Annotated in this window: 52 protein-coding genes (1 of these 52 running past the window's edge); 25 read left to right on the top strand and 27 right to left on the bottom strand. The window is 59.6% G+C overall.

Annotated features, from left to right (window positions below; all coding sequences use genetic code 11):
- The 3 genes from KGB27_RS03245 to KGB27_RS03235 form a co-directional block, all read right to left on the bottom strand.
- Positions 1–132 carry the start of an efflux RND transporter permease subunit gene (locus tag KGB27_RS03245; RefSeq protein ID WP_223553176.1) on the bottom strand. It extends 3,063 nt beyond the left edge of the window, so the window shows 132 of its 3,195 coding nt (coding positions 1–132); its start codon is at positions 130–132; its stop codon lies beyond the left edge, outside the window.
- 11 nt (positions 133–143) lie between these two features.
- Positions 144–1,388 (bottom strand): multidrug efflux RND transporter periplasmic adaptor subunit MexE, encoded by a 1,245-nt coding sequence (gene mexE / locus KGB27_RS03240; RefSeq protein ID WP_223481201.1) that lies wholly within the window; start codon positions 1,386–1,388, stop codon positions 144–146.
- A 140-nt stretch (positions 1,389–1,528) separates the two neighbouring features.
- Positions 1,529–1,807, bottom strand: a complete 279-nt coding sequence (locus KGB27_RS03235) for a LysR family transcriptional regulator (RefSeq protein WP_008038901.1) — start codon at positions 1,805–1,807, stop codon at positions 1,529–1,531.
- 172 nt (positions 1,808–1,979) lie between these two features.
- Between KGB27_RS03235 and KGB27_RS03230 the strand changes: the two genes are divergently transcribed.
- The gene (locus KGB27_RS03230) at positions 1,980–2,567 is read left to right on the top strand and encodes a TetR/AcrR family transcriptional regulator (RefSeq protein WP_223553175.1); all 588 of its coding nucleotides are present in this window, start codon (positions 1,980–1,982) and stop codon (positions 2,565–2,567) included.
- Positions 2,568–2,578: 11 nt separating this feature from the next.
- On the opposite strand, the gene KGB27_RS03225 is transcribed toward KGB27_RS03230, so the two are convergent.
- The gene (locus KGB27_RS03225; protein ID WP_223553172.1) at positions 2,579–5,602 is read right to left on the bottom strand and encodes an FAD-binding and (Fe-S)-binding domain-containing protein; all 3,024 of its coding nucleotides are present in this window, start codon (positions 5,600–5,602) and stop codon (positions 2,579–2,581) included.
- A gap of 156 nt (positions 5,603–5,758) precedes the next feature.
- Between KGB27_RS03225 and KGB27_RS03220 the strand changes: the two genes are divergently transcribed.
- Positions 5,759–6,643, top strand: coding sequence for a LysR substrate-binding domain-containing protein (locus KGB27_RS03220; protein WP_223553170.1), 885 nt, complete (start codon positions 5,759–5,761; stop codon positions 6,641–6,643).
- 382 nt (positions 6,644–7,025) lie between these two features.
- On the opposite strand, the gene KGB27_RS03215 is transcribed toward KGB27_RS03220, so the two are convergent.
- The 8 genes from KGB27_RS03215 to KGB27_RS03180 form a co-directional block, all read right to left on the bottom strand.
- On the bottom strand, positions 7,026–8,570 hold the full coding sequence (locus KGB27_RS03215) for an amidase family protein (RefSeq protein ID WP_223553168.1): 1,545 nt from the start codon (positions 8,568–8,570) through the stop codon (positions 7,026–7,028).
- Between the two features lie 171 nt (positions 8,571–8,741).
- Positions 8,742–9,623, bottom strand: a complete 882-nt coding sequence (locus KGB27_RS03210) for a glycine betaine ABC transporter substrate-binding protein (RefSeq protein ID WP_223553166.1) — start codon at positions 9,621–9,623, stop codon at positions 8,742–8,744.
- A gap of 54 nt (positions 9,624–9,677) precedes the next feature.
- Entirely contained in the window at positions 9,678–10,334 is a 657-nt protein-coding gene (locus KGB27_RS03205; RefSeq protein ID WP_223553164.1) for an ABC transporter permease, read from the bottom strand.
- A gap of 14 nt (positions 10,335–10,348) precedes the next feature.
- On the bottom strand, positions 10,349–11,347 hold the full coding sequence (locus KGB27_RS03200; RefSeq protein ID WP_008038926.1) for an ABC transporter ATP-binding protein: 999 nt from the start codon (positions 11,345–11,347) through the stop codon (positions 10,349–10,351).
- Complete coding sequence (locus KGB27_RS03195; protein ID WP_192228271.1) at positions 11,344–12,033, bottom strand: ABC transporter permease; 690 nt, start codon at positions 12,031–12,033, stop codon at positions 11,344–11,346. Before KGB27_RS03195 ends, KGB27_RS03200 begins: the two co-directional genes overlap by 4 nt.
- A gap of 337 nt (positions 12,034–12,370) precedes the next feature.
- Positions 12,371–13,366, bottom strand: coding sequence for a GlxA family transcriptional regulator (locus KGB27_RS03190; RefSeq protein ID WP_008038932.1), 996 nt, complete (start codon positions 13,364–13,366; stop codon positions 12,371–12,373).
- Between the two features lie 181 nt (positions 13,367–13,547).
- Positions 13,548–14,513, bottom strand: coding sequence for an alpha/beta fold hydrolase (locus KGB27_RS03185; protein WP_223553162.1), 966 nt, complete (start codon positions 14,511–14,513; stop codon positions 13,548–13,550).
- 35 nt (positions 14,514–14,548) lie between these two features.
- Positions 14,549–15,442: an amidohydrolase family protein gene (locus KGB27_RS03180; RefSeq protein ID WP_223553160.1), complete on the bottom strand. Its 894-nt coding sequence runs from the start codon at positions 15,440–15,442 to the stop codon at positions 14,549–14,551.
- 120 nt (positions 15,443–15,562) lie between these two features.
- On the opposite strand from KGB27_RS03180, the gene KGB27_RS03175 reads away from it, so the two are divergent.
- Positions 15,563–15,736, top strand: a complete 174-nt coding sequence (locus KGB27_RS03175; RefSeq protein ID WP_157222767.1) for a hypothetical protein — start codon at positions 15,563–15,565, stop codon at positions 15,734–15,736.
- A gap of 101 nt (positions 15,737–15,837) precedes the next feature.
- On the opposite strand, the gene KGB27_RS03170 is transcribed toward KGB27_RS03175, so the two are convergent.
- Genes KGB27_RS03170 through KGB27_RS03150 form a run of 5 tightly spaced genes read right to left on the bottom strand, consistent with a single transcriptional unit; the run spans position 15,838 to position 20,550 of the window.
- Positions 15,838–16,296, bottom strand: a complete 459-nt coding sequence (locus tag KGB27_RS03170) for a metallophosphoesterase family protein (protein ID WP_223553158.1) — start codon at positions 16,294–16,296, stop codon at positions 15,838–15,840.
- Positions 16,297–16,337: 41 nt separating this feature from the next.
- The gene (locus KGB27_RS03165) at positions 16,338–17,462 is read right to left on the bottom strand and encodes an agmatine/peptidylarginine deiminase (protein ID WP_223553156.1); all 1,125 of its coding nucleotides are present in this window, start codon (positions 17,460–17,462) and stop codon (positions 16,338–16,340) included.
- Between the two features lie 23 nt (positions 17,463–17,485).
- On the bottom strand, positions 17,486–18,583 hold the full coding sequence (locus KGB27_RS03160; RefSeq protein WP_223553154.1) for an extracellular solute-binding protein: 1,098 nt from the start codon (positions 18,581–18,583) through the stop codon (positions 17,486–17,488).
- Between the two features lies 1 nt (position 18,584).
- Positions 18,585–19,493 carry an N-carbamoylputrescine amidase gene (aguB, locus tag KGB27_RS03155; RefSeq protein ID WP_192228276.1) on the bottom strand — a complete coding sequence of 303 codons (909 nt, stop codon included), beginning with the start codon at positions 19,491–19,493 and terminating at the stop codon, positions 18,585–18,587.
- 4 nt (positions 19,494–19,497) lie between these two features.
- Positions 19,498–20,550: an agmatine/peptidylarginine deiminase gene (locus tag KGB27_RS03150; RefSeq protein WP_223553152.1), complete on the bottom strand. Its 1,053-nt coding sequence runs from the start codon at positions 20,548–20,550 to the stop codon at positions 19,498–19,500.
- 134 nt (positions 20,551–20,684) lie between these two features.
- Between KGB27_RS03150 and KGB27_RS03145 the strand changes: the two genes are divergently transcribed.
- Together KGB27_RS03145 and KGB27_RS03140 are read left to right on the top strand one after the other, a co-directional pair.
- A complete protein-coding gene (locus KGB27_RS03145) occupies positions 20,685–21,539 on the top strand; it encodes a LysR substrate-binding domain-containing protein (RefSeq protein WP_008027147.1) in 855 nt (284 codons plus the stop codon).
- Positions 21,540–21,630: 91 nt separating this feature from the next.
- Positions 21,631–22,524, top strand: coding sequence for a LysR family transcriptional regulator (locus KGB27_RS03140; protein ID WP_008038941.1), 894 nt, complete (start codon positions 21,631–21,633; stop codon positions 22,522–22,524).
- On the opposite strand, the gene KGB27_RS03135 is transcribed toward KGB27_RS03140, so the two are convergent.
- The 5 genes from KGB27_RS03135 to KGB27_RS03115 all read right to left on the bottom strand — a co-directional run bounded on the left by KGB27_RS03135 (position 22,512) and on the right by KGB27_RS03115 (position 27,547).
- Positions 22,512–23,684, bottom strand: coding sequence for a cupin domain-containing carboxymuconolactone decarboxylase family protein (locus KGB27_RS03135; RefSeq protein ID WP_223553149.1), 1,173 nt, complete (start codon positions 23,682–23,684; stop codon positions 22,512–22,514). The two genes, KGB27_RS03140 and KGB27_RS03135, sit on opposite strands and share 13 nt — an antisense overlap.
- Before the next feature lie 13 nt (positions 23,685–23,697).
- Complete coding sequence (locus tag KGB27_RS03130) at positions 23,698–24,753, bottom strand: alpha/beta hydrolase (RefSeq protein WP_223553147.1); 1,056 nt, start codon at positions 24,751–24,753, stop codon at positions 23,698–23,700.
- Positions 24,754–24,813: 60 nt separating this feature from the next.
- A complete protein-coding gene (locus KGB27_RS03125; RefSeq protein WP_223553227.1) occupies positions 24,814–25,908 on the bottom strand; it encodes an alpha/beta hydrolase in 1,095 nt (364 codons plus the stop codon).
- Positions 25,909–26,155: 247 nt separating this feature from the next.
- A complete protein-coding gene (locus KGB27_RS03120) occupies positions 26,156–26,536 on the bottom strand; it encodes a RidA family protein (RefSeq protein ID WP_008027160.1) in 381 nt (126 codons plus the stop codon).
- A 39-nt stretch (positions 26,537–26,575) separates the two neighbouring features.
- Positions 26,576–27,547 (bottom strand): GNAT family N-acetyltransferase, encoded by a 972-nt coding sequence (locus KGB27_RS03115; protein ID WP_223553145.1) that lies wholly within the window; start codon positions 27,545–27,547, stop codon positions 26,576–26,578.
- A gap of 207 nt (positions 27,548–27,754) precedes the next feature.
- On the opposite strand from KGB27_RS03115, the gene KGB27_RS03110 reads away from it, so the two are divergent.
- The 19 genes from KGB27_RS03110 to KGB27_RS03020 all read left to right on the top strand — a co-directional run bounded on the left by KGB27_RS03110 (position 27,755) and on the right by KGB27_RS03020 (position 50,381).
- The gene (locus KGB27_RS03110; protein WP_223553144.1) at positions 27,755–29,083 is read left to right on the top strand and encodes a flavin-containing monooxygenase; all 1,329 of its coding nucleotides are present in this window, start codon (positions 27,755–27,757) and stop codon (positions 29,081–29,083) included.
- Between the two features lie 21 nt (positions 29,084–29,104).
- Positions 29,105–29,521 (top strand): RidA family protein, encoded by a 417-nt coding sequence (locus KGB27_RS03105; protein ID WP_008038953.1) that lies wholly within the window; start codon positions 29,105–29,107, stop codon positions 29,519–29,521.
- Positions 29,522–29,642: 121 nt separating this feature from the next.
- Positions 29,643–30,320, top strand: coding sequence for a DUF1028 domain-containing protein (locus KGB27_RS03100; protein WP_008038956.1), 678 nt, complete (start codon positions 29,643–29,645; stop codon positions 30,318–30,320).
- Positions 30,317–31,468, top strand: coding sequence for an acetylornithine deacetylase (gene argE, locus KGB27_RS03095; RefSeq protein WP_223553143.1), 1,152 nt, complete (start codon positions 30,317–30,319; stop codon positions 31,466–31,468). Before KGB27_RS03100 ends, argE begins: the two co-directional genes overlap by 4 nt.
- A 487-nt stretch (positions 31,469–31,955) precedes the next feature.
- On the top strand, positions 31,956–33,371 hold the full coding sequence (locus KGB27_RS03090) for a purine-cytosine permease family protein (RefSeq protein ID WP_223553142.1): 1,416 nt from the start codon (positions 31,956–31,958) through the stop codon (positions 33,369–33,371).
- Between the two features lie 590 nt (positions 33,372–33,961).
- Positions 33,962–35,272: a nucleotide sugar dehydrogenase gene (locus KGB27_RS03085; protein WP_008038962.1), complete on the top strand. Its 1,311-nt coding sequence runs from the start codon at positions 33,962–33,964 to the stop codon at positions 35,270–35,272.
- 57 nt (positions 35,273–35,329) lie between these two features.
- Positions 35,330–36,811 carry a glycosyltransferase family 2 protein gene (locus KGB27_RS03080; protein WP_008038964.1) on the top strand — a complete coding sequence of 494 codons (1,482 nt, stop codon included), beginning with the start codon at positions 35,330–35,332 and terminating at the stop codon, positions 36,809–36,811.
- A 64-nt stretch (positions 36,812–36,875) separates the two neighbouring features.
- Positions 36,876–38,090 carry an alginate biosynthesis protein Alg44 gene (locus KGB27_RS03075; RefSeq protein ID WP_223415517.1) on the top strand — a complete coding sequence of 405 codons (1,215 nt, stop codon included), beginning with the start codon at positions 36,876–36,878 and terminating at the stop codon, positions 38,088–38,090.
- Positions 38,087–39,487, top strand: a complete 1,401-nt coding sequence (locus KGB27_RS03070; protein ID WP_223553141.1) for an alginate biosynthesis protein AlgK — start codon at positions 38,087–38,089, stop codon at positions 39,485–39,487. The genes KGB27_RS03075 and KGB27_RS03070 overlap by 4 nt, the downstream gene beginning before the upstream one ends.
- 41 nt (positions 39,488–39,528) lie before the next feature.
- A complete protein-coding gene (locus tag KGB27_RS03065) occupies positions 39,529–40,917 on the top strand; it encodes an alginate export family protein (protein ID WP_223415530.1) in 1,389 nt (462 codons plus the stop codon).
- Positions 40,918–41,000: 83 nt separating this feature from the next.
- Complete coding sequence (gene algG / locus KGB27_RS03060; protein ID WP_192228291.1) at positions 41,001–42,518, top strand: mannuronan 5-epimerase AlgG; 1,518 nt, start codon at positions 41,001–41,003, stop codon at positions 42,516–42,518.
- Between the two features lie 11 nt (positions 42,519–42,529).
- Positions 42,530–43,927 (top strand): alginate O-acetyltransferase AlgX-related protein, encoded by a 1,398-nt coding sequence (locus tag KGB27_RS03055; RefSeq protein WP_223553140.1) that lies wholly within the window; start codon positions 42,530–42,532, stop codon positions 43,925–43,927.
- Positions 43,927–45,039 carry a mannuronate-specific alginate lyase gene (locus KGB27_RS03050; protein ID WP_223553138.1) on the top strand — a complete coding sequence of 371 codons (1,113 nt, stop codon included), beginning with the start codon at positions 43,927–43,929 and terminating at the stop codon, positions 45,037–45,039. Before KGB27_RS03055 ends, KGB27_RS03050 begins: the two co-directional genes overlap by 1 nt.
- A 105-nt stretch (positions 45,040–45,144) precedes the next feature.
- Positions 45,145–46,566: a mannose-1-phosphate guanylyltransferase/mannose-6-phosphate isomerase gene (locus tag KGB27_RS03045; RefSeq protein ID WP_223436609.1), complete on the top strand. Its 1,422-nt coding sequence runs from the start codon at positions 45,145–45,147 to the stop codon at positions 46,564–46,566.
- Between the two features lie 119 nt (positions 46,567–46,685).
- On the top strand, positions 46,686–47,318 hold the full coding sequence (locus tag KGB27_RS03040) for a CGNR zinc finger domain-containing protein (protein WP_223553136.1): 633 nt from the start codon (positions 46,686–46,688) through the stop codon (positions 47,316–47,318).
- Between the two features lie 112 nt (positions 47,319–47,430).
- Complete coding sequence (locus tag KGB27_RS03035) at positions 47,431–48,306, top strand: alpha/beta fold hydrolase (RefSeq protein ID WP_223553134.1); 876 nt, start codon at positions 47,431–47,433, stop codon at positions 48,304–48,306.
- Between the two features lie 499 nt (positions 48,307–48,805).
- A complete protein-coding gene (locus tag KGB27_RS03030) occupies positions 48,806–49,099 on the top strand; it encodes a fructose-bisphosphate aldolase (RefSeq protein ID WP_223553132.1) in 294 nt (97 codons plus the stop codon).
- A 198-nt stretch (positions 49,100–49,297) separates the two neighbouring features.
- Entirely contained in the window at positions 49,298–49,660 is a 363-nt protein-coding gene (locus KGB27_RS03025) for a hypothetical protein (protein ID WP_223553130.1), read from the top strand.
- Positions 49,647–50,381 (top strand): zeta toxin family protein, encoded by a 735-nt coding sequence (locus KGB27_RS03020; protein ID WP_223436621.1) that lies wholly within the window; start codon positions 49,647–49,649, stop codon positions 50,379–50,381. Before KGB27_RS03025 ends, KGB27_RS03020 begins: the two co-directional genes overlap by 14 nt.
- An 89-nt stretch (positions 50,382–50,470) precedes the next feature.
- On the opposite strand, the gene KGB27_RS03015 is transcribed toward KGB27_RS03020, so the two are convergent.
- The 5 genes from KGB27_RS03015 to KGB27_RS02995 all read right to left on the bottom strand — a co-directional run bounded on the left by KGB27_RS03015 (position 50,471) and on the right by KGB27_RS02995 (position 56,408).
- Positions 50,471–50,917, bottom strand: coding sequence for an NUDIX hydrolase (locus tag KGB27_RS03015; protein ID WP_223553128.1), 447 nt, complete (start codon positions 50,915–50,917; stop codon positions 50,471–50,473).
- 114 nt (positions 50,918–51,031) lie between these two features.
- A complete protein-coding gene (locus KGB27_RS03010) occupies positions 51,032–51,580 on the bottom strand; it encodes a cupin domain-containing protein (RefSeq protein WP_007946335.1) in 549 nt (182 codons plus the stop codon).
- A gap of 373 nt (positions 51,581–51,953) precedes the next feature.
- Positions 51,954–53,237 (bottom strand): NAD(P)/FAD-dependent oxidoreductase, encoded by a 1,284-nt coding sequence (locus KGB27_RS03005; RefSeq protein WP_008027204.1) that lies wholly within the window; start codon positions 53,235–53,237, stop codon positions 51,954–51,956.
- A gap of 52 nt (positions 53,238–53,289) precedes the next feature.
- Complete coding sequence (locus KGB27_RS03000) at positions 53,290–54,780, bottom strand: aldehyde dehydrogenase (RefSeq protein WP_223553126.1); 1,491 nt, start codon at positions 54,778–54,780, stop codon at positions 53,290–53,292.
- 251 nt (positions 54,781–55,031) lie between these two features.
- Positions 55,032–56,408 (bottom strand): glutamine synthetase family protein, encoded by a 1,377-nt coding sequence (locus KGB27_RS02995; protein WP_008039000.1) that lies wholly within the window; start codon positions 56,406–56,408, stop codon positions 55,032–55,034.
- Between the two features lie 272 nt (positions 56,409–56,680).
- On the opposite strand from KGB27_RS02995, the gene KGB27_RS02990 reads away from it, so the two are divergent.
- The gene (locus KGB27_RS02990) at positions 56,681–57,442 is read left to right on the top strand and encodes a gamma-glutamyl-gamma-aminobutyrate hydrolase family protein (protein ID WP_223553124.1); all 762 of its coding nucleotides are present in this window, start codon (positions 56,681–56,683) and stop codon (positions 57,440–57,442) included.
- Positions 57,443–57,671 lie beyond the last annotated feature (229 nt).

The raw sequence follows: 57,671 nt of genomic DNA, 5'->3' as shown, positions 1-57,671 counted from the left end.
GGTCGGTGGAACCACTTCCGGATATTCACTGATCGGCAACTGGAACAGCGAGATCGCGCCGGCGATCAGGATCAGCAGCGACAGCACCGCCGCGAAGATCGGCCGCGTGATAAAGAACTGGGAGAACTTCATGTCGGTGCTCCTTATCCGCGAGGCGCAGCGGCAGAATCCGCTTTCACCAGGGCAGGTGATTTAGCGGCAGCCGGCTGATTGGAGGCTTCGATGGCCTGACGCTGGCGAGCCAGTGTGGCGACGGTTTCCGGGCTGGCCATCGGCGCATCCTGCGGGTCGATCACTGCGCCGGGCCGCACGCGCTGCAAGCCGTTGATCACGATGCGATCTTCTTTCTGCAAGCCGCTGCGCACGATGCGCAAGCCTTCCAGCTTCGGCCCCAGATCGACGCTGCGATACACGGCTTTGTTGTCCTGATCGACCACCAGCACGAATTTTTTGCCGAGGTCGGTGCCCACCGCTTCGTCCTTGATCAACAGGCCGGGATAGGCGGCGCTGCCCACCAGTTTCAACCGGGCGTACAGGCCGGGGGTGTATTGACCGTCTGCGTTGTCGAACACCGCGCGACCACGGATGGTGCCGGTTTTCGGATTGACCTGGTTGTCGACGAAGTTCATCTGCCCGAGGTGGCTGTTGCCCTCCTCGTTCGACAGGCCCATGTACACCGGCGTGGCTTGACCGCGCTGGCCCTGGCGGGAAAGCAGGCTGTACTTGAGGAACATGCGCTCGTCCGCATCGAAATAGGCGTAGACCTTGTCCGTGGAGACCACGCTGGTCAGCGCTGTAGTGTCGGCGGTCACGATGTTGCCGGCGGTGATTTCCGCACGGCTGACGCGGCCGGTGATCGGCGCGGTAACGCGGGTGAAACTGAGGTTCAAACGCGCCAGATCCAGCTGCGCCTGAATGGCATCGACACCGGCCCTGGCCTCTTGCGCCGTGGTCGTGCGGGTGTCGGCGAGCTCTGCGGAGATCGCGTTGCTGCTCAATAGACGTTGGCCGCGCTGTGCTTCGTTGCCGGTGCGGACCAGGGTGGCGCGTGCCTGTTGCAGCTGCGCCTCGATGCGATGCACCTCATGTTCGAACGGCCGTGGATCAATCTGGAACAGCAAGTCGCCCTTCTTCACCAGCGCGCCATCGGTAAAGGCAACACGTTCGATTTGGCCCGACACCCGTGGACGAACCTCGACGGTTTCCGGTGCTTCCAGGCGAGCGGTGACTTCATCCCACTCGGTAATGGGCTGCTCGAGCACTTTGGCGACGGTAACGTGCGGCGCCCCCGGAGCCTGTGCGGCGCTGGGTGTGCGTTCACACGCGGTAAGCATCAGCAGCGCCAACGCAGCCAGGGGATAACGCAAAGGTTTGAGTGACTGTTCCATGGGGGGTGTCCGCCAGACGGTTTGGGATTTTGCGGATTCTCGGCCTCGCGCGAGGTCACGACGAATCGAACGGAGTGAAGTTGGCTATCATCATTAATGATAGCCGTCATGTTTAAGAGCAAAAAAAGGGGGCGACCCGGTTAACCCCTCTTGTGAGCGATTGCCGAACACACGCAATCCAGCGCCGGCCCCAGCGTCTGCGCCGCACTCAATGCCCGTGGGGTGGGCACCATTCGGCGACCGATGCGCTCGAACAAAGGGTCGTTGAACAACTTGCGCAAACGCACCAGCGCCGCGCTGATGGCGGGCTGGCCCAGCGACAGTTTCTCAGCGGTGCGGGTGAGGTTTCGCTCCTGAATCAGCGTGTCGAATACCACCAGCAGATTCAGATCGATACTGTGCAGATCATTACGTTTCATGGGGCAGGTCCACGTAGAGATTTTTGACTTGAGCCACAGGCGGGGAATCCGCCAGACTTGAGTCGATACCGGAAAAGCCATTGCAGCAACTTTATATGACGAGCATCATCAATACCAGTCTCTCAGCACAGCTTTTCCCAAGCGATGCCGACCTGGCGACAGGAGCAGTCTCATGAAAGTCACGAAAGACCAGGCCGCCGCGAACAAAGAGGCGATCCTCACGGCCGCGTCCCGGCTGTATCGGGAAAAGGGAATCGACGGCATCGGCATTGGTGAACTGTCGCGCTCCGTGGGCCTGACCCATGGCGGCTTTTACGGACAGTTTCCGGGCGGCAAGGAGCAGTTGGCTTCAGAAGCCGTCACCCGCACGTTCGAGTCCAATATCCAGGACTGGCGGGACGCCAAATCCATTCCCGAGCTCATCAAGGGTTACCTGACGCAAGGGCACCTGGATAACTGGACCGAGGGCTGCCCCATCCCGGCATTGGGCGCTGACGTTGCCCGCGCCGGCGGGACCGTCAGCAACTCCTTCACCAAAGGCGTCGAGCGTTTGATCGACACGTTGATGGCGCTGGTCGAAGGGGAAAGTCACGAGGAGAAATACCAGGAATCGCTGCGCATCCTGTCATCGATCGCCGGGGCGATGCTGATTGCCAGGGCGCTGGACAACCCTGAGTTGTCCGGACAGTTCCTGCAATCGGTGATCAGTGCCTGGCCTGCTGCTCCCGAGAAAGAAGAGCAGGCAGGCGTTCCGGACTGACGCCCTACTCTTCACTCAACGAGCACATGCTCCAACACCACCTCCAGCGGGTGACGCAATTGCTTGCTGGCCAGGCGCTTGACCTGGCTGCGGCACGAATAGCCCGTCGCCAGCGCTTCACCCGCCTTGTCCAGCTTGCCCGCCCATGACTGCTCGAAAATAGTCCGTGAGGTCTCTTGGTTACGCGCTTCGTGGCCATAGGTGCCCGACATGCCGCAACAGCCGGTTGCCTCGGTCACCAGCTTCAGCCCAAGCCTGGCAAACACGGCTTCCCATTGCGAGGTGCTGGCCGGGACGTTGGTCTTCTCGGTGCAGTGCGCCATCAAACGGAACGTCTGATCAGCGTGACGGGACCTTTCAGGCAACACATCAACCAGCCATTCCTGGGGCAGCAAGACTTTCGGGCAGCCGTCGAGGCCCGGCACTTTCTGATATTCCTGGCGATAGACCAGCGTCATCGCCGGGTCCAGGCCAACCAACGGCACGCCACAGTCGGCCAGGGCCTTGAGCTGATTGGCGTTGCGGATCGCCGCTTTGGCGAATGCACCGAGGAAACCCTGCACGTGCAAAGGCTTGCCGTTGGCACTGTAGGGCGCCAGAAACACGCGGTAGCCCAACTGATGCGCCAACTGGATATAGCTCGCCAACAGCGGTGTTTCAAAGTAGCGGGTGAAGGCGTCCTGCACCAACACCACGCTTCGCTCACGTTGTGCGGCAGTCAGTTCGCGCAGGGCGGGCACGCTGGCGACAGCGACTTTGCAGCGGGTCAACGTGTTCTGCAGGTCGAAGCGGTGGATCAGCGGACTGTCGAGCATGCCGACGTGTCGCTCCAGCAAACGACTCACCCAATTCGAACCCATCACCGCGTTGTACAGGCCCGGCGCGTAGGCCATGTAGGGAATGGTGAACTCCAGCGAGCCGATCAGATAATCGCGCATCGGGCGTTGATAGCGACCGTGATACAGCTCGAGAAAACGCGAGCGGAATTCCGGGACATTGACCTTGACCGGGCATTGTCCCGCGCAGGATTTACAGGCCAGGCAGCCGGCCATGGCGTCGTACACTTCATGGGAGAAATCCGCCTCGCCGCGCGAGCGCGCCAGGTTGTTGCGCAGCCGCGCCGGCAACCCGCTCAACCACGACAATTTGCCCCGGGCCGCTTGCAACACATCAATGTTGGCCGCCCCTTGCAGGCGCAACCACTCGCGAATCAAAGACGCCCTGCCCTTCGGCGAATGCTGGCGTTCCCGGGTGGCTTTCCACGAGGGGCACATCGCATCGTTGGGGTCATAGTTGTAGCAAGCGCCGTTGCCGTTGCAGTGCACGGCGCTGCCGAAGCTCTGCCACACGCGCTCGTCAATTTGCCGATCCAGATCACCGCGCAGCGTCACTTCGTTGACCTTGAGCAAGCCTTGGGCAGCATCCGGCGGGGTGCAGATTTTGCCGGGGTTGAGCTGATTGTGCGGGTCGAACGCGCCCTTGAGCGATTGCAGCGCCGGATACAGTTCGCCAAAGAAATCGGGGACGTATTCCGAGCGCAAACCCTTGCCATGCTCGCCCCACAGCAGCCCGCCATAACGCCGGGTCAACTCGGCCACGGCATCGGAAATCGGCTTGACCAGCGCGGCCTGCTTCGGGTCTTTCATGTCCAGCGCCGGACGCACATGCAACACGCCGGCATCGACGTGGCCGAACATGCCGTAGGCCAGGCCATGGCTGTCGAGCAATGCGCGGAACTCGGTGATGTAGTCGGCGAGTTTCTCAGGCGGTACGGCGGTGTCTTCAACAAACGGCTGTGGGCGGACCTCGCCTTCGACGTTGCCCAATAACCCGACGGAGCGTTTACGCATGGTGTAGACACGGGTCACCGCTTCAGCACCTTCGGCCAGCGTGTGGCCCAGCCGTTCGATCGTCGTATCGGCCTGCAAATGCGTCACGAACGACGCCACGCGAGTGTTCACCTCCGACAGGTCTTCGCCGCTAAATTCAACCAGGTTGATACCCAGCGTCGGGCGCTCGGCATCCGCCGGGAAATACTCGGCGACGCTGTGCCAGACGATGTCTTTCATCGCCAGCAGCAACACTTTGGAGTCCACGGTTTCGATGGACAGCGGCTTGTGCGCCAGCAATGCATTGGCATCGCGCAGCGCATCCATGAAGCTGCTGTAACGCACGTTCACCAGCACCGAATACTTGGGAATCGGCAGCACGTTGAGCTTGGCTTCGACGAGGTAACTCAACGAACCTTCCGCACCGCACAGCACGCTATTGAGGTTGAAACGCCCCTGCTCGTCGCGCAGGTGCGCCAGGTCGTAACCGGTCAGGCAGCGATTGAGTTTGGGGAACACCGCCTCGATCAGCTCGGCCTGGGTTTCCTGGATCTGCCGTGCGGTGCGGTACACCTCGCCGATACGGCCGGGTTGCGCACACGCAACGTCCAGCTGTACATCGGACAAAGGCTGGCTGTGCAGGCGCTCACCGCCGAGCAGTACGCTGTGCAGTTCCAGCACGTGATCGCGGGTCTTGCCATAGGTGCAACTGCCCTGGCCGCTGGCGTCCGTGTTGATCATGCCGCCAACGGTGGCCCGGTTGGACGTCGACAGCTCCGGGGCGAAAAACAATCCATGAGGTTTGAGCGCGGCATTGAGCTGGTCTTTGACCACGCCCGCCTGCACCCGCACCCAACGTTCGGCGACGTTGATTTCGAGGATGGTGTTCATGTGTCGCGACAGGTCAACCACGATGCCGTCGGTCAACGACTGGCCGTTGGTGCCGGTGCCGCCGCCACGTGGGGTCAGCTTGATCTGGCGAAAGCGCGGTTCGGCCATCAATGTTGCGATGCGCACGATGTCGTCTGCATCCAGTGGGAACACCGCCGCTTGCGGCAGACGCTGGTAAATCGAGTTATCGGTCGCCAGCACGGTGCGGGTGGCATAGTCGGCACTGAGCTGACCGCGGAAACCGGCGGCACGCAAGGCCTGGAGGAATTCCGGGTACTGTGCGGCGGGTGCAGCGGTAGGCAACTGGGCGATCATCGCTGGAAAATCTCTTGTAGGTCTAATCACGGAAATCAAAATACTTGTCGCCTGAGCATTAATAGGTCAGCCTCAGGTCGTCGGCTGAGCCAATGATCCTGCAGGTTCCGACGCCGAACAAACGGATAATCCTGCCGCTATCGATGACTTTTACGAATGAATTACCGCCATCTCACCCCGTCCATGTCCTTGCTGCTGGCTTTTGAAGCCGCCGCCCGGCATGAAAGCTATACCCGCGCCGCGCTGGAGCTGTCACTGACCCAAAGCGCCGTCAGCCGGCAAGTCCAGGCGCTGGAGCAGCAACTGGGCCTGACGCTGTTTCGTCGCGAAGGTCGGCAGGTGCAATTGACCGACGTCGGTCGTCTTTACCAGCGGGAAATGAGCGACGCGCTCGGGCGCATCCGCAGCGCCACATTGCAGGCGCTGGCTTATCAGTCAGGCAGCGGCACCTTGCGCCTGGCCACATTGCCCACGTTCGGTTCGAAATGGTTATTGCCGCGCCTTCACGACTTCTACAAAACCCATCCCGGCATGCTGGTGCACATCAACTCCCGGATCGAAGCCATCGACTTCGAAACCAGTGGCATCGATGCCGCAATCGTCGTCGGCACGGCCGACTCGCCGGGCCTGATCAGCCATCGCCTGCACACGGAAGAATTGATGGTGATCATTTCTCCAGAAGCGGCCGAGGCCCATGACGCCTGGACCCCGGAACGCATTGGCGGGCAGACGCTGCTCAACGTCGCGAACAACGCCAACGTCTGGGGCGAGTGGTTCAGCCACCACGGCCTGCCCCATCGAATGATGCGGCTGGGGCCGAGTTTCGAACTCACTTCACACTTGATCCAGGCCGTGAGAGCGGGCATTGGTATCGGTCTGGTGCCGCGCATCCTGGTGACCGACGAGCTGGCCAACGGCGAGCTGATCAGCCTGGACCAACCCTTGGCCAGCCAGCGCAGTTACTACCTGACCTACCCACCGCGCAACGAAAGGCTGCCTTCGCTGATCGCGTTCCGTACCTGGTTGCTGGCGCAGATATGACGACGTCCGCCGATGCACCGCGTCGTCTGCATCGCCAGCAAGCCGGCTCCTACAGTGCAGCGGCGCACACAAGACCCAGCCTCACCCAATCCCTGTAGGAGCCGGCTTGCCGGCGATCCGGGCAACCCGGTGTGCCAGACAAACCGCCATCGCTGGCAAGCCAGCTCCTACAAGGCAGGCGTCGCTCACCCGATCAATGAACACCCCAATCCCGTAGGAGCCGGCTTGCTGGCGATCCGGGCAACCCGGTGTGCCAGACAAACCGCCATCGCTGGCAAGCCAGCTCCTACAAGGTATGCGTCGTTCACCCGATCAATGAACACCCCAATCCTGTAGGAGCCGGCTTGCTGGCGATCCAGACAACGCGGGGCATCAGGAAAACCTACCGTTCAAGAAACGAGTACCCGAAACTCACCACCTTGGCGTCTTCCCCATAGCCGCCCAGGAACGAAACACCCACCGGCAAATTGCCCTTTATGGTGCCCGCAGGAACCGTGATCTCGGGGAACCCGGTCGCGGAGGCAATGTACGAAGACGCATAGGTATCACCGGCCTTGCAGACGTAACTGTCATCCGTCACGCCATGAACCACCGACGCCGGGCAATTGATGGTCGCGAAAAACAGGCTGTCCACTTTGTTCTTCTGCATGATGCCCATCAGTTGCGCACGCAATTGCGGAATCTTTCTGGAGAGGATCGAGATGTACAACGGCGAATCGGTGCTATCGGCTTTCGATAGCGCTTCCAGCCCGGCCAGGCGCGCCGGGTTCATTCCGTGCGGACCGTTTTGGGCCTGATTTTTCCTGGCAAGCCCCAAAAACCCTTCCAGCGTCCGCGGCTGGTTGGCACCGAGGGTTGCCAGGTAGCGTTCAAATTGCGGCTTGAATTCGCTCTCTCCCACCGGCCCCAGCACATCGCTCCAAAGCGTTTCAAAGCCCTTTGGCAGGTCAATGGCAACGACATGAGCCCCCCGCTTGGCAAGCGTTTCCTGAGCAGCCGTGAAAACCGCATCCACCTCAGGGTTTGCGCCCTTGAAATTTGTGATGACCCCGATGGTCTTGCCTTTCAGTGAGGTACGGTCCAGCGCTTGCTCAAACTGTATGCGGTCTGAAGCCACGTCGAGAGTCGCGGAATCGCTGTTGTCCTGGCCCTTGATCGCATCCAGTACGATTGCCTGATCCACCACACTGCGGGTGATCACTCCACCGGTATCGAACGCGAGCGACAGCGGAATGATGCCGCTGCGACTGATCAGCCCGAGCGAAGGTCGAAAGCCCACGGTACCGGTGACGCTGGCCGGCGCCCGGATCGACCCGCTGGTATCCGACCCCAACGCAAAAGGCGCAAATTTCGCCGCCACCGCCGCAGCCGAGCCGCTGCTGGAGCCAGACGCATCGCGCTTGGTGTTGTTGGGATTCAGCGTCTGCCCGCCAAACGAGCTGTAGCCAAACCAGCCAAAGGATGCAGCCAGTTCGGACATGTTGGCTTTACCGAGAAGAATCGCTTGCCCGTCGATCAGCTTCTTGACGGTGAAGGCATCCTGGTTCGGCAGAGAGGAACGCAACACATAAGAACCACCAGAGGTGACCATGCCGCGGGTATCAAAGTTGTCCTTCGCGACAAAGGGAATACCGGCCAGAGGCGCATATTGAGCAGTGGGATTTTTGGCTCGTTGGGCATCCCATTTCCGCGCCTGCTCGATCGCTGCTTCATTGATCGTCACCAGCGCGTTGATGTTTTGGCCCTGGTGATTGTTGGCGCGAATGTTATCCAGGTAATGCCTGACCAGTTGCTCGGAAGTGATCGTCCCATTGTTCAACGCCTGCCGCATATCGGCGAGCGTCATGTGGTCGATGGCGACATCGGCCTGAGCACTTGCCGCAAACATCACGAATGACCATGCCACGAACTTTTTAATCGACTGCATTAATGATTCTCCAGGCGAACGCGTTCCCTGTAGGAGCCGGCTTGCTGCGGGCGGCGTTCCGACGATAGCGGTGGATCAGTCGACAAATTATTTGACTGATCGGACGCAATCGCCGGAACGCCGCCCGCAGCAAGCCAGCTCCTACAGGTGATGTGTGTTGTGCATGAACAATTAGAGCAACTTGCTGTGCTGCAGGAATTCCTTGGACACGCTCTCGATCGACTCACGGCCTACGTCGACCCGGGAGTTGAGGCCGGCAATGGTTTCGTCGTCCAGTTTGGAAGAGAGCGCATTGAGCAATTCGCCGATCTTCGGATTCTCTTTGAAGACTTCAGTACGAATCACCGGCGTCAGCGCATAGCTTGGGAAAAAGCCTTTATCGTCCTTCAGCACAACAAAGCCAAAGGCTGGAATCCGCCCGTCAGTCGACAGCACCAACGCCACATTCACCTGGCCATCCCGAAGCGCCTGATAGGTCAGCCCACCGTCCATGCGCACGACGTTCTTGCGTTCGAACTCAAAGTCGTAGGTCTTTTGAAGAGGCTGCAAGCCATCGGGCCGCGAAAAGAACTCAGCGTTGGAAGCGAATTTATAGACTTTGCCTGCTCCGATATTTTTCGCCAGATCGCTGATTGAGACGATGCCATCCTTATCGGCCTCGTCCTTACGCATGGCAAATGCGTAAGTGTTGTTGGCTTTTGAAGGGTTCAACCACGTGATGCCCTTCTCTGCGTCAAGGGTGCTGATCTTCTTATACGTTTCCTCGGCACTCAGCTTGTCCATGACTTTGTTGTAAGTGATCAGCGAAGTGCCGGTGTATTCCCAATACACGTCGACCTGACCGTTCTCTTGCGCCGCGCGTAATACCGACGAACCCAAATCCGGGCGCTTATCGACGTTGTAGCCATTGGCGCGCAACAATTGCGTGGTCATTTCCGCCACCAGCTGCTGTTCGGTGAACTTCTTGCCGCCGACCACTATCGTGCTGTTGGCAGAAGCACTGCCCACGACACCTGAAACAAGACTCAGCGTACAGATCAGACTGACTAGCATTCGATGAATCATGGTGCACCTCGTATTATTGGTTTTTATCGATGGTTTTCTAATTCATTCGCGCCCGGCCAACCTCAAGCCCCGCGACACGGCAACGTTCTGGATCAAACCGCACGACAGGTCGACCGCAATCGCCAACAGCGCGGTTGACGCGGCACCGGCCAACATCATGCCGAAGTCGTTCAGGTCGATGCCGGTAAAGATCAACTCGCCCAGCCCTCCTCCGCCGACCAGAAAGGCCAGCGGCGCGGTACCGACGTTGATGGCGAGCGCCGTGCGGATGCCGGCGAAAATCACGTTCATCGCATTCGGGATTTCGACTTTCCACAGGGTTTGCGCAGGCGTCATGCCCATGGCCTCGGCCGCCTCCACCAAGTGCTGCGGCACCGCGCGCAACCCTTCATAGGTGTTGACCGCCACCGGCAACAACGTCGCGACAAACAAGCCGATGATGGCCGCGCCACTGCCTACGCCGATGAAGCTCATGGCCAACGCCAGCAGTGCGAGCTTGGGTATCGCCTGCCCGACATTGAGGAACTGCATGCTGGCCATGGCGTAGCGCTGGTTCGCGGGACGGCTCATCCAGACGCCGAGTGGCAGCGCTACGGCCAGCGCCAAGGCGCCACTGATGGCCACGATCTGCAGATGCTGAACCGTGAGGTAGCTGATATCGCCCCAGTAAAACTGAAGCCCTTGCCAAAATCTGATCATCAAGTCAGACATCGTCAGTGCACCGCCGGAGTAATGTTGTCGACAAGCCTTGCCAGGATGTCGGTCTGATGGACGTAGCCTATAAAGCGCCCGTCGCTGTCGTTGCACAGCGCCCAGTCCTGGCCGCGTCCCAGTAGCTGCGAAAGCACCTGGCGCAGGTCATCTCCGGGTTTCACCACCAGTTGCGAACGTGTGGAGATGGCGCTGTTGCCGCCCACGATCTGCATCTGTTCCCTCGGCGGGATCTTGCTGGCGACATCCGCCGCCCGCAGCAGTCGCAGGCGTTTCATGATCCGGTCGCCGCCCATGAAATTCGCCACGAACTCGCTGTTGGGCCGGGCCAACAGGTCATCCGAGCTGCCAAACTGCTCGATCTTGCCGTTGTGGAACAGCGCGACACAGTCCGCCATCTTCACGGCTTCGTCGATGTCGTGACTGACAAAGAGCACGGTCTTCCCGACCTGGCGCTGGATGCGCATGAACTCGTCCTGGATCACGTCCCGGTTGATCGGGTCGATCGCACCAAACGGTTCGTCCATCAACATCACCGGCGGGTCCGCGGCCAAGGCGCGGGCAACCCCGACGCGCTGCTGTTGGCCACCCGAGAGTTCACACGGGTAGCGCTTGAGGAATTTCGACGGATCCAGCGCGACCACTTCCAGTAATTCCGCCGCTCGCTTGCGGCTTTTGGTCTTGTCCCATCCCAGCAGATTGGGGACGACGCAAATGTTTTCCTCGACGGTCATGTTCGGGAACAAACCGACTTGCTGGATCACGTAGCCGATGGATCGCTTGAGCGTGACGCTGTCCAGTTCGGCCGTATCGCGACCACCGATTCTGATGGTGCCCGACGTGGGCGTGATCAGGCGGTTGATCATCTTCAGCGTCGTGGTTTTGCCACAACCCGACGGCCCGAGCAGTACGCAGATCTGTCCCTCTTCAACGTTGAACGAGACATCTTCTACGGCGGTGATTGAGCCAAATTTTTTGTTCAGGTTTTCGATCTGGATCACGTCGTCGCTTCCTTCATTCGGCCAGTGGCCACTTTGTTCTTGTTCAGGCCTTTCGGCGTCAGGAGGCGCTGCAAGGCGTACAGGGCATAGTCAGCCGCAATGGCAATGACGCTGATGACGATGGCGCCGGCCAGCAGCTGCCGGGTATCCGATTGGGCGATGCCGCGAATGATCAGGCTGCCCAGACCGCCGGCGCCGATGTAGGCGGCGATGGCGGCGATCCCGATGTTGATGACTGTCGCCATCCTGACGCCGGCCATGATGAGCGGGACCGCAATCGGCAGCTCGACCTTGCGCAGCCGTTGCCAGGTGGACATGCCCATCCCGATTGCCGCTTCGCGCAAGGCAGGATCGATGTTGGAGATCGCGGTGGTGGTGTTGCGGATGATGGGCAGCTGCGAATACAGAAACAGCGCAATGACCGCCGGTACAACGCCGATCCCGTAGCCAATCAGGGACAAGACCGGAATCATCAGCCCGAACAGCGCGGCAGAAGGAATGGTCATCAGCACGGCGGCGAAGGCCAGGACCCACCGGCGGGTTCTGGGGTGCTGGGATATCGCGATCCCGACAGGCACGCCGGTCAGAATCGCCAGCCCCACCGCTACCGCCACGATGAGCAGGTGCTGTCCGAGGAGCAGGCTGATCAGCCCGCCGTTTTCCAGAATGAAACTCAAGGTTTCCATGGTTGATAGGCCTTCTTTACGTCATTGTTGTTTTTGCCGGCTGCGCATCTGGAAGTGGACGCCGGATTTGTAAGGAACCTTACCGCGCTCACGAACGGAGCCTGCGCTTTGAGTTCGACGATTTCTATCAAAAAACCGACGTCACGAGACCCGACCGCGTGCGGTGCGAGTTGAAGGATCGAGTCATGAAGAAAGCATACAGGATCGCCAAATAACCCAGGCCCGCCAGTGCGCACCTGCTGTCGGGCCAAGTCATTAGCTAGCTATTGGGTTTTACGGGGAGGATTGCTCGGTGGGGGTTGGCGAGGGATTGACGCCAATTTACCAAGGGCTGAAATCAGGAATGGGCATCATCAAATTTCCGCCGCTCTTCACCCGGCGTGCATCCCCACACGCGACGGTAAGCGGCCCCCAGATGCGAGGCAGAAACAAAGCCGCAGCTGTAGGCAATGGACGCAATGGGCTGGGTGCTTTCACGCAGCAACCGGCGTGCTTCGTTGAGCCTGAGCTCCAGATAGAATTTTTTCGGGGTCATCCCGAAGTGCTGGTGCCACAAGCGCTCCAGCTGACGATGGGACAGATTGCACCGGTCGGCGATCTCTTCGATGCCGACGATGTTTTCCAGGTTGTCTTCCATGGCGGCAATGGCCGCCGTGAGCCGTCGATCGTGAATCCCGAACCGCCACTGGATCGACATCCGCTGATGTTCTTCCGGCGCCCGTATCCGTGCGTGCAGGAATTGCTCGGCGATGCTCGCGGCTAGCGGGTTACCGAAATCCAGCGCGATCTGCGCCAGCATGAGGTCGATGGCCGCCGTCCCCCCGGCGCAGGTCCAGCGATTTCCATGGTTGACGTACAGTTCTTTGGTGACTTCGATGGTGGGAAACTCTTCGGCAAACTGACCGATCGACTCCCAGTGCAACGTGCACCGCTTCCCTTCCAGCAACCCGGCACGGGCAAGAATGAACGTACCGGTACTCAGTGCACCAACGGTGACACCACGGGACGCAGCGCGCTGTAGAAAGCGCAGCATTTTCGGCGGCTTCTGATGTTCGATATCCAGGCTCGCCAGGACAAAAACGCGATCGACCTCGGGCGCTTGATCAATCGGCACGGTCTGGATTTCGATACCACTGCTGGAACTGACCGGCCCGCCGGACTCCGTGAGCAGGGTCCACTCATACAGCGTTTTCCCGGAAAGCCGGTTCGCCGCCCGCAGCGGCTCGCTGGCGCCAGCCAATGCCATCATGGAAAACTGAGGGAGTATGAGCAGGCCGATTCGCTTGGTTGTGTAACCGTTCACTGGCGTCGCTGCTTCAATGGGGCTTGTCATCGCCAGATCCTTGTCATGAGTGGGTCCAGCCGTTCAGACATCACGGCTCAGGCCAGCCCGAGGGAGTGGCTTTGGACACGCTATGTTAGGGCCTTGGCACGCATTCAGCCAGATCGATTCCTCGCAACGACGAACGCTGCGAGACCTCATTGCAAGGTCCCGCAGGAGAGTGGCGAGCAGATCAGCTGCGCGCGCGGATCGCTTCGTCGATGCTCTGGATCATCGATTTGAAAACAGGGCTGTCGACCTGATTCTGCTGGCCATGCTGCATGTGCGGGATGATCAGCGCACCCGCACCTGCATCACCCGGGTAGTGCCGGTGCAGACGCTCGGATTCCGACGGCATGTGCAGGGTGTTCTCGGCGCCGTGGATGATCAGCGCTGGCGGGAAGCCTTTTGCCCCCTCGATGGACTGCTCCGGGTCATACGCCACATAGGACTTGTAGGATTTTGCCGTCACATGCGTGCAGCCAGGCCAACGGTCGGCGCCGCCCGCTTCGGTGTAACCGCCCAGTTGCTGATCAACGTAGGCCTGGGTTTCAGGATCGAGCGGGTAATAACCCAGACGAGTCGATTCGGTCCCGGTATCAAACGGCGGGATCGGCGCGTCATCCGCCAATTGCTGGATCGCAGCGTCGGCGGCGGCTTTGTCGGTGCGCAAGGCTTGCAACTTGCTGATGTTGGTGTAGCTCATCGGCACCCAAAACCGGATCTGCTCGCCACCCGCTGCGGCGAGTTCAGCCACCGCGCCGAGGCTCGCAGTCGAGCCCATCGCCCAGGACGCCACGACTGGCATCTCGCCAAAATTGTCTCGTGCCCAGGCTACGGCGCCGAGGACTTCATCCTTCTGGTCTTCCAGGCTGACATCGGTGATCTCGATGCCTGCGGCCTTAATCGTGTTGCGGATGTATTTGTTGGAAAAGAAACCCGCCACGTCATACGTCATGACTCGATAGCCCCGGGCCGCCAGGGCACGGCCGAACAGCTGACCGTACATGGTGACGCCGCCGGTGAAGCCGGAGTTGAAGATGACGGGTGGAAGTGCCGAGTCGATTTGTTCTGGCTGAAAGACCGTGCCTTTGAGGCTCAGGGTTTCATCGCCGTACTGAACGGCAAAGTTGATTTCTTGGGTAATGATGTTCGTCATCGCTGGGTATCTCGAAGTGTGAGTGTGGGCGTAGATCAACTAACCAACTGGCCAGAAGCTCCTCGAAGAAGTTGGCCAACGGGAATTCGGGTTTCTGTAGAAACAAGCTGCGCAACGGCATCGACGAAATCGAAAGCGCTGGGCAAATCAAACAGCTCGGAATACGCCACACCGTTGTTGTCGGTTCCCACATGAGGGGCGTCGGTGGCTTCCAGGAGAATCTTGTCGGCGCCGAGAGCGCTGACTATTTGCGTGACGAAACGTGCGGTTTCCACGGGAGAGACCGAGGTGCGATAGCCCGGCCCCTTGAACCACACGTTGCCTCGCCTTCCCGCCTCGGCAAGTAGCGCAAGGTAGGCCGGCTCCATGGTGCCGCGCTCGCTATGGCAGCTGCCCAGATGATCGATGATGACGCGCACATCGTCAGGGATCTGGCGCAATACGCGCAGATTGGTCTCGGCCTCTTTCGCATAAATGTGCAGGTGCTGGTGCGGTAACAGACGCGCATAAAACGCCGACCATTGCTCATCACTGAAGCGCGTATCGGAAACCGTTTCAGGCCTGGCATCGTGCAGAACGATTCGCGCGCCGATAACCTGCGGGTGCGAAAGGCGTTCTTTGGTGGCGTAAGCGGGTTCGGCCTTGATCGTCCCGACCAACCTGACGTCCCCATAGCGCGAAGGATTCGCAGCCTGGAGACTCTTCAGTTCATCAAACGAAGCAAACACGTTTTCTGAATCCGGCAGGATACTTAGATGGACATTGTTAATGACTGTCGGAACCACTCCGGCATCAATCAGCTTGTCCAGATAAGTCGTCAGCGGATGCGGTTCAGGCAAGGTGTAAGGCAGCGAGCCAGCCACCCGGCGAAGATCATCCGACGTGTAAAAGTGAACGTGACTATCAATTCTTTTGTTCGACGGCAGCATGATTATTGTTTCCTGCTTTTGTGCGAAAACAATAATCGTCGTCAGCGCTTCGTCGCTCCCGTCAACCCGACGTGTAGTATCAAAATTTCGCCATGTGCGATTTGACGGGTACGGAGGACTATGGAAACAGCGCCTGGACCGGGATGGCCGGATTTGCTCTCGGCGCTACTGATTGCGCTTGAAGGCAGCGGCGCTGCTGCATTGCGGGCGGAAATTGAACAACATGAAAAAAAGCTTCGACCAACTGATGGACTTACTGTCGGTTTGGGGGATGGCGAAAATTTGTTGTCCTGAGCTTGCTGCCAAATCGAAAGATCAGCAGGCCCTCTCCCTCGAACTTCAGTACCGACTTGCGGTAGAGCGCACCCAACGAACCGTTTTTTGCTTCGCGCACTTCACTCCAACAGCGAGACCAGGCGCGGCTCTATTGCCGTATCGAATACCTCCAGCAACGCCAGCGTCACCGGCAACTTGAAGCGCCTGCGTCCCGCACTACCCGGATTGAGATAAAGCACTTCACCGCGCCATTCGATGCACGGCTTGTGCGAATGGCCGGTGATCACCAGTTTGACCGTCGCATCAAACACGGCCGGGACATCGGCAATGTCATGCACCAGCAACGCCTCCCACCCGTTGAGGTCGAAACGCAGGCAATCTGCAAGATCCTTTGCCCAGGGAGCGTCAAGATCATTGTTCCCGCGCACGACATTCAATGGAGCGATTGCCCCCAGCTGCTCAAGGATTTCGGAGCTGCCGATGTCGCCCGCATGAATGATCCGCTCACACCCCTCCAAAGCCGCAAGGGCCTCAGGGCGGAGCAATCCATGGGTATCGGAAATCACGCCAACCTTCATACAAAGCTCCCGACCAGGCTCAAGCAGTGGAGCATCGCAGACTAAACCAACGGCTGATGACTGGTCACACAATGAATACCGCCACCGCCGGCCGAGATCGCGTCGATGTTGAGCTGCACCACCTCTCTATCCGGATAGAGCCCGGACAACAGATCAAAGGCTTTGGCATCTGCCACCTTGTCACCAAACTCCGGCGCAATCACCGCGTCGTTGATTACGAAGTAGTTGATATAGCCCGCTGCAAAGTCCAGGTTGCTGCGGTTGAACCTGCTCTTTCGTGGATTGAGCGGCGGCGACACCGTATGCACCTGCAACTTGCGGCCATCGGCATCCGTGGCATTTTTCAGAATGTCCAGATGAGCCCGCGTGACCTTGTAATCATATGACTCGGGGTCGTTGTCGAGGTTGGCGATTACCACGCCGGGCTTGACGAAACGCGCGTAGAAATCGACATGCGCATCGGTGATGTCCTTGCCCTTGATGCCCGGCAGCCAAATGATTTTGCGCAGGCCCAAGCGGGCTTTCAGTTCTTCCTCGACCTCGGCCTTGCTCCAGTCCGGGTTGCGATTTTTATTGATCCAGCTGCTCTCGGTCATGATCCCGGTGCCGTGACCATCCACTTCGATGCCGCCGCCCTCGCCCACCAGTTCGCTGCGCAGGTAACGCGCATCCGTGGCGTCGGCCACCTGTGCCGCCAGTTGCGCATCTTCGCTGTGCTGCTGTTTGTTGCCCCAGCCATTGAAGTTGAAATCCACGGCGCCAAGTACGCCCTTGTCATCAATGACGAAGTTGGCGCCGATGTCGCGCATCCAGATGTCGTCGAGTTCGGTGACGACGTAGGTGATGTTGCTCTTGCCGCAATGCTCTTCGGCCAGGCTCCGCTCGTGCTCGCGACAGAAAACGGTGACCGGTTCATGGCGGGCGATGGTGCGCGCAATCAGGCCAATGGCCGCTTGCACGTCGGCGGTGAAATCCTCCCAGATCGCCTCTTGTGCACCAAAAGCAATGAAGGCCCGCTCGTGGCGATCACCCTCATCCGGCATGCGCCAACGGACTTGGGTGGCTGCGTGCACGTATGAAGGCGTCAGGCCGAAACCGATGGAGGCAACCGCCCCCATCCCCGCCACGACTGAAACCTGCTTGATGAACTCGCGACGCGTCGACATGTATTGATCCTTGGAAAGTGAACTCATTTCGCGGTGGCCGTCTTGAACTTGGTCCAGGTGCGCATCCGCGCGCGCATATCGGATTGGGGGATGTCCTTGCCCGGAATCAGCCGCGCATAGGTGGCTTCATCAAGATAGATGTCCGGGTTGTTGCGCATTGTCGCACCGACGCTCGGCCGCGCCTTGGCGTTGGAGGTCGGGTAGCCGGTGAAGTTACTGATGTCGGCCATGTTCTGTGGGCGCATGACGAAGTTGATGAACGCATAAGCGTACTCCGGATGTTTCGCATCGACCGGAATCGCCATGGTGTCCATCCACACGGTGGTGCCTTCACGGGGGATGCGGTACTCGAATCGGGTACTTTTGCCGGCGCTGTCTGACGTCCGTTGCGCCTGGGTCATGTCGCCGCTGTAACCGAGCGACACGCACAGGTTGCCGTTCACCAGATCGGTCACCGGCTGCGACTGGAACTTGCGAATGTGTGGCCGCAGTTTCATCAGCAATTCACTCGCCGCCGCGAGGTCTTCGGGCTTGGCGCTGCGCGGTTCCCGACCGAGGTAATTGAGGACCACGGCGAGTACTTCATCCGGTGAGTCGATCATCGAAATACCGCAGTCGGCAAATTTACCGGCCAGCTCCGGCTTGAACAACATATCGAGGCTGTTGACCGGCGCATTGGGCAAGCGCTGTTTGATCTGCTCATCATTGTAGGTCAGGCCGATGGTGCCCCATGTGTAAGGCACGGTGGCCTGACTCGAGGTTTCATACTGCCTGCGCAGTTTCTGCAATCCGGGCTCGATGTCGTTCAGCGCGGTGAGTTTGCTGCGGTCCAGCGGCAGCAGGCTGCCGGCGCGCATCAAGCGTTCGGCCACCGTGTCGCCGGGGAAAATCAGGTCATAACCGCTGCCACCGGCGAGCATCTTGGCTTCCAGCGTTTCGCTGCCATCCATGACGTCATAGATCACTTTGATCCCGGTTTCAGCGGTGAATTTCGCCAGCGTGTCCTCGGCGAAATAATCGGCCCAGTTGTACAGCCTGAGGGTTTTCTCTTCGGCGTGCAGCGACGACGAGGCCAGTGCCAACCCCAAGGTGCCGAGCAACAACGTGTGCGCAATGCCCATATCAAACTCCTTGAGTGTTCCAGCGTGCATGAAGGTGGCGACCGTCCTGACTCAACAACGCCCCGTACATCTCAGGGCGACGGTCGCGGTAGATGCCCCAGCTCAGGCGCTCTTCGCGCATGGCGCTCAAGTCCAGGCTGTGCACCAGCACGCCGGTGCTGTCACGGTCGGCCTCGGCGAGCATTTTGCCTTTGTGATTGCAGATGAACGACGAGCCATAGAAGCCCATTTGCAAGGTCGGATCGGTGGTCGCCGCTTCTCGGCCGACGCGATTGGCGGCCACCACCGGCAGGATGTTCGCGGCCGCATGGCCACGCATGGTCATCTGCCAGTGGTCACGGGAATCCAGCTCGGCGCAGCCAGGTTCAGAACCGATGGCGGTGGGAAACAACAAGACTTCAGCGCCCATCAACGCCAGGCAACGGGCGGTCTCGGGGAACCACTGATCCCAGCAGATCCCCACACCGAGGCGCCCGAACGCGGTGTCCCAGACCCGGAAACCGGTATCGCCGGGGCTGAAGTATTCCTTCTCCTGATAACCGATGGCGTTGGGGATGTGAGTCTTGCGATACACGCCCAACAAGCGCCCGTCGGCATCGGCCACGCTCAGAGAGTTGAAATAGGCATTGCCGGCCTTCTCGAACCAGCTCAGCGGCAGCACCACGCCCAACTCCTTGGCCAACGCGGCAAAGCGTTTGAGTACACGGCTGTATTGATATTCTTCAGCCAGAGCCAAGTGTTTGTGGCTTTGCTCGATGCAGAAATACGGCGTGGCAAACAGCTCCTGCAACAGGATGACTTGAGCGCCCTTCGCCGCGGCCTCGCGAACCAACTGCTCGGCAAGGTCGAGGTTGCGCGGCAAATCCCAGGTGCAGGGCATTTGGGTGGTAGCAATCGTCAATAGAGTCATGGCATCAACCCTTCACTGGCCAGGCAGGCTGCTGTTGGGTGATGCAATGCACCCCGCCGCCGCCATGGGCCAGATGGTTGATCCGCACCGGCACCACTTCACGCCCAGGGAATGCCTGGGCCAACACTTCGGCCGCTGCGTGGTCGGCATCGATGCCGTAGGCCGGCATGATGATCGCGTCGTTGGCGATGTAGAAATTGGTGTACGAGGCGCAGAACACTTCAGCCTCAGTGTCCACCGCATCAGTGGCTTCATAGAGCTCGATCAGCTCGAACTTCCGGCCTTGGGCATCAGTGGCCAGTTCCAGCGCGCGGCGGTTTTCGCGGGCCACTTCTGCATACACCGACTGCTTGTCGTGAGTCGCGTCCACCAGCAACACGCCGGGGCGTGCGAATGCGCAGACACCATCGACATGGCCGTCAGTCATGTCGCCGGTCACGTAGTCCGGATCGCCCGGCAGCCAGATGGTTTTCTTCACGCCCAGCAGACGCGTGAAAATCTCCTCCATCTCAGCCTTGGTCATCCCGGGGTTGCGATTGGGATTGAGCAACACCGACTCGGTGGTGATCAGCGTACCCTCGCCATCGACATGGATCGCCCCGCCTTCGTTACTCAGCGGTGTGCCGAAGCACGGCAAGCCCAGGTGATTGAGTGCACGGCGCGCCAGGCCTTCATCCAGATCGTGCGCCGACTTGCCGCCCCACGCGTTGAAACGCCAGCTCACACCGGCCAACCCTTGCTGCGGGTGGCAGACGAAGCTTGGGCCGGAGTCGCGGCACCAACTGTCGTTCACCGCCAACTCGATCAGCTCGATGTTCGGACCACAAAGCGCCTTGGCACTCGCGACAGCCGACGGATCAACGACCATTTTCACCGGTTCGAAACGGGCGATGGCGTTGGCTACCCCGGCGAAATCCTTTTGCACTTGTGCGAGGGTGACGCGCCAACCCGACTCCCAGAGTGCCTGATTGTGTGGCCAGACCATCCAGGTCGCTGCGTGCTTTACCCATTCTGCCGGCATCAACCAGCCGTTGTTCTGAAGTTCGTTCTGCTGCATGACAATCGCCCTTGAGTTAAGTCATTGTGTTCAATGAAAATGACCTTTGCGGTCCTGGCATGCATGCTACGGCTGTAAAAACGGGCTAACAAACGATTGATTTTGCAGAAAAGTGATTAGAGGAACTTATCAATATGCTCAAGCACTGGCCCCCGCTCAGCACCCTTCGCGGCTTTGAAGCAGCTGCCCGCCTGGGCAGTTTTCACAAGGCCGCCGACGAGCTGCACCTGACCCAATCGGCGATCAGCCAGCAGATTCGAACGCTTGAGGCGTACCTTGAACAGCCGCTGTTTTTTCGCAGTGGACGCAGCGTCAGCCTGACCGATGCCGGCCACGATTTGCTCAGCACCACGCAGGCGTTGTTGCAGCAATTGTCGGTCGGCATTCGTCGTCTCGGGCAATACCAGAAACCCAATCAACTGGTACTCAACACCACGCCGACGTTCGCTCGTCATTGGCTGCTGCCACGCCTGGGGGATTTTCGCCGTCAGCATCCGGAAGTCGATCTGTGGATTTTCAGCACCGATGAAGTCCCGGACATGACCACCCAGACCATCGACCTCGCGGTGCGCGATGACATCAGCTCCCAGGCCGAATGCAGCTTCAAGGTGCTGCACGCTGACCGCCTCTATCCGGCGTGTCACCCCGATGTGTTGGCCGTGCCCATCGAACAGCGCACCACCCTTCATGGCGAGCGGGAAATGGACTGGAGCCATTGGGACGTCGAGGCCGGCATCGATGTGGGGCAGAAGGATCAGGGGTTGAATTTTTCCGACCCCGGATTGCTGCTGGACGCGGCGTGCGCGGGGTTAGGGATTGCGCTGGTCAGCCAGTTGTTGAGTCGGCAGGCGCGTGACAACGGACTGCTGCAACCGTTGGTGGAGGAAACCATTCGCGGGCCGAATTGGGCGTTGTTGACGCACCGTGACAGTGAGAACAATCCGTTGGCGCGAAGCTTCATCGAGTGGCTGCTGAACAACCTGACGTGACGCGGTCTTTTCGACATCCTGCAAAGCGCTTTCGCAGGCCTCAAGGTAAGCTCCTCGTTCCTCTTTGGAAACGTGACCCAGGGATGTACAAATGACCGTTGAAAGCTACGACCAACTCGCGATCTTCTCGGCCGTGGCGCAGGAGCGCAGTTTCACCCGCGCCGCTGCCAGGCTGGGCATGTCACAGCCCGCATTGAGCCGGGCCATGCGCCAGCTGGAGGAACGACTGGGCGTCAGGTTACTGTCTCGCACCACGCGCAGCGTATCCCCCACGGAAGCGGGCGAACACCTGCTGAAAGTGATCGCCCCAAGGTTCGAAGAGATCGACATCGAGCTGGCATTGCTCAGCGAATTCCGCGACAAGCCCGCAGGCAAACTGCGTATAACGGCCGGTGAGCATTCCGCGATTACGGTCCTGCAACCGGTACTCGCGAAGCTGCTGCCCGACAATCCCGATCTCAATATCGAAATCATCGTCGACTACGGCCTGACTGACATTGTGGCGGAAGGCTTCGACGCCGGGGTTCGGTTGGGTGAGCAGGTCGCCAAAGACATGATCGCCATGCGCATCGGTCCCGACATGCGCATGGCGGTTGTCGGCTCCCCAGCGTATTTCGCCCGGCATTCAAAGCCAGACATCCCAAGCGACCTCATGCAGCACAACTGCATTACGCTGCGCATGCCCACCTACGGCGGCCTCTTTCTCTGGGAGTTCGAGAAGGATGGGCAAGAACTGAACGTACGCGTCGAAGGCCAAATGGTGTTCAACAACATCGCCATGCGCATGGAGGCCGCCCTTCAGGGGTTGGGGCTGGCCTATATGCCCGAAGACCTGGTGCAGGAGCATATTGCGCAAGGCCGGTTGATTCGCGTGCTCGCGGACTGGTGCGAGCCGTTCTCGGGGTACCACCTCTACTACCCGAGCCGACGCCAGAGCTCGCCCGCCTTCGCACTGCTGCGCGAAGCCCTGCGCTATTTGGGCTGATTTTCCTGGGCCGCCTCCAGCGCCACGTTGGCTCGCTTGGCCGCATCGACATGACCTTGCTCCGCCAGCAGCCGGACCAATTGACGCAATTGCGAAACGCTCAGGCCGACCCGCAGGCTGGCGGCCATGTGCGAACGCAGCTGTGACTCCACACCGGGAGTGACGGCCAACGCTGCGACCGTGGCCAACTCACGACTTTGCCAGTCCAGGTTGTCGCGCTCGAAAATATCGCCGAACAAATGCGCCTGCAGGTACTGGTTGATGACAGGGGCGAAGTCGAACAGCGGGCCCTGAACAGGCGCGCCGGCAATGCGGGTCTGATTGGCCTTGCCCACCGCCAGCAGTTCACCACCGGTGGGAATGACACGACCGGGCTCGCGCCCCGGATCGTCCTGGACGCCGTTTTTCTTGCGCGCCTCCACAACCCTCATCAGCTCGCCAAGTGCGTTGAGGCTGCGTGGAAAACCGGTGTAGGCGTAGAGTTGCACCAGTATTTCCTTCGCCTCGCTGACGGTCAGGCCCGCGTCCAGCCCCTGATTCAATGCAGCATTCAGCTCCGGCATGTTGCTGCTGGCCATGTGGGCAGCAATCAGCGGGATGGCTTGCTGCCTCGCGGACAGCACCTCGGAAGCGAGATTTTCGGTGGACATTGATGTCGGCGTCACGGGCTCGTGGGCGCGGTATTGATCGTCGGTGACTTTCTCCAGCCAATCCACACTCTTGCCATTCACAGCACCGGTCACCGCTAGGTGGGTCATGGCACTTGACGGTGCGGCGCCGTGCCAATGCTTGACGCCCGGCGGGCAGACGATCACGTCGCCGGGGAGGATTTCCTGCACAGGCTTACCCCACTCCTGGGTCAAGCCCACACCGGAAACCACCACCAATCGCTGGCCTGCGGGATGGGTGTGCCAGGCCGAACGCGCCCCCGGCTCGAAGGTCACGTAGGCGCTGGACGCATTGATTTCATTCGTGACGGGGAACAAGGGGTCGACGCGCACTTGCCCGGTAAAGTAATCCGCCGATCCTGCTGTGGAAGATTGGGAGCCAGCGCGACTGATCTGCTGAACGGACCGGGACTCACCGGCACTTTCAGCACCCGCAGCGCTGGCGAAGGGCGCTGCGACGCAAACCGCGATCCCCAAAAGAGTGTTTTTCATAATGCCCCCCAAGTCAGAGCGTTCTGGCGTAAAACGCGTTCAACTGCGCAATGGCGACGTCAACATACTCAGGCACCCAATAGGTTTCGATATGAGTTGCGCCATCGATGGTGAACAGCTTCTTGTCCTGTGTACCGGTGGCCTTGGCAAAGGCTTGCTCCGACATATACAGGCTGTCCGCCTTGCTGCCCGCGATCATCAGCAACGGCTTGTCGATCAGTTCGATCTGATCCGTCGCATCGAAGCTCATCAGGTCCAGCAGGCTGCTCAGGGTGTACCTGAAGGTCGAGTTGGGGTGAGCATGAGTCTTGCCGTAGTACTCAAAACCCTGCCGATACAAATCAAATGGCAGCCTGGCGATCTGCTCGTCGGTGAGTTTGGCATCGCCGGTGTAGAGAATTTCTCCGCCTGCCGCTTCCTGGGCACGGGCAGCCGAAGCCTGCCGTAAACGCTCCTGAATGGTGGACAGCTGCGAATCCCTGTAGCCATTGCGCCGTACCAGTCCGGAATTGAACATGCTCACCGTTGCGATGGACTGGAAGCGCTTGTCGGTTTGCGCCGCCTTCAATGAATAGCCGCCACCGCCGCAGATACCGAGCAAGCCCAAACGCGAGTCGTCGGCGCCCGGATAGCCAGCGATAAAATCCGCCATGCCATGGATGTCTTCGACGCGATTCGTTGGCTTGTCGACGTTGCGCGGCTGACCGCCACTGCCTCCCTGATACGCCGCATCCGCAGTGATCGTGATGTAGCCCTGATCTGCCAGGCGCTGGGCATACAGGCCTGCGACTTGTTCCTTCACCCCGCCATTGGGGTGTGCCACGACAACAACCGGGTACTTCTTCGCCGAGTCATAGTTCGCGGGGGTGTAAACGTTGGCGGCAATGTCCAGGCCATTGAGTTTGTAGGTGACCGGATGGATGTTGACCTTGCCGGGCTCGTTCTTCGTCAGCGCGCCACCGTAGGTCAATGTGAATGGATTCTGCTTGTAGTCCCCTGCCTCGACTTCGGCTCCGGACATCCCGATCATGGCGGCCAGGAATGTGGCCTTTATCGTGGTTCGCGTCATATGAATATTCCTGCCAATTCCTGTTTCCAAGGTGCACGGCAGCCATTGCCGCGCGCGTAATCAATCAAGATTTTTTTCTGCGAGAAAGGTCGAAACCAGGTCCGCGATCTCGATGTTGTTCATGTCCGAAAACGGGAAGTGGCTATTGCCCTTGATCCCGATCTCCGGCAAATGAATGAGCTTTACGTCACCGCCATGGCGATTCACCGCATCACGCCACAGGCGCGCCATCTCAAGTCGCGCGCGCCAGCTGTCCTGAGCAGGCAAACGAACCGGTTTGTCGGGGATGTTGTCGCCGTAGAAGATGAGGATGGGGATACGGGTCAACGCTTCGAACTGTTCCTTCGAGACGATCTGTGCCGAGACTGTGTCGAACGCGCTGGGGATCGGCGCGGGACCTTCCCCCTCGGGAAACACGAAGCTGCTGCCCGGTTCAAATGCGACGATAGCCCGCACATGGCGGCTCTTGATCGCCGTCAGCCAACCGGGCCCGCCACCTTGCGAGTGGGTAAACAGAATGGCCGGTCCCGTCTTTTCCAGCAGCGCGGATACGCCATCGGATACGACCTCAATGTCATAAGGGCCGGTGTTGGGTGTCATCGAGCGGAAGAACTGCTCCAGCGCCTGCGGCCCCCGAGGGAATTGGCCGCCCTCGAAAGCGTCGGGCCACAGGCCAATGCGGAACTGGTTGAACCACATCTGCTCGTCCGCCACCGGCTTGATCGTCGTTTCAACCAGACTGCGTCCGGCATCGCCACGGCGCGGCTGGTCGATCAACCAGGTGGAGAAGCCGCGACGCAAGAAGATGTTCTGAAACCCTTCGCGTCCGTCAGCCGTCGTTTCCCAGGATTTCGCAGACTGCCCCGCGCCATGCCACATGACAATCGGCAACGGGCGAGCGTCAACCGGGACCTGGTAGAACGCATACACATGGTCGCCATGGTAGCTTTGGCCATCAGACAGGGCAGGCTTGTACGGGTCAAAGATGCCCGGCTGAGTCTCAACCCTCCCGCCGGCAATCACGCTGCCCTGCTCCTTGATGACCAGCGGACTGCGCTCGTCCGCTTCGGCGACCGCAGAGGTGCACAGGGCAAAACACAGGGTGCCTGCCTTTGCCAGGGCTGAAACACGATAGAGAATAACGGGATGGGTCATGGGGTGCTCTCGGCGAGAAACGCAGAGAAGCAACTTACCCTCAGACTATTGATTGATAAACAGTACTAATCGGATAGCACTAATACCAAAATCACATAAATATGATGAGAATGCCCAACACTTTCCCTGTAGGAGCGAGCCTGCTCGCGATGGAGGCCAACGATAACGCGGGCTTTCTGAATAAGCGCGTTGCGCCTGAGTTCATCGCGAGCAATCGAGCGTCGACCGGCTGCTCCTACCATTTTGCTCAGCCCTTGGCTGCCATCGCAGTCACTTCCACACGCATGCCTTCAACTGCCAGCGAGGCCACGCCCACTGCCGCACGCACCGGCCACGGCTTGGCGAAGAAGCGCTTGTACACCTCGTTGAACGCGGCGCGGTCGGCCATGTCGGTGAGGTAGATGGTCAGGTGCATGACGCGGTCCATGGAACTGCCGGCGCGCTCCAGCGCAACCTTCAATGCCTGCAACGTGCACTCGCTCTGCAGGGTGATGTCGCCCAGTTCCAGGCTGCCGTCGGCGCGGGTCGGGATCTGCGTGGAGACCAGGATGCCGTTGAAGCCGGCCACGTCGGAGGAGATGGAATCCGCGTCGGGATCAGGGGTGAAGGTGATGTCTTGGTTCGCCATGGCGTTCTCTTGTTCGAGGAAGTAAAAAGTGTGGGGAGTTTACAGCTTCACCGAGTGACTTGCGCCTCCCCTGCGGCGGGTGAATTGCTGTTCAGTCACCACGCTGCCCCACTGACTGCCTTGTTGTTCGTGGGTCAGCTCAAAACCTGCGGCTTCATAAAGTCGACGCGCGGCGTCCAGGCCCTTGAACGTTGCCAGCTCAATCGCCTCGAAGCCGAACCGGTCGCAGAACTCCACCGCCTCGCGCAGCAACTGGCGCCCCACCCCGCCACCACGGCAACCGTCATCAAGGATGAACCAGCGCAGGTGGGCCTGGTTATTGCCCAGATCCTGCCCGTCGATGGCGATCGAGCCGACGATGCGATCATTCACTGTCGCCACCCAGAGGTTGTTGCAAGGCTGGTCCAGACGCCCCACGAACTCAGCGATGCCGCTGGCGACCTTGCTCTCGAAGAATTGCCCGAACCCTGAGTGCCTGGCGTAAAAGGCGGCATGCATTTCAGTCACGCGCCCAACGACACCGGGACGGTAACCGACGCTGATCTCGACCGGGTTGCCCGGCGCTTTTCCTTCGCCGGTACGGTGTGCATTCAGGGCGTGGGCATACGCCGCCAGTCCCTGGGCGACCGCTTGTTGTTGCGATGGATTCAAGTGCTCCAGCGCCGTTTGGACCTGCGTTCGCCCGTAAGCATGGATCGCAGCCACCGTGCGCCGGCCCTGCTTCGTCAGTTGCAGGCGCTTGACGCGACCATCGCTGTCGGCACTTTCCACCAGCTCGCCGGCCTTGATGAGCTTGGCCACCATGCGGCTGACACTGGACTTGTCCAGATCGAGCAATTGCACGAGTTGAGCGGCGGTCAGCGCCAGGTGTGCTTCGATTTCCAGCAGCGCGTGTACGGCTGAAGGTGAGTAGTCGGTCGCCGCCAGCGTGGCGCGCATGAAGCCCAACTCACGCACCATTGTGCGCGACGCAGAGCGGATTTCTTCAACCAGAGCGGGATGAGTGGTCACTTCAGGCCTCCCCTGAAAAATAGTTGCACTATACAACCATATTTCAGCGCGAGGGTTCAACTGGCGCGGAGTCAAACGCTCTGCATCAGTTATTTATACTCAAATGCCAGCTTAATAATATTTTACCGATAACAGGGTCATCCCTAGTCTTGAGCCCAAGAAATGGCAGGCCGTTCGCGACCTAAATCCAACTCGAAGGGTATAGAGATGACCACTGAAAAAATAAAAACAGATACGCTGATTGTTGGTGCCGGTCAGGCTGGCGTGGCCATGAGTGAACACCTGAGCAAACTCGGCGTGCCGCACCTGGTGCTGGAGCGCAACCGTATCGCCGAGCGCTGGCGCACCGGGCGCTGGGATTCGCTGGTGGCGAATGGTCCGGCGTGGCACGACCGTTTTCCGGGCCTTGATTTTGACGACCTCAGCCCCGACGAATTTGCGCCGAAAGAACGCGTGGCCGATTACTTCGAAGCCTACGCGAAGAAATTCAACGCGCCGATCCGCACCGGCGTGGACGTGCTGAAAGTTGAACGCAACGTTGGCCGTCCGGGTTTCACCATCGAAACTTCTGAAGGCGTGATCGAGGCCAACCGTGTGGTCGCCGCTACCGGGCCTTTCCAGCGGCCGGTGATTCCGCCGATTGCGCCGATTGCGCCGATTGCGCCGCAGGATCAGCCCTTCCTGCAAATCCACTCCGCCGATTATCGCAACCCGCAGCAACTGCCTGAAGGCGCAGTGCTGGTGGTTGGCGCGGGCTCGTCCGGCGTGCAGATCGCCGATGAATTGCAGCGGGCCGGCAAGCAGGTTTACCTCTCGGTCGGCGCCCACGACCGCCCGCCTCGCGCCTATCGCAACCGTGATTTCTGCTGGTGGCTGGGGGTGCTTGGCGAGTGGGATCAAGCGGCGATGAAGCCCGGTCGCGAACACGTGACCATCGCGGTCAGCGGCGCACATGGCGGCCGTACGGTGGACTTCCGTGGCCTCGCTCATCGCGGCATGACGCTGGTCGGCCTGACCCAGGCGTTCAACGGCGGCGTGGCGACCTTCCAGCCGAACCTGGCCGAGAACCTGGCGCGTGGTGACGAGAATTATCTGGCGCTGCTCAACGCCGCCGACGCCTACATCGAACGCAATGGCCTGGACTTGCCGCAAGAACCGGAAGCGCGTATCACTTTCCCGGATCCGGAGTGCGTGACCCATCCGATTCTTGAGCTGGACCTGGCCAAGGCCGGCGTGACCTCAATCATCTGGGCCACCGGTTTTGCCACGGACTACAGCTGGCTGAAGGTTGATGCCTTCGACGACAAAGGCAAACCACAGCATCAACGTGGTGTGTCGAGCGAACCGGGGGTGTATTTCCTCGGTTTGCCTTGGCAGTCCCGTCGCGGCTCTTCGTTCATCTGGGGCGTTTGGCATGACGCCAAGTACGTGGCGGATCACATCGCCATTCAGCGCTCGTACCTCGACTACCACGATGCGGCGCAACGCGAGGCGGAAGTTGTTTCGCTCGCCCCTAAAAAAACTGTCAGCGCTTAAGCCATTTTCCAGGAGCTTCACATGTCCACGCCAACCCATACCCGTATTCGCATGTTCAACACCAAGGAAACCTACCCGAACCAGAGCCTGGACAATGACCTGTGCCAGGCGGTCCGCGCCGGCAATACGGTTTATGTCCGTGGCCAGGTCGGGACTGATTTCGAAGGCCGTCTGGTGGGCCTTGGCGACCCGCGTGCGCAAACCGAGCAAGCCATGCGCAACGTCAAGCAGTTGCTGGAAGAGGCTGGCAGCGACCTCAGTCACATCGTCAAAACCACGACTTACCTGATCGATCCGCGGTATCGCGAGCCGGTGTACCAGGAAGTCGGGAAGTGGTTGAAAGGTGTGTTTCCGATTTCGACCGGGTTGGTGGTATCGGCGTTGGGGCAACCGCAGTGGTTGATGGAGATTGATGTGATTGCGGTGATTCCCGAGTAGACCGAGTCGCGGCCTTCGCGAGCAAGCTTCGCTCCTACAGGTGATCCGGATTTCCTGTAGGAGCGAAGCCTGCTCGCGAAGAGGCCCGCCCAGACACCTCATTTGCCAAGGAGCAAAACCCATGACCTTCTCCATCGCCGCCCGTTGCCCCGAAACCGGTCAGTTCGGCATCGCCATCAGTTCCTCCAGCATCGCCGTCGGCGCCCGCTGTCCGTGGCTGCTGCCGGGCGTCGGCGCCGTCTCCACGCAAAACATCACCCTGCCCTCCCTCGGCCCGGACGTCCTCGCCCTGATGGAGCAAGGCCTCGCCCCCTTCGATGCGCTGGACAAGGTCCTCACGCGCAACGGCTACAGCCAATACCGGCAGATCACCGCCATCGACCACCTCGGCCAGACCGCCCACTTCAGCGGTGCGCAAACCCTGGGCAACCACAACGCCGTGTCCGGTGAACAATGTGTGGCCGCCGGCAACATGCTTGCGGACCGGGGCGTGATCGAGGCGATGGTCGAGGCCTTCGAACACGGCGAAGGTCAACTCGCCGACCGCCTGCTCGCCGCGATGAAAGCCGCCATCGCCGCTGGTGGCGAAGCCGGGCCGGTGCATTCGGCAGCGATGGTGGTGGTCGGCGAACTGACCTGGCCGATCATCAACCTGCGGGTCGACTGGGCAGATGAAGACCCTATTGGTGGGTTGGAAAAACTCTGGGATGCCTACCGCCCACAAGTCCAGGACTACATCGACCGTGCCCTCGCCCCGGACAAATCCCCCGGCTACGGCGTCGCCGGAGACGACCGATGAGCAGCAGCCGCGACGTGCTGCAAACCCTGGTGGCGTTCGACACCACGAGCCGCGAATCGAACCTGCAGCTCATCGAGTTTGTCCGCGACTATCTCGCGAGTCTCGATGTGCCTTGTGAACTGATCTACAACGAGCAGCGCAGCAAGGCCAATCTGTTTGCCACGATCGGCCCGGCGGATAAGCCGGGCATCGTGCTGTCGGGACATACCGACGTGGTGCCCGTCGATGGCCAGCCGTGGACCGTTGCGCCGTTCGAACTGACCGAGTGCGATGGCAAGTTGTACGGTCGCGGTACGGCGGACATGAAGGGCTACATTGCTTGCGTGCTTGCCCTCGTTCCATCCTTGGTGAACGCTTCGCTGAGACTGCCGGTGCACATCGCGCTTTCGTACGATGAGGAAGTCGGCTGCCTCGGTGTACGCTCCTTACTGGCGGACCTGGAACAACGCCCGGTCAAACCGATGCTCTGCATCATTGGCGAGCCGACCGAATTGAAACCGGTGCTCGGGCACAAAGGCAAACTGGCGATGCGCTGTGATATTCATGGCGAAGCATGCCATTCGGCGTATGCGCCGCTTGGGGTCAATGCCATTGAGTACGCCGCCGAATTGATCGGCGAACTGGGACGAATCGGTAACCGCCTGAAAGCGCCCGAGCATCACGATGCGCGTTTCGATCCGCCATTTTCCACCGTACAAACCGGTGTGATTTCCGGTGGCAAAGCGTTGAACATTGTCCCGGCCGATTGCCGGTTCGACTTCGAAATACGCGCCCTGCCCTCGCATGATCCGAGTGAAGTCGCCCAGGAACTGAAAACCTACGCCGAGCAGCAAGTACTGCCGCGAATGCGTGCGGTCAGTGAACAGAGCGAGATTCGCTTCAGTGAGTTGTCGGCGTATCCCGGATTGGCGACGGATGCACACAGCGAAGCGGCTGAGTTGATCGCTGCATTTTCCGGCTCCAGGGAATTTGGAACAGTGGCCTTTGGCACCGAGGGCGGCCTGTTTGATGCAGCAGGAGTCCCCACCGTTGCTTGTGGCCCCGGGAGCATGGATCAGGGCCATAAACCGGATGAGTTCGTCAGCCTCGAACAATTGAACCGCTGCGATGAAATGCTGCAGCGAATGCTCACATTCATCAGCCAATAACGTCGCCCTTGTAGGAGCCAGCTTGCTGGCGATGGCGTCCTCAAAATCGCCATCGCCGGCAAGCCGGCTCCTACAGGTTACGTGGTGATTCAACGATCCCGAACACCCCAAATAACCCTGTAGGAGCCAGCTTGCTGGCGATGGCGGTCTCACAATCGCTATCGCCGGCAAGCCGGCTCCTACAGGTTGCGTGGTGATGCAACGACCCCGAACACCCCAAATAACCCTGTAGGAGCCGGCTTGCCGGCGATGGTGGACTAACTTTCAACACCTGTGTTGACTGACACTCCGCTATCGCGAGCAAGCCCGCTCCCACAGGGTTTTTGGGCGACCCATGGACCTACTTTTTTTAACGTCTGTACCAACAAAACTACTAATTTATCTATCGCACCCCACCGCACATCATCAACTCCAACAAGAAAAGCGTCGCCCCACGCGGCGCTCACCGAAGTACGTCCACGTACTCAAAATTGCCTTGGAGTCCGTCATGGTTACCGCAGCAACAGCACCCGCCCCACTCATCGAAAAACACACCATCGGCTACGTGCCACCCGAAGATCGCCACGGCAAAACCCGTGACCTGTTCACCCTCTGGTTCGGCGGCAACATCGCCCCGCTGCCCATCGTCACCGGCGCCCTCGGCGTGCAGATGTTTCACCTCAACCTGGTGTGGGGCATTGTCGCCATCCTCGTCGGCCACCTGGTCGGCGGCGTGCTGATGGCACTGCACTCGGCGCAAGGCCCGCAGATGGGCATCCCGCAAATGATCCAGAGCCGCGCCCAGTTCGGTTCCCTCGGCGCGCTGCTGGTGGTGCTGATCGCCGGCATCATGTACATCGGCTTCTTCGCCTCCAATATCGTCCTCGCCGGCAAGTCCCTGCATGGCGTGGTCGACAGCGTGCCAGTGCCGGTCGGCATCGTCATCGGCGCCCTCGGTTCCGGCATTATCGGCATCATCGGCTATCGCTTCATTCACGTGCTCAACCGCATCGGCACCTGGGTGCTCGGCGCGGGTATCGTGCTCGGCTTCGGCTACATCTTCACTCACGTGCAGACCGCCGACTTCCTCACACGCGGCAACTTCAATATTTCCGGCTGGCTCGCCACCGTGTCCCTTGCCGCACTCTGGCAGATCGCTTTCGCGCCCTACGTCTCCGACTACTCGCGCTACCTGCCGGCCAACGTGCCCGTCGCCGCAACCTTCTGGACGACTTATCTGGGCACCGTGCTCGGCTCCAGCCTCTCGTTCATCTTCGGCGCAGTCGCCGTCCTCGCCACGCCCGTCGGCATGGACACCATGGACGCCGTCAAACTCGCCACCGGCTCCATCGGCCCGTTGATGCTCGTGCTGTTCCTGCTCAGCGTCATCAGCCACAACGCCCTCAACCTCTATGGTGCGGTGCTGTCGCTGATCACCCTGGTACAAACCTTCGCCTACCGCTGGATCCCCACCGCCAAAAGCCGCGCCATCCTGTCGATCATCCTCCTCGCCGCCTGCTGCTTCGCCGCCGTCGGCGCCTCCGCCAACTTCATCGGCCACTTCGTCGACATGGTGCTGGTGTTGCTCGTGGTGTTGGTGCCATGGACCGCGATCAACCTGATCGACTTCTACGCCATCCACAAAGGCCAGTACGACATCAATTCGATCTTCAAGGTCGATGGCGGCATCTACGGCCGATACAACCCACAGGCACTGTTGGCGTATGCGATCGGGATCGTGGTGCAGATTCCGTTCATGAACACGCCGCTGTACGTCGGGCCGATTTCGGAGCACATCAATGGGGCTGACCTGTCCTGGCTGGTGGGCCTGATCATCACCTCGCCGCTCTACTACTGGCTGGCCAATCGCGACACCGCGTACAAGCGCCGCCTCTCCACCGGGAAACTGGCCAATAGCCTCTAACTCCCTCACATTTCAACCGCAATAAAAAACCGCATTAATGCGGTTTTTTATTGCTTGATCATATTATGCAGCTCCAAGATATTGACTATCACGCATAATAAAAACGCCAATAAAACCGTTATTGAAAATTTGACATGTCTCAGCAACTTTACACTCTAATAAAAAATTGATCTGGCTGATTGCAAAATTGTAACGCTGGCGTTGCACCGCGCCAGTGCCGCTTCAAAAAAACGATATATCCACCTGCCTGATTTTGGTGCAAAAATACATATTCTACTCATATTACCAAACGAAATAAGTTAGATATCCATCTGTTTTTGTTGATGTTTTTTATTTGCAATTCACATATTGTCTTTTGGCACCTTCCTTGTAACCCCCACTCTTTATATTGCTGGCGCGAACTGTTCGAAATTCCTGTTAAAAAAAATGACAGTGCCAGGAAGATGTTTGTCTACACTCTTGGTTCTGCGATTGCTGGCCCGAAAAACACGTTGAACCAAACTGCCGCTTAGTTAGCCAAATAGAGCAACTGTCGGCCTGTGTGGCATGCCGACGGCCATCCGAAATCCGGGTATATGGGGAACTTACCAATGCGTATCAGCATATTTGGTCTGGGGTATGTGGGCGCTGTATGCGCGGGCTGTCTGTCTGCTCGCGGTCATGACGTAATCGGCGTGGATGTCTCGCAAGTCAAGATTGACCTGATCAACCAGGGTAAATCGCCTATCGTCGAACCCGGCCTGGAACCGCTGCTCGAACAGGGAGTGAATTCAGGGCGGCTGCGCGGCAGCAGTAATGTAAAGGCAGCCGTGATGGACACGCAGATGTCATTCCTCTGCGTCGGAACGCCCTGCAAGAAGAATGGCGATCTGGATCTGGTCTACATCGAGTCGGTCTGCCGCGAGATCGGCGAAGCCCTGCACACCAAGGACAGTTGGCATACGGTTGTGGTGCGCAGCACGGTACTGCCGGGCACCGTCAAGAATGTGGTGATCCCGATACTGGAAGACTGTTCCGGCAAGAAGGCCGGGGTCGACTTCGGTGTGGCGATCAACCCGGAATTCCTGCGCGAAAGTACGGCGATCAAGGACTACAACTGTCCGCCCATGACAGTGATCGGTGAACTCGACCAACGCAGCGGCGACCTGCTCGCCTCGCTCTTTCAAGAGCTGGACGCGCCGCTCCTGCGCCGCAGTATCGAAGTGGCCGAGATGATCAAGTACACCTGCAATGTCTGGCACGCGACCAAAGTCACCTTCGCCAATGAGATCGGCAATATCGCGAAGGCTGCCGGCGTGGACGGTCGCGATGTGATGGACGTGGTCTGCCAGGACACCAAGCTCAACCTGTCGCGTTATTACATGCGCCCAGGTTTCGCGTTCGGCGGTTCCTGCCTGCCCAAGGATGTGCGTGCGCTGAACTACCGCGCCGGGCAACTGGATGTCGAGCACCCGCTGCTGGCGTCGATCATGCGCAGCAATGCGGCGCAGGTTCAGCGAGCCTTCGACATCATCACCAGTTACGGCAAGCGGCGTATCGCCCTGCTCGGCCTGAGCTTCAAGGCCGGCACCGATGACCTGCGCGAAAGCCCGCTGGTGGAGTTGGCCGAAATGTTGATCGGCAAGGGCTACGACCTGCATATCTTCGACCGCAACGTTGAATACGCGCGCATCTACGGCGCCAACAAGGACTACATCGAATCGAAGATTCCGCACCTGGCTTCGCTGCTACGCGCTGACCTTGTGAAGGTGATCGACGAGGCGGAGGTGATTGTACTTGGCAACGGTGACGAGTCCTTCAGAGCCCTCGCGCTTGAGGTGCCCGAGGGCAAGCAGGTGGTTGACCTGGTGGGTTTCATGCCACACACCAGTGACGATCAGCTCGAAGGCATCTGCTGGTAAGAGAGTCACCGAACTGCAACCCGGGCAATACGGGTTTATCGAACAGGAGTCACAAGTATGGCTGGTGCCAGGGATTACTTGCGCGAAGCGGCGGGCTGGCTGTTTTACGTCACCGCGTTGCTGGGGCTTGCACTGCTGCTGCCGCGCTCAGTGTTCGATCCCCAATCCAGGGACTTTCTCCTGTTGCTGGGGGCTGTCGGTATCTGGCGCTACTCGATGGGGGCTGTCCATTACATACGAGGGTTACTGTTCCTTTATGTGGTGTTCCCCTACTACAGACGCAAAGTCACCCGGCTCGGCAGCATTGCCGACCCGTCGCACGTGTTTTTGCTGGTCACCAGTTTTCGGATCGAGGCGCTGACCACGGCGCAGGTGTACCGCTCGGTGATCGAAGAAGCCATCGGTTGTGGTTACCCGACCACGGTGGTCTGTTCCATCGTCGAGCTCGCCGATGAATTGCTGATCAAGGCACTCTGGGACAGCTATACCCCGCCGGAGCAGGTCAAGCTGAGCTTCGTGCGGATTCCCGGCACCGGCAAGCGCGACGGCCTGGCCCATGGTTTCCGGGCGATCTCCCGGCACGTGCCGGACGCCGATGCGGTGGTGGCCGTGGTCGATGGCGACACCGTGCTTTCCGCCGGGCTGGTACGTCAGACCGTGCCCTGGTTCAAGCTTTTTCCGAACGTCGGCGGGTTGACCACCAATGAGTTCTGCGAGGTACGCGGCAGCTACCTGATGAGCGAATGGCACAAGCTGCGGTTCGCCCAGCGGCACATCAATATGTGCTCGATGGCACTGGGCAAGCGGGTGCTGACAATGACCGGGCGGATGTCGGTGTTCCGCGCCCAAGTGGTGACCGATCCCGGATTCATTCAAGACGTCGAGCGCGATTATCTGCAGCACTGGCGCCTGGGGCGTTTCCGCTTTTTGACCGGCGATGACAAGTCCAGTTGGTACAGCCTGATGCGGCTGGGTTACGACACCTTTTATGTGCCCGACGCGGCGATCAACACCGTCGAGCATCCACCGGAAAAGAACTTCATCAAGGCCAGCCGCAAGCTGATGTTCCGCTGGTATGGCAATAACCTGCGGCAAAACTCACGGGCCCTGCACCTGGGCGTGCGGCGGCTGGGCTGGTTCACCTCGCTGGTGTTGCTCGACCAACGCGTATCGATGTGGGCCAGCCTGCTCGGGCCGTCGGTGGCGATCATTGCCAGCCTCAAATACAGCATCGCCTACTTGCTGATTTATGTGCTCTGGATCGGCGTGACGCGCCTGATCCTGAGCCTTCTGTTGCTGGCGTCGGGGCACCCGGTCGGGCCGGCTTATCCCCTGATTCTCTATTACAACCAGCTGGTCGGCGCCATGGTGAAGATCTATGTGTTCTTCCGTCTCGACCAGCAATCGTGGACGCGCCAGAAAACCAAACTCGACCGTGGGCTGGCGAGCTATCAGCGCTGGTTCAATACCTGGTCGTCGCGGGCCATGACGTTTTCGGCCGGCAGCGTGTTTTGCGCGCTGCTGATGTGGATTGTGTAGTGCAGGTGTCAGGGCCGTGGCAGGCCGTGCCGGATCGGACTCAATCGATGGGAAGGAACGCGTTATGAACACAGCTTTTGTTGCTGTTGATGACAATGTCGTGCACGAGTCGGAGGTGCAGCGTCAGCATGCGCGGCTGACTCTGCCGGCGAGGATCAAGTTTCACGGGCCGGACCGGGAGCCGTTCGATTGCGAGCTGATCGACTTGTCAGCCGGTGGATTCAGCCTGAGTCAGCCGGGTACAACGCTGATCGTTGGCCGGCAACACAAAGGCAAACTGGTGTTCCAGGTCGATGCGCTGGGGTTTGCCATCGACGTGGAGTTTGTCGTGCGCTCGATTAACGACGAGGGGCAGCGCATAGGTTGCGAGTTTCAAAACCTGCGCCCTCGTGCGATTTCCGCCTTGCGTTACGTGATCACCTCTTACCTCTCGGGCGGGGTGATCAGCCTGGGTGACATGCTCTCGACCCAGCAGCGCGACAACTTCACCAAGCCGCGAAAGCACGAAAGCGGCCACGGCATGGGCATTCTCGCTCGCGTGCGGGCCACCGCGGTAAGCCTGCTGATGTTCCTGGTGGGACTGTTTGCCTTTGGTTATGTGGTGCACCAGTTGTATGGCATTTATTTCGTCACCCATGCCGAATCGGCGCGGGTCAATGTGCCCGGCCAGTTGATCGGCCTGCCGCGCGACGGCAGCGTCAATTCGTTGGTCAAGGTGGGGTCGGTGGTGGCCAAGGGCGCCCCGCTGGCGACTTTTTCCGCCTCGCTGCTGGATGTGATGAAAGGCAACCTGCCGCCCGGGCAGGCAACCCCGGAAAACCTTGAGCGCCTGTTCAGCCGAACCCTGCAAGGCTCGTTGACCAGCCCTTGCGATTGCCGGGTGGTGTCGCAGTTGGTGCCGGATGGCCAGGTCGTCGGTAAGGGCACCACGGTGTACGAGTTGATGCCGATCGACGGTGTGGCGACCATCGAGGCGCGCTTCCCCTACAAGAATTTTGCCAAGATCCAGCCCGGCAAAGCGGTGAGCTTCCAGTTGATCGGCGAAGAACAGCCACGCGCGGGCAAAATCACTGCGGTGGCGCTGGACAACGGCGGCCTGGCCTCGGACCTGCGGGTCACCATTGAGCCTGACAGCCCGTTGCAAACCGATCAGGCCGGGCGGCCGGTGGAGGTCAGTATCGAAGACCTGCAAGGCAATGTCTGGGTGCAGAGTGCCTCGGCGGCCAATGCCTGGGTGAAAAACACCTGGGCGAATAAAGTCATGGCGGCCGGAAAATGAACGGCGCATGGCGATCGGGGCTGCGGTTTTCCGCGCTGGCCGCGGCCCTGACAATGATTCATGGGTGCGGCACCCTCCCCGATCAAGGCTTGGCGCGCGAGGCCATGGCGCGCGGCGATTATGAAACGGCTCGCAAGAACTACGCGCCGCTGGCCGAGGACGGCTATGCCGACGCCCAGGCCGGAATGGGCGACTTGACGGCCTCGGCGGGCGACCCGGCGAGCCTGAAAGAGGCTGAGGGATTGTACCGGCAGGCCGCGCCGGAATCGGTCAAGGCGCAGTCACGTCTGGGCCGCGTGTTGCTGCGTCAGGGACCGACGGATCCCAAGCAAGTGCAAGAGGCCCGGCAATTGCTGGAAGGCGCGCTGGACAAAGGCGAGTTCAGTGCCGTGGTGCCGCTGACCTTGTTGTACCTGGGCTACCCGCAACTGACGCCGGGGGTGGATCCGCAGCAGAAGGTCAACAGTTGGCGCGCCCAGGGCATTGTCGAGGCCGACCTGGCGCAGATTCTGATTTACCGCAATCAGGGCACTTATAACGCTCACCTGCCGCAGATCGAGCAGATGTGCCGGGCGAGACTGGCATTACTCGATGCCTGTTATGTGGAGCTGGCCACCATCAATCGGATGCGCGCCCAGTCCAAGGCGCAAACCGACTTGCTGGCGCAGTTGCGCCAGGGTTGGCGCGAGGGACGAGTAGCGCCCTTGCGGGTCGAATCGGTGGCGCGCGTTCTGTCGACGCCGACACTCGAAGGCCCGGCCGATCCGCAAAGCGCCCAGCGCCTGCTCGAGGAACTGGCACCCGACTATCCACCGGCCTGGACCAGCCTGGCGCGGCTGATCGACGACTACCCCGCCCAAGGCGATGCGCCGCAATTGCTCTCGGCCTTGCAGCGCGGGCGCGAAGCGGGCGATCCACGGGCGGAACTGCTGACCGGGCGCCTGTATTACCTCGGCAAATGGCTGCCGCAGGACCCGCGCCTGGCGCAAGAGCACCTGCTCAAGGCGGCCGCCGCCGGTGAAGTCGGGGCGCATTACTACCTGGGCCAGTTGTACCGGCGCGGTTATCTGGGCCAGGTCGAACCACAGAAAGCGCTGCAACACTTGCTGCTGGCAGCGCGCAACGGTTCGCCCAATGCCGACCTGGCGCTGGCGCACATGTTTTCCGATTCACGCGGGGTCAAGGTCAATCGAATCAATGCCTTTGTCTTTGCGCAACTCGCGCAACGCCAGGGCGTGGTAAATGCGGGGCCAGTGCTGTCGGCCGTGCAGTCGGGGATGACCCCGGCAGAGAGGAAAATCGCGCAGCCCTTACTTGAGGAAGAAGCTCAGGCCCGTCTGACGGGCGCGGCTCTCGCCAGGCTGCAAACTCCGGAAAATGGACAGGACTTACTATGAAACAAGCACTGTTGGCAGGTTATGGTCTGGGAGTTTCGCTGATGTGCAGCGCCGGTCTGGTGCTGGCGGCGGAAGTGGCGCCGAAGAATTTCGGCCTGGATGTGAAGATTACCGGCGAGTCGCAGGACGACCGGGACCTGGGCACTGCACCCGGTGGCACCCTCAACGATATTGGCCTCGACCTGCGCCCCTGGGCCTTTGGCCAATGGGGCAACTGGAGCGCCTATGTGATGGGCCAGGCGGTAGCGGCGACCGACACCATCGACACCGACACCGTGAACAACGGCGTCGACGACAGCAACACCCGTGAAGCGGATGACAGCTACCTGGCGCTTCGCGAGTTCTGGGTCGACTATTCGGGCATCACGGCCTATCCGGGCGAGCATCTACGCCTGGGCCGCCAGCGTCTGCGCGAGGACAGTGGCGAGTGGATGGACACCAACATCGAAGCGCTCAACTGGACCTTCGAAACCACGTTGCTGCGCAGCCACGTCGGCGCCGCTCAACGCTTTTCCGACTACCGCACCGACCTGGACGACCTGGCACCGGAAGACAAAGACCGTTCCCATGCCTTCGCCGACATCTCTACGCAATGGACGCCCAACAATTGGGTCGGCTTGCGTGTACATCACTCGGAAGACAGCGGCAATCTGCCGGACCCCGGTGACCGACTCGACACACTCGACAAGACCACCACCGGCAGCCTGACCTGGGTCGGCCTTGAAGCGAACGGTGACGGCTACAACTATCGCTCGACGATGCCGCTCAATTACTGGATCAACGCAACCTGGCTGACCGGCGATCGCGACAACCTCAACAGCGTGATCGTCCCTTCCGGCGATCGAATCGCGACAGGCCACACCAGCGGCGACGTCAATTCCTGGGCCGCGGACCTGGGCTTGCGCTGGAACATCGATGACGCCTGGCGCCTCGGTGCTGCCGCCGCCCGTGGCGATGGCGGCGGCAACGACCAGGAGAACCAGTTCCAGCAAACCGGCCTGCAAAGCAACCGCTCGAACTACACCGGCACGCGCTCACGGGTACACCGCTTCGGCGAAGCCTTTCGCGGTGAACTGAGCAACCTCCAGACAGCAACGCTGTTCGGCGCCTGGTCGTATCGCGAGGACTACGACGCCAGCCTCGTCTACCACCGCTTCTGGCGGGTCGACGACCAGACGGAAACCGGCGACGACGGGATCATCAATGCGGCGCTGGTGGACGGCGAGAAGGACCTGGGCCAGGAAGTCGATCTGGTCATGACCAAGTACTTCAAGCAAGGCCTGTTGCCCGCGAGCATGGTGGATTGGGTCGACGAACCCTCGGCACTGATCCGCCTGCGCCTGGGCGTGTTCTTCCCCGGTGACGCCTACGCCAACGACACCGATTCGAGCATGCACCGGGCGTTCATCGATTTCGTCTGGAAAATCTAGGACCCGGTGGCTGCCCGCGCTGAAGCCATCGCGGGCAACGGCACATTGATCACAACCGGCTGCCTTTTGGATGAGTGAGACTTATGGACCGTGTCGTCAAGATAGGACTGATGCTCGCCGCAATGCTGTTGGTGCAGACGGCAGGTGCCAGTGCGGCAGGTGACCTCCTGATACCGCGCTACAGCATCAGCGAGGCTCCGGGAAAACCGTTGCTGATCAAGGAACCGAAAATGCCCGACCTGTCCGGCTATACCGCCGAGGCAGTCGCCGCGAAGATTGCCTACAAGCCCGCCGGCCGTGCCTTGATCCAGCCGATGCTCAAGGAGAACGCGCTCGATGAGTTCATCGGCGGCCAGGACCGCTTCAAGGAATGGGTGGTGCGCCAGAAGCAAATGCCCGTGGCGATCTTCATCGACCGTGGCTACATGAGCCTGACGCAACTGGCACGCAGCCTGCCGCAGACAGCCCTGCGCGAGACCGCACCGGGGGTGTTTCTGGCGCGCTTGCCGATCGTCATCCGTCCCGGCGGGACGCTGCATATCGACAAATCGGTGAAGGAATTGCGCTTGTCCCAGGACGGCGGTTCGTTCCTGGTCAACGACGGCAAACTGTTCATTACCGATACCAAGGTCAGCGCCTGGAGCGAGAAAGACGACAGCCCGGCCTGGTTCAAAAAAGAGGAAACGTTTCGCCCGTTCCTGATTTCCTGGGGCGGCACCGAAACCTACATCGTCAACAGCACCATCACCAGCTTCGGCTACACCGAGAGCAAGAGTTATGGGGTGAGTATTTCCCAGTACAGCCCGAGCATGGCGCCGAAGATGAAGCGCAAAAAACCGACCGGCTGGCTGATCAATTCGCAGTTCATCGACAACTATTTCGGCTTCTATTGCTACGAGGCCGACGACGTGGTGATTCTACGCAACACCTATCGCGCAAACATCGTATATGGCATCGACCCGCACGACCGTTCGCGCCGGCTGATCATTGCCCATAACGATGTCTTCGATACCCACAAGAAGCACGGCATCATCCTCTCGCGCGAGGTCAACGACAGCTGGATCATCTACAACCGCACCTACAACAATCATCTGTCGGGCATCGTCCTGGACCGTTCCAGCGTCAATAACCTGCTGGCCTACAACGAAACCTACAAAAACCGTTCCGACGGCATCACCTTGTACGAGAGCGGCAACAACCTGATCTGGCGCAACCGCGCGGCCGACAATGACCGACACGGGATCCGGGTGCGCAACAGCACCGGCGTGCGCCTGTACGAAAACGAGCTGATGGCCAACGCCCTGACCGGGATCTATGGCCACACCAAGGATTTGCGTGGCAGCGACCGCGATCTCAAGGAAGACCCTTACGAAGCCAAACTGTCGCTCACCGTGGTCGGCGGCAAGCTGATCGGCAACGGTTCCAGCCCCATCGCCGTGTTTTCACCCTCGCGCCTGGAACTCTATGACTTGACCTTTCTCGCGCCGCAGAAACAGGACGGACTGGCCTTCACCGGTTTGCTGGGGGACGTCCAGGGCGACTTGATGGACATCCTCCTGCGCCGCCATGCCGCCGCGTTGATTCTGCCCGAGACACTGTGAGGAGCCTGCCGATGAACACCTTTCATGGATTTGCCGCGCTTGGCCTGCTGTCCATGTCGATGGGGGCACAGGCGCAGCCGCAGTACACGGCCGAGGCCTGCTGCCAGCTGTGCCCGCAAGCGGCGCAGGCGACATATTACGAACAGCCGGAGCTGAAAAACTACGCGACCCTGGTGGAGGCCAAGGACCAGTGGCTGTTTCGCACCCGTAGCGATTTGCGCACCGACTTCGGCCTCGATGAGAGCGGCTACAAAGCCCTCAAGCGCCTGCGCGACGGGCTCGCCCAGCGCGGCGTCGAACTGGTGTTGGTGATGCCACCCAGTCGCGGCCTGCTGCACGCCGACCGCCTGACGCCGCAGGAACTGGCCAGCTTCGATCAGGCCAGGGCCCGGCAAAACTACCTGCAAACCCTGGACCGGGTGCGCGGCCTGGGCATTCTGGCGCCCGACTTTGCCAACCTGCTGAGTTCGCCACAGCCCGCCGGGCAGCCCTTCTACTTCAAGGGCGATCACAACTGGACGCCCTATGGCGCCGAGCGCAGCGCCCAATTGGTGGCCCAGACGCTCAAGGGCAACGATGTGCTCAAGGCGTTGCCGCATCAGGTCTTCGCCAGCCAACCGGCCGGTCTGTTGGGGCGCTCGGGCACGCTGCAAAAAGCCGCCGCACAGATCTGCGGCAACGGCTATGCAGCTCAGTATGTGACCCGATATCAAACCCGCGCCCAAGGCGATTCCAAGGACCCCGCCAAGGTCGCACTGATCGGCACGAGCGCCAGCAGCGAGCTGTTCAACTTTCCCGGTTTCCTTGAACAATACCTGGAGACGCCGGTCCGCAACTTCAGCGTACCGGGCGGTGGCTACGATGATTCGTTGATCGCCTACCTGCTCGGCGACGACTTCCAGAACGCCCCGCCGGCGGTGCTGGTGTGGGAAACCGACAACCTCGACAGCCTTGGCAAACCCAGCTTCTACCGCCAGGCAATGGCGGCGCTGAGCGATGGCTGCGACAACCAGTCCCCGCTGCTCAAAAGCCAGGCGACCCTGCACAGTGGGCGCAATCAAGTGTTGTTCAACGGCAGTGGCGGCAACGTGTATCCGATCAAGGGCAATCGTTATCAGGTCGACCTCAAGTTCGCGGATCCCGGCGTGCGCCTGCTGAACGCGACCCTGACCTACCTGAACGGTCGCCAGGAAAACCTCAGCTTGAGCCGTTCGCCGACGGTCAATACCCAGGGCCGCTTCGCCTTCGAGCTGCGCGGCGACGGGGACTGGGGCGAACAGACGCTTCTTTCCATGGACGTGCAACCGCCGCCGGGTATGACCACCACAGGGCTTTCAACCCGACTGTGCGTCAAACCCGCCATTACGGCAGCACCGACCCTGCGCACCGCGCAGACGGAGGAAAACTGATGCGCCCGGCACACTGGGCCGCCATTGGCGTGGCCTTCATTCTGATGGGGCCGATCATGCAAGCGGCCGCACAACTTCGCCCGCCGCAGGGCTATTACGCGCCGGCCACAGAGAAAAAGGGCGACGCGCAGAGCTGTCCGGCGACGCCCAAACCCTATACCGGCGACCTGTTGATCCCCAGCAAATACGAAGGCTCGGGCAAGGCTCGGGATCAGCTCAACGCAGAATCCAACAAACGCTACAAGGAAATGTCCGGCGATATCAACGAACTGGAAAAAGGCGTCAACAAACAAGTCGCCGCCTACTTGCGGCTCGGCCGCCCCGGTCATGTGGACTGCACGTTGAGCTGGCTGGGCGATTGGGCCAAGGCGCAGGCGCTGCTGAGCACCACCTACACCCACACCGGCAAGTCGATGCGCAAATGGGCGCTGGGCAGTATTTCTTCGGCGTACCTGCGGCTCAAGTTTTCGCGTTCACAGCCATTGAAAGGCCGTGAAGCGCAGACCCGTCCCATCGAAGCCTGGATCGGCAAACTCGCCGAACAGGTAGTGCGGGACTGGCGCGACCAACCGCTGGACCGCCTCAACAATCACCAGTATTGGGCGGCATGGTCCGTCATGGCGGCCTCGGTGGTGGTTGACCGGCGTGACCTGTTCGACTGGTCGGTTGCACAGTTTCGCATCGGCGCGTCCCAGGTCGATGCCGACGGGTACCTGCCCAACGAATTGGGCCGCGACACCCGTGCTCTGGCTTACCATAACTACGCGATGGGGCCGCTGATGATGATCGCCTCCTTCGCCCAAGCCAACGGCGTCGACCTGCGCGAAGAAAACCACGGCGCCATGCGGCGTCTGGCGACGCGCGTGGAAGAAGGCATCAAGAATCCAGGTTTGTTCGAACGCAAGACCGGCCACAAGCAAGCACTCGAAGACCTCAACGAGGATGGCAAGTTTGCCTGGCTGGAACCGTACTGCGCGCTATACGACTGCTCAGCGCAAACCAACCGCTGGCGCCAATCGGTCGAACCGATGAAAAACTACCGCCTGGGCGGCGACATCACCCAGCTGTTTGCAGACCAGAAAGACCAGGTGCAACAGCCGGCACGCCCCTGATTGCGGCCGATTTGAATTGAGCTTGTGTTTCAAATAATGGAAGGCAGTCCTTCGCTGTTCGAAGCGCCTTCATATCGAACGATGAAGGTGTGGGAGGAAAGAAAAATGATTCCAGTCATTCTGTCCGGGGGCAGTGGTTCCCGGTTGTGGCCATTGTCACGCAAGTTGTATCCCAAACAGTTCCTGAGCCTGGCCGGCGAAGGATCACTCTTTCAACAAACCCTGCAGCGCCTGGCGTTCAACGGTATCGGCAAACCGATCGTGGTGTGTAATCAGGAGCATCGCTTTCTCGTCAACGAACAACTTGCCGCCATCGGCTGCACGCCGCAGGCGATCCTGCTCGAACCCTTCGGCCGCAACACCGCACCGGCGGTGGCGCTGGCAGCCCTCAAGCTGATTGCCGAAGGCCGCGATGAGCTCATGTTGGTCCTTCCGGCCGACCATGTGATCAGCGACGTCCCCGCTTTGCGCGCCACACTGGAACACGCAGAGCAAGAGGCGCTCAAAGGCAATCTGGTGCTGTTCGGCATTCCGGCGACACGTCCGGAAACCGGCTTCGGCTACATCAAGGCCGACTGCAGCGATGCGGGCGCCCATGCCTTCAAGGTCGAGCAATTTATCGAAAAACCCGACCAGCAAACCGCCGCCGAATTTGTCCGCTCCGGCGAATACTTCTGGAACAGCGGCATGTTCCTGTTCCGTGCCAGCCGCTACCTCGAAGAGCTGCGCACGCACGAACCGGACATGTACGACACCTGCGTGATGGCCCTGGAGCGCAGCCCCAGCAGCGAAGGCGTGACCAGCATCGATCGCGTCACCTTCGAATGCTGCCCGGACAACTCCATCGACTACGCGGTGATGGAACGCACCCACCGGGCCTGGGTCGTCCCGCTCAGCGCTGGCTGGAGTGACGTCGGTTGCTGGTCGTCGCTGTGGGATGTGCACGAAAAGGACACCGACGGCAATGTGCTCAAGGGCGATGTCGTCAGCTACAACAGCCGCAATTGCTTCGTCCATGGCAGCAGCAAACTGGTGACCCTGCTCGGGGTGGAAAACCTCGTCGTGATAGAAACCGAAGATGCACTGATGGTCGCGCACCGCGACACCGTGCAAGACGTGAAAAAACTGGTGAACGCGCTCGACGCCCAAAATCGCTCGGAAACCCAGAACAACTGCGCGGTGTATCGCCCCTGGGGCAGCTACCACTCGGTGGACAACGGCATCCGCCACCAGGTCAAGCACATCACCGTCAAACCGGGCGCGCAACTGTCCCTGCAAATGCACCACCACCGCGCCGAACACTGGATCGTGGTCTCCGGCACGGCCCAGGTGACGTGCAATGAAAAGGTCTTCCTGCTGACGGAAAACCAGTCCACCTACATTCCGATTGCTTCGGTGCATCGGCTGGCCAACCCCGGGAAAATTCCGCTGGAGGTGATTGAGGTGCAGTCCGGAAGCTATTTGGGTGAGGATGATATTGAGCGGTTGGAGGATGTTTATGGGAGGAACCAGCAGGTCAAGAACTGAGCCCATTCAGTAACCCCACCGAGTACCATGAAGAGGTTATCAAAAAAATAGTAACTTGTCGGACGCACTTTGAGTGGTTACGCTGAACCTTATCAATCCAGGCTTTAGCGGACATCCTCATGAACAGCACTCCCCGTGGACCGGCCCTCTTCGTCGCCGACGCCGCCGCTCTCGATTTTCTGAACTCGATAGCAACGCCGGTCGATGAACCCGTCGACTGGATCGACGACGGCAACGGCTGGCTTGAATGGCTGAAACAATCGGGCTGGGTGGAAGACGAGATACTGCAACGGCTTCAGGCACAAGCGATGCCTGGAGAGCTGGAAACCGTCGCGGCGCAGGCACGGTCATTGCGCGAATGGTTTCGCGGCTTTGTCCTGAAATACAAAGGAAAACCGCTTGAAGCCTCGGCCCTGACAGAGCTAGAGGCCTTGAATCGCCTGCTCGAACGGGACGAAAAATACACCCAGATCACGCTGCAGGACGGCGAAACACCAAAGCTCGCCTGGGAACTGAAACGCCGCTGGCGCAGCCCGGATTCCCTGCTGTTGCCACTGGGCGAAGTGCTCGCGCAGTTCGTCAGCGAGGAAGATTTCACCAACGTGAAATGTTGCGAAGGACCGAGCTGCACCCTGATGTTCGTCGATCACACCCGAGGCAGAAAACGCCGCTGGTGCAGCATGGCGGTCTGCGGCAACCGAGCGAAAGCAGCGGCCCACCGCGAGCGGCAAAAGAAAGTCATCGATGCTTGAGGGTGAAAAACAATAACCTATCAAAATCATTTTGACAGGTTACTTTGTTCGTGCCAGATTTAATCTCGAAAACCGGCTTGATCTCATCCATGCGGTTACGAGGCCAATCATCATGACCAGCACCACTGCACCTATCCGCTACACATTTGCCGACGTCGACGGCGTTCGCGTCTTCTACCGGGAGGCAGGAGAACCGGCCAAGCCGACCCTCCTCCTGCTCCACGGGTTTCCCAGCTCATCCCACCAGTTCCGCCAACTCATCCCGTTGCTTTCAGCCCACTTCCACATCATCGCCCCGGACCTGCCCGGCTTTGGATTCACCGAAGTGCCCGCCGAGCGCAAATACAAGTACACCTTCGACGCGCTGGCAGAAACGCTGGGGCATTTCGTCGAGACCCTGGGACTGAAACGCTACGCGATGTACGTCTTCGATTACGGCGCACCGACCGGCCTGAGACTGGCAGTCAAATACCCCGAAAGAATGACCGCGCTGATCTCGCAAAACGGCAACGCGTATCTCGAAGGACTGGGCGATGCATGGGCACCGATCAAAGCCTACTGGGCAGAACCGTCGGCCAAAAATCGCCAGGTCATCGCCGACGCGATCCTGCACCTGCAAGGCACGCGCTGGCAGTACGAACACGGCGTCAGCACGCCTGAACTCATCGCTCCCGAGTCCTACACCCTCGACGCGCTGCTATTGGAGCAGCCGGGCAACAAAGACATCCAGCTCGACCTGTTCCTGGACTACGCGAACAACCTCAAACGCTACCCGGACTTTCAGCGCTTCTTCCGCGAGACCCAACTGCCGACACTGGCCATCTGGGGCCAGAACGACCCCTTCTTCATCCCGCCTGGCGCAGAAGCGTTCAAACGCGACAACCCCAATGCCGTTGTCGAATTACTCGACACCGGACACTTCGCCCTGGAAACCCACGTCGACTACATTGCGAAGCGAATCATCGAAGTGATCGGTCACGCGGCATAAAGCAATCACAGGCGGACGCAACAATGCGCCCGCCTACATCTCCCCTGTGGGAGCGAGACCGGCTTGCCGGCGATGAGGCCCTCACATTCAACACAAACATTCACTGTCACACCTTTCAGCCCACTCGATTTCACAAACCTGACATCCGAAAAACGTGTAGGAATTTACCTTTTGTAACGAGGGGAATTGTTCCCAGTAAGCAGCGAATCGACCCCAAAACCTGCCCCCGATTTCCCACGGCACTCCACCCCCCTCGGAATGCCGCGAAAGCCCCGTAAACAGTGGCATTAAGCCTTGTCACAACAAGCGCCAAAGCGTCCTACAGCCCGGTTGTGAGCGCCAAAATCGCAGCTTATAGTTTCCCCCGTCGCTGCCATTGTCGGTGACCGGGATTCGCAGCCCAAAAGAGAAGACACCGAAGACCGCCAGACCCGCGCAGCCGCCCTCCGTCGGTAAACGAGTAATGGCGATTGTGATTCATCTTTTTAGGACTACATCCATGACGACCCAACATCCGCCCCGCCGCTTCACCCCGATGTCCCAATTCGCCACCGACTACCCCGTACTAGTCATCGACAGCCACGCCCCAATCCGTGAACTGCACAACGTCGTCAGCGAACGCCTCAACGCGGTCCTCCCCTACCTCCAGCTCATGGGCTGCACCAGCCTCCCCGACTACGCCGAAAACGACATCAACACCGTCGCCAACATCGCCCGGATTTTGCTCCAGGACGTGAGTGATGTGTTTCGGGTGATTGAGCAGCGTGGGTTTGAGGCACCCAATGGGTACTGATCAGCTCTTGAACCGCAGCAACACTTGTTGCTGCGGTTTTTTGGTCGCTTGAACACACGCTGTAATGTTCACTTTCTTTTCAGTGAGCCGGTTTCAGGGGATCGTTACAGAGAGCTATCGGCAAAAGCCCCCGCATTTCATGCTGGAAAATCTGTCCTTCACACAGTGATCAAGGCTTACACTACCGAGGAAATTGATATGGAACTGATGACGTTCGAAAGCCCGGTTAATGCGGTATTATCCGGACAAGAAGCACCAGAGCGCTCGCTCAAGCGGAGAGTCCCGATGACTGCAAGAACCAAAAAGCTTTCGGATAAGGAGATGGACGCTCTCGAGCGCCAGATACCTGATCTCGCCCAAATAGCCACCAAGACTGCTTATGCTCGCGCACTGTTGGTGAGTGATAGCGTACTTCGTGTCGATTCCGGCGATTTGGTACGGATCTCACTTGATGGCAGCAAGACTGTTGTAGCCAAAGCCGAGCCGCGTCGCAAAGTCAAAGTAGGTGAAGTGATCACCGTGCGCCGTATCGAAGATCAAACGGCTGGTGGTCGTGCCTAGGTTTCGGGTATTTGCGGGACCGAACGGATCAGGCAAAAGCACCATCAAGGGAGAAATTGATCCCGCCCTTATCAAGATGTACGTGAATGCCGATGATCTCGAGAAGGAAGCGAAAGCAACCGGATTCATCGACTTGGCTACCTTTGAAGTCGCCACTACATTGCCTGAGTTACTCACGTTCCATGCCGAACACTATCTGGTAAGAAACAAAGAGCTCAGCGATCAAGCCAAAAAAATTGGTTTGCTGGGCACTAAAGTTGACTACCGAAACGTACACGTCAATTCCTATCTGGCTTCCGTGATATCGGACTTCATACGCCAGCACCTGCTGGAAAAAGGTGTGAGTTTTACCTTCGAAACGGTGATGTCACATCGCAGCAAGGTCGACTTCATGAAAGAAGCCCAGGCTCACGGTTATCGGATATATCTTTACTTCGTTTCGACTGAAAATCCGGCAATCAACATAGACCGCGTAAAAATCAGAGTCCGCGAAGGTGGTCATCCCGTGGCATCTGACAAGGTACGCGAAAGGTACTACAAATCGCTGGGTCTACTGCCAGAAGCCATTGCAGTCAGCAATCGGGCTTACATCTTCGATAACTCCGGCGACAGTACGGTTTTTCTTGCGGAGATTACTGATGGGGACAGCCTTGAATACCGTACTGAAGACATCCCTGACTGGTTCTTCAAGTCTTACGTCGATGAAGTCGAAAATACATAAGCGTTAACGAATCATTCAATCAGCAAAAAATCAAAAAGGTGACAGACCTGTTTAATAAATAGATCTGTCACCTTTTTCACTCACGGGCGTCAGTCTAGCAGTGCTAATTTCTTAAGTAGTTCGTGCAAACCATCAGGAACCAACGGCGCTTCGGCAGTAAAGCTTGCGCATGGGAGCCACTTCGCAACGAAGGCCGCGCCATCGCTTTCTTGAGCATTCAAGTACGACAACTCATAGACACTGGCATCCACAAACTTCGCGTCATACACCTGCACGATTTCGTGCCCTGGTGTGCCGTTATACGTAAAGAGGCTTTCAAGCGTACCGAGCAAGCGAACATCGGTGATGGGTAAACCGAGTTCTTCCTGTACTTCTCGTACAACGGCTTGGGCACTGGTTTCACCGAATTCGATTCCGCCACCGATTGGGCGGAAGAATGGCTTTTCAGTGATGGGGTCGCGAGATTCGTTGACCAGAATCTTGCCGTCGTGATGGAAGATGCAAAGTGCGAGGGGGCGGATGCGGGGTGTGGTCATGATGTGAAGTCCATTTACTTTGAAAATTCCTGAAGCAGCTGCTCCCATTCGGCATGGGTGTTGGTCGCGGACGCAACCTCGGCAGCTGCTACAGGTTGGCGTCCGTTTTTGAGATCAGAAGTTAGCCGGGGTGTTGGCGCTGATGATTTCCGCTTCATCCTGGCCGATGTTGCGGAACTTGTGCGGTAAGGTTGTCGGGAAGTAGTAGCCGTCACCCGCGTTGAGCACACTAATCTGCCCATCCACCGTCAACTCAACCGTCCCCCGCGTAACCAACCCACACTCTTCCCCTTCCGAGTGCACAATCGGCTCTTCCCCCGAACTCGCCCCCGGCGCGTATTGCTCGCGCAACAAGCGCATCTGCCGGCTCGGCACCGAAGCGCCAATCAGCAGCAACCGCAGCCCATGACGCCCAAGATCCGGTTGTTCGTTGGCGCGGAACACGTATTGATGTTCACGTGGCGGCTGATCAAAGGTAAAGAAGTCCGCCAGAGACATCGGGATGCCTTCGAGCAGTTTTTTCAGGGAGCTGACGGAGGGACTGACGCGATTCTGTTCGATCAGGGAGATGGTGGCATTGGTGACGCCGCTACGCCGGGCCAGCTCGCGCTGGGAGAGTTTGTAGCTTTCGCGTACTAATTTGAGTCGTGAGCCCGTGTCCATGACAGCCTTATGCGAGGAAAACTTAAGGGTTATGGGGGTGGATGGCGGGCGACTTTTGGCCGCGAAAGTACCGCTTCCCTGTCCCGTAATTGTGAAAGGCGGGTATTAAATCACGTTTGGGGGTGTTGCTGTAGGCGCATGGTTATTGGTGATGGTGGTGGGTCAGTTGGCATTGATGGGGAACCGGATGGCGTCATCGCGAGCGAGCTCGCTCCCACAGTTTTTGACCTCTGCTGCACGTACATTTTGTGCCTGCCATGGATCCAATGTAGGAGCAGAGCTTGCTCGCGAAGGCGGTGTGTCAGGCGGCATCGATGTCGGATGTGCCGCCGTCTTCGCGAGCAAGCTCTGCTCCTACAAGGGCTGTGTTGGGTTAGATGCCGAAACGGTCGCGAAGCGCGTAGTACGCAGCGCCCATGGCGGTGAGTGGGGCCTGGAAGGTGCGGCCGCCGATCATTGGCATGTGCGGCAAGGATGCGAAAGCATCGAAGCGTTCGGCGTCGCCGCGGATCATTTCCGAGATCAGTTTGCCGGCCAGGTGCGAGCAGGTGACGCCGTGGCCGCTGTAGCCCTGCATGTAGTAGGCGTTTTTCTCGATGCGGCCAAATTGCGGCATGCGCGACATGGTCAGTAGGAAGTTGCCGGTCCAGCGGTAGTCGATTTTCACGTCCTTCAGTTGCGGGAAGGTCTTGAGGATTTTTGGCTTGATCAGCTGTTCGATGTCATCCGGTTCACGCGCGCCGTAGACCACGCCGCCACCGTACAGCAGGCGGTTGTCGGCGGTGAGGCGGTAGTAGTCGAGCAGGTAGTTGCAGTCTTCGACGCAGTAGTTGTTTTTGATCAGGCTGCGCGCAACCTTCTCCGACAACGGTTCGGTGACGACGATTTGCGAGCCGCACGGCATGCTTTTGGCGGTCACGCGATTGTCGAGGCCCTGCGGCAGGTAGGCGTTGCCGGCGATCAGCAGGTACTTGGCGCGGACCACACCTTTGGCGGTGCGCACGGTGATCGGTTCGCCGTAGGTGATTTCCACCGCCGCCGATTGTTCGTAGATTTTGCCGCCCAGGCCGATGATGGCCGAGGCTTCGCCGAGGGCCAGGTTCAGCGGGTGGATGTGGCCGCCCTGCATGTCGAGCAGGCCGCCGACGTAGTTGTCGCTGCCGACTTCGCGCTTGATGTCCGCGGCGTCGAGCATTTTCAGGTTCTTGTTGCCGTAGCGCTCCCAGCTGCTTTTCTGCTCGGCCAGGCCTTTAAGCTGCTTTTTGTTCAGCGCGGCGAAGATGCCGCCCGGCTTGTAGTCGCACTGGATGTCGTAGTGTTGTATGCGCTGACGGATGATGTCGGCGCCTTCGAAGATCATGCTGCCGAGGACTTCGGCGGTTCTGTCGCCGTAGCGCTCTTCGATGACATCGACGTCGCGGCTGTAGGAGTTGACCAGTTGGCCGCCATTGCGACCGCTGGCGCCGAAACCGACTTTGGCGGCTTCGAGTACGGTCACGCTGTAGCCGGCTTCGGCGAGGAACAGCGCCGAGGACAAACCGGTGTAGCCGGCGCCGATGATGCAGACGTCGCAATCCACCGCTTGTTCCAGCACCGGGAAGTCGCCGGTGAAGTTGCGGGTTGCGGCGTAGTAACTGTTTACATGAGTCTGTTTCATAGGTTTCTCCGATGGCCGCTGGCATGTGCCGGCGGCCGCCGTTGTAGAAGTATTAGAGCTTGATCCAGGTCGCTTTGAGCTCGGTGTATTTGTCGAACGCGTGCAGCGATTTGTCTCGACCGTTACCCGATTGCTTGTACCCGCCGAACGGCGCGGTCATGTCGCCGCCGTCGTACTGGTTGACCCAGACGCTGCCGGCGCGCAAGCCGCGAGCGAAGGTGTGGGCCTTGCTCAGGTTGCTGGTCCAGACGCCGGCGGCCAGGCCGAAGATGCTGTCGTTGGCGATGGCCAAGGCTTCTTCAGCGGTATCGAAGGTGATCAGCGACAGCACCGGGCCAAAAATTTCTTCCCGGGCGATGGTCATGGCGTTGGTCACGCCGTCGAAAATCGCCGGCTCCACGTACAGGCCGCCAGTGGCTTCCAGGGTGCGGCTGCCGCCCGCGATCAGTTGCGCTCCCTGGTCTTTGCCGACCTGGATGTAGCGCAGCACGTTGTCCAGTTGACGCTGATCGACGACCGCGCCGACGGTGGTTTTCGGGTCCAAAGCATGCCCCGGTTTCCAGGCTTGCAGCGCTTCTACCAGCAGCGGAATGAACTGCTCGCGAATCGAACGCTCGACCAGCAAGCGCGAACCGGCGGTGCAGACTTCGCCCTGGTTGAAAGCGATGCCGCTGGCCGCTGCCTGTGCTGCCGCGCGCAGATCCGGCGCATCGGCGAACACCACGTTCGGGCTCTTCCCCCCTGCTTCGAGCCAGACGCGTTTCATGTTGCTTTGGCCGGCGTAGATCAGCAGTTGCTTGGCAATCGCGGTCGAGCCGGTAAAGGCCAGCACGTCGACGTCCATGTGCAACGCCAGCGCCTTGCCGACGGTGTGGCCGAAGCCCGGCAGAACGTTGAACACGCCTTTCGGGATGCCGGCGTCCAGCGCCAACTGCGCGATGCGGATCGCGGTCAGTGGCGACTTTTCCGAAGGCTTGAGGATGAACGAGTTACCCGCCGCGAGGGCCGGGGCGAACTTCCAGCTGGCCATGATCAACGGGAAATTCCACGGCACGATGGCGGCAACGACACCGGCAGGTTCGCGGGTGATGAGGCCGAGTTGATCGTGCGGCGTGGCAGCGACTTCGTCGTAGATCTTGTCGATGGCTTCGGCGCTCCAGCGGATCGCGTTGGCGGTCGCCGGGATGTCGATGTTCATCGAGTCGTTGATCGGTTTGCCCATGTCGAGGGTTTCGAGCAGGGCGAGTTCTTCCCGGTTGGCCAGGATCAGGTCGGCGAAGCGGATCAAAGTGCGCTTGCGCTCGGCCGGGGCGAGATTGGCCCAGATGCCGGATTCGAAGGTGCGGCGTGCGACGGCAACGGCTTCGTTGGCGTCGGCTTCATCGGTGCTGGCGACGTTGGCCAGGAAGCGGCCGTCGACCGGGCTGATGCATTCGAAAGTTTCACCGCTGAGTGCAGCGCGGTATTGGCCGTCGATGAAGGCGCGGTTTTCGATGGTTAGGGACTGGAAGCGTTGTTCCCAGTCGCTGCGAGTGTTTGTCATGGTTGTGACTCGACGCAGAGGAATGTTGGGTGGGCCGTGGGCGTTGGTGGTGGCTGAGCTGCCGCCATCGCCGGCAAGCCGGCTCCTACAGGGTTTGGTGACGTACACAAAAGCTGTGCACGACGAAGATCAACTGTAGGAGCCGGCTTGCCGGCGATGGCGGTGTGTCAGGCGAGATCAATGTTGATTGATCTACCGCTATCGCCAGCAAGCCGGCTCCTACAAGGTTTGTGTCGTCGACGCAGATCTCGTCAAACCGTGTGCAGGTACCAGTTGTACTCAAGGTCCGAAATGGAGTTTTCGAACTCGGCCAGCTCGCTTTCCTTGCACGCCACGAACACGTCGATGTACAGCGGGTCGATGTATTTGGCCATGACTTCGCTGTCGTCCAGCTCGCGCAATGCATCGCGCAGGTTGTTCGGCAGGCTTTGCTCGTTTTGCTCGTAGCTGTTGCCTTCCACGGGTGCGCCCGGCTCGATCTTGTTGGTCAGGCCGTGGTGCACGCCCGCCAGCACCGAAGCCATCAACAAGTACGGGTTGGCATCCGCACCGGCCACGCGGTGTTCGATGCGCACGGCATCGGAGGAACCGGTCGGCACACGTACCGCAACAGTACGGTTGTCGATGCCCCAGCTCGGCGAGTTCGGCACATAGAACTGCGCGCCGAAACGGCGGTACGAGTTGACATTCGGGCAGAGGAAAGCCATCTGCGCCGGCAGGGTCTCGAGCACACCGCCGATCGCGTGTCGCAGCGCGGCGTTCTGCTCGGGATCCTCGCTGGCAAAGATGTTGTTGCCTTCTTTGTCGAGAATCGAAATGTGCACGTGCAAACCGTTGCCCGCCTGACCCGGATACGGCTTGGCCATAAACGTGGTGTCCATCTCGTGGTCGTAGGCGATGTTTTTCACCAGACGCTTGAGCAACACCGCGTAGTCGCAGGCCTTGATCGGGTCGTTGACGTGATGCAGGTTCACTTCGAACTGCGCCGGGGCGCTTTCCTTGACGATGGCGTCAGCAGGAATGCCCTGCTCTTTCGCGCCTTCGAGGATGTCTTGCAGGCAATCGACATATTCGTCGAGGTCGTCGATCAAATACACCTGGGTCGACATCGGACGTTTGCCGGAAACCGGCGAGCGTGGCGATTGCGGACGACCGTTCACGTTGTCCTGGTCGATCAGGTAGAACTCGAGTTCGAACGCAGCGCAAATGGTCAGGCCAAGTTCGTCGAACTTGCGCACCACATTGGCCAGCACTTCACGCGGGTCGGCGAAGAACGGTTCGCCTTCGAGCTCGTGCATGGTCATCAACAGTTGCGCGGTCGGGCGCTTCTGCCAAGGCTCAATGCTCAGGGTGCCAGGGATTGGATAGCAGATCCGGTCAGAGTCGCCGATGTCCAGACCCAGGCCGGTGCTTTCCACCGTGGAGCCATTGATGTCCAGGGCAAACAGGGACGCCGGCAGGTTGATGCCTTTTTCGTAGACCTTATGAAGACTGGTGCGCTCGATGCGCTTGCCGCGCACCACACCGTTCATATCCGCAATCAGAAGGTCGACGTACAAAACCTCAGGATATTTCTTAAGGAATGCGTTTGCTTCGTTGAGTTGAACGGCACGCAGAGGGACCGACATGATGCACCTATTAGCTGTTAATTATTATGTTCACCGCACTTTCTGGAGCCCAGTCAACCCGAACAGCAAAGTGAAGTCAATAGCGAACACTTGGCCTTTCATCCTTTATTTTTGGGACTTTTCTGGGCACGAGAGTGCCATATAGGCCCTCAACACCGCACAAAGACTAGCAATCGGACGTGCGGCGTTTAGAATTTTTTACATGAGAGTTGTTAATTAAAATCAACAAAGCTAAGCTCCTGAAAAACTCGTTCAAGGTCGAGGTGATAAAAATGGCATTCAAGCCATTGATCGGCGTTACAGCGTGCGTCAAACAGATTGGCCTGCACCCCTACCACATCAGCGGCGACAAGTACTTGCGTGCTGTCAGCGTCGCGGCTCTGGGGTTGCCCGTGGTCATTCCTTCCTTAGGCGAACTGACTGAAATCGAGGATGTGCTCGCGCACCTTGATGGTCTGTTGCTGACCGGTTCGCCGTCGAATGTGGAGCCCTTCCACTATCAAGGCCCGGCCAGCGCTCCCGGCACGGATCACGATCCGGCGCGGGACGCCACTACCCTTCCTTTATTGCGTGCAGCCATTGCGGCGGGCGTTCCGGTACTCGGCATCTGCCGTGGCTTCCAGGAAATGAACGTGGCGTTTGGCGGCAGCCTGCACCAGAAGGTGCATGAACTGCCGGGCATGCTCGATCACCGCGAAGCGGACAGCCCTGAGCTGGCCGTGCAATACGCCCCGGCGCATGCGGTGACGGTGCAACCGGGTGGCGTGTTCGAAGCGCTCGAGTTGCCGACCGAGTTCATGGTCAATTCGATTCACAGCCAGGGCATCGACCGCCTCGCTCCCGGCCTGCGTGCCGAGGCGATTGCGCCGGACGGTCTGATCGAAGCGATTTCGGTGGACCACAGCCCGAGCTTTGCGGTCGGTGTGCAATGGCACCCGGAATGGCAGGTGCTTTCGAATCCTCCTTATTTGAGTATTTTCCAGGCGTTCGGCGATGCATGCCGACGACGGGCCGCGCAGCGTAAAACCCGCTGACCCAAAACACCCATTTACTGCCCCCGCGAGTTTTGCGGGCGTGCCTTTGCGCGTCCGTGGCTCGCGAAAACAACACACTGCAATAACAACAAGTACGACCCAGGCAGCCAGGACGGCGGCGCCGAATAAGCCCGAGCGGTATGGATCAGGCGAGCGCAATCCTTTGTAGGAGCGAGGCTTGCCCGCGAAGGCGGTGTTTCAGGCAACGATGATATCGACTGACATACCG

Origin of the sequence: Pseudomonas sp. BF-R-01, from assembly GCF_019946615.1 — a bacterium.
Taxonomy (GTDB): domain Bacteria; phylum Pseudomonadota; class Gammaproteobacteria; order Pseudomonadales; family Pseudomonadaceae; genus Aquipseudomonas; species Aquipseudomonas migulae.
The sequence above is the reverse complement of the archived record's forward strand: the minus strand, read 5'-3'. Positions and strand labels throughout refer to the sequence as shown.

Coding starts and splice junctions, on each gene's coding strand:
- mexE (WP_223481201.1), bottom strand. CDS start 1,388: ATGGAACAGTCACTCAAACCTTTGCGTTATCCCCTGGCTGCGTTGGCG.
- KGB27_RS03235 (WP_008038901.1), bottom strand. CDS start 1,807: ATGAAACGTAATGATCTGCACAGTATCGATCTGAATCTGCTGGTGGTA.
- KGB27_RS03230 (WP_223553175.1), top strand. CDS start 1,980: ATGAAAGTCACGAAAGACCAGGCCGCCGCGAACAAAGAGGCGATCCTC.
- KGB27_RS03225 (WP_223553172.1), bottom strand. CDS start 5,602: ATGATCGCCCAGTTGCCTACCGCTGCACCCGCCGCACAGTACCCGGAA.
- KGB27_RS03220 (WP_223553170.1), top strand. CDS start 5,759: ATGAATTACCGCCATCTCACCCCGTCCATGTCCTTGCTGCTGGCTTTT.
- KGB27_RS03215 (WP_223553168.1), bottom strand. CDS start 8,570: ATGCAGTCGATTAAAAAGTTCGTGGCATGGTCATTCGTGATGTTTGCG.
- KGB27_RS03210 (WP_223553166.1), bottom strand. CDS start 9,623: ATGCTAGTCAGTCTGATCTGTACGCTGAGTCTTGTTTCAGGTGTCGTG.
- KGB27_RS03205 (WP_223553164.1), bottom strand. CDS start 10,334: ATGATCAGATTTTGGCAAGGGCTTCAGTTTTACTGGGGCGATATCAGC.
- KGB27_RS03195 (WP_192228271.1), bottom strand. CDS start 12,033: ATGGAAACCTTGAGTTTCATTCTGGAAAACGGCGGGCTGATCAGCCTG.
- KGB27_RS03190 (WP_008038932.1), bottom strand. CDS start 13,366: ATGACAAGCCCCATTGAAGCAGCGACGCCAGTGAACGGTTACACAACC.
- KGB27_RS03185 (WP_223553162.1), bottom strand. CDS start 14,513: ATGACGAACATCATTACCCAAGAAATCAACTTTGCCGTTCAGTACGGC.
- KGB27_RS03180 (WP_223553160.1), bottom strand. CDS start 15,442: ATGCTGCCGTCGAACAAAAGAATTGATAGTCACGTTCACTTTTACACG.
- KGB27_RS03175 (WP_157222767.1), top strand. CDS start 15,563: ATGGAAACAGCGCCTGGACCGGGATGGCCGGATTTGCTCTCGGCGCTA.
- KGB27_RS03170 (WP_223553158.1), bottom strand. CDS start 16,296: ATGAAGGTTGGCGTGATTTCCGATACCCATGGATTGCTCCGCCCTGAG.
- KGB27_RS03165 (WP_223553156.1), bottom strand. CDS start 17,462: ATGTCGACGCGTCGCGAGTTCATCAAGCAGGTTTCAGTCGTGGCGGGG.
- KGB27_RS03160 (WP_223553154.1), bottom strand. CDS start 18,583: ATGGGCATTGCGCACACGTTGTTGCTCGGCACCTTGGGGTTGGCACTG.
- aguB (WP_192228276.1), bottom strand. CDS start 19,493: ATGACTCTATTGACGATTGCTACCACCCAAATGCCCTGCACCTGGGAT.
- KGB27_RS03150 (WP_223553152.1), bottom strand. CDS start 20,550: ATGCAGCAGAACGAACTTCAGAACAACGGCTGGTTGATGCCGGCAGAA.
- KGB27_RS03145 (WP_008027147.1), top strand. CDS start 20,685: ATGCTCAAGCACTGGCCCCCGCTCAGCACCCTTCGCGGCTTTGAAGCA.
- KGB27_RS03140 (WP_008038941.1), top strand. CDS start 21,631: ATGACCGTTGAAAGCTACGACCAACTCGCGATCTTCTCGGCCGTGGCG.
- KGB27_RS03135 (WP_223553149.1), bottom strand. CDS start 23,684: ATGAAAAACACTCTTTTGGGGATCGCGGTTTGCGTCGCAGCGCCCTTC.
- KGB27_RS03130 (WP_223553147.1), bottom strand. CDS start 24,753: ATGACGCGAACCACGATAAAGGCCACATTCCTGGCCGCCATGATCGGG.
- KGB27_RS03125 (WP_223553227.1), bottom strand. CDS start 25,908: ATGACCCATCCCGTTATTCTCTATCGTGTTTCAGCCCTGGCAAAGGCA.
- KGB27_RS03120 (WP_008027160.1), bottom strand. CDS start 26,536: ATGGCGAACCAAGACATCACCTTCACCCCTGATCCCGACGCGGATTCC.
- KGB27_RS03110 (WP_223553144.1), top strand. CDS start 27,755: ATGACCACTGAAAAAATAAAAACAGATACGCTGATTGTTGGTGCCGGT.
- KGB27_RS03105 (WP_008038953.1), top strand. CDS start 29,105: ATGTCCACGCCAACCCATACCCGTATTCGCATGTTCAACACCAAGGAA.
- KGB27_RS03100 (WP_008038956.1), top strand. CDS start 29,643: ATGACCTTCTCCATCGCCGCCCGTTGCCCCGAAACCGGTCAGTTCGGC.
- argE (WP_223553143.1), top strand. CDS start 30,317: ATGAGCAGCAGCCGCGACGTGCTGCAAACCCTGGTGGCGTTCGACACC.
- KGB27_RS03090 (WP_223553142.1), top strand. CDS start 31,956: ATGGTTACCGCAGCAACAGCACCCGCCCCACTCATCGAAAAACACACC.
- KGB27_RS03085 (WP_008038962.1), top strand. CDS start 33,962: ATGCGTATCAGCATATTTGGTCTGGGGTATGTGGGCGCTGTATGCGCG.
- KGB27_RS03080 (WP_008038964.1), top strand. CDS start 35,330: ATGGCTGGTGCCAGGGATTACTTGCGCGAAGCGGCGGGCTGGCTGTTT.
- KGB27_RS03075 (WP_223415517.1), top strand. CDS start 36,876: ATGAACACAGCTTTTGTTGCTGTTGATGACAATGTCGTGCACGAGTCG.
- KGB27_RS03070 (WP_223553141.1), top strand. CDS start 38,087: ATGAACGGCGCATGGCGATCGGGGCTGCGGTTTTCCGCGCTGGCCGCG.
- KGB27_RS03065 (WP_223415530.1), top strand. CDS start 39,529: ATGTGCAGCGCCGGTCTGGTGCTGGCGGCGGAAGTGGCGCCGAAGAAT.
- algG (WP_192228291.1), top strand. CDS start 41,001: ATGGACCGTGTCGTCAAGATAGGACTGATGCTCGCCGCAATGCTGTTG.
- KGB27_RS03055 (WP_223553140.1), top strand. CDS start 42,530: ATGAACACCTTTCATGGATTTGCCGCGCTTGGCCTGCTGTCCATGTCG.
- KGB27_RS03050 (WP_223553138.1), top strand. CDS start 43,927: ATGCGCCCGGCACACTGGGCCGCCATTGGCGTGGCCTTCATTCTGATG.
- KGB27_RS03045 (WP_223436609.1), top strand. CDS start 45,145: ATGATTCCAGTCATTCTGTCCGGGGGCAGTGGTTCCCGGTTGTGGCCA.
- KGB27_RS03040 (WP_223553136.1), top strand. CDS start 46,686: ATGAACAGCACTCCCCGTGGACCGGCCCTCTTCGTCGCCGACGCCGCC.
- KGB27_RS03035 (WP_223553134.1), top strand. CDS start 47,431: ATGACCAGCACCACTGCACCTATCCGCTACACATTTGCCGACGTCGAC.
- KGB27_RS03030 (WP_223553132.1), top strand. CDS start 48,806: ATGACGACCCAACATCCGCCCCGCCGCTTCACCCCGATGTCCCAATTC.
- KGB27_RS03025 (WP_223553130.1), top strand. CDS start 49,298: ATGGAACTGATGACGTTCGAAAGCCCGGTTAATGCGGTATTATCCGGA.
- KGB27_RS03015 (WP_223553128.1), bottom strand. CDS start 50,917: ATGACCACACCCCGCATCCGCCCCCTCGCACTTTGCATCTTCCATCAC.
- KGB27_RS03010 (WP_007946335.1), bottom strand. CDS start 51,580: ATGGACACGGGCTCACGACTCAAATTAGTACGCGAAAGCTACAAACTC.
- KGB27_RS03005 (WP_008027204.1), bottom strand. CDS start 53,237: ATGAAACAGACTCATGTAAACAGTTACTACGCCGCAACCCGCAACTTC.
- KGB27_RS03000 (WP_223553126.1), bottom strand. CDS start 54,780: ATGACAAACACTCGCAGCGACTGGGAACAACGCTTCCAGTCCCTAACC.
- KGB27_RS02995 (WP_008039000.1), bottom strand. CDS start 56,408: ATGTCGGTCCCTCTGCGTGCCGTTCAACTCAACGAAGCAAACGCATTC.
- KGB27_RS02990 (WP_223553124.1), top strand. CDS start 56,681: ATGGCATTCAAGCCATTGATCGGCGTTACAGCGTGCGTCAAACAGATT.